38 protein-coding genes are annotated in these 52,267 nt (G+C 67.6%); 22 read left to right on the top strand and 16 right to left on the bottom strand.

The features are described 5' to 3' along the window. Positions 1-283 precede the first annotated feature (283 nt). Positions 284-2,002 carry a gamma-glutamyltransferase gene (gene ggt / locus WDC87_RS09875; protein ID WP_252744849.1) on the bottom strand — a complete coding sequence of 573 codons (1,719 nt, stop codon included), beginning with the start codon at positions 2,000-2,002 and terminating at the stop codon, positions 284-286. Positions 2,003-2,673: 671 nt separating this feature from the next. On the opposite strand from ggt, the gene ilvC reads away from it, so the two are divergent. The 9 genes from ilvC to leuB all read left to right on the top strand — a co-directional run bounded on the left by ilvC (position 2,674) and on the right by leuB (position 12,325). Next, positions 2,674-3,648, top strand: a complete 975-nt coding sequence (ilvC, locus tag WDC87_RS09880; RefSeq protein ID WP_252744848.1) for a ketol-acid reductoisomerase — start codon at positions 2,674-2,676, stop codon at positions 3,646-3,648. A 39-nt stretch (positions 3,649-3,687) separates the two neighbouring features. Further along, a complete protein-coding gene (gene ilvG, locus WDC87_RS09885; RefSeq protein ID WP_069139240.1) occupies positions 3,688-5,424 on the top strand; it encodes an acetolactate synthase 2 catalytic subunit in 1,737 nt (578 codons plus the stop codon). Continuing rightward, entirely contained in the window at positions 5,408-5,659 is a 252-nt protein-coding gene (locus tag WDC87_RS09890) for an ACT domain-containing protein (protein WP_005419108.1), read from the top strand. Before ilvG ends, WDC87_RS09890 begins: the two co-directional genes overlap by 17 nt. A 96-nt stretch (positions 5,660-5,755) precedes the next feature. Continuing rightward, positions 5,756-6,847 (top strand): threonine dehydratase, encoded by a 1,092-nt coding sequence (locus WDC87_RS09895; RefSeq protein WP_072167586.1) that lies wholly within the window; start codon positions 5,756-5,758, stop codon positions 6,845-6,847. Next, positions 6,844-8,433 carry a 2-isopropylmalate synthase gene (locus WDC87_RS09900; protein ID WP_188240625.1) on the top strand — a complete coding sequence of 530 codons (1,590 nt, stop codon included), beginning with the start codon at positions 6,844-6,846 and terminating at the stop codon, positions 8,431-8,433. The genes WDC87_RS09895 and WDC87_RS09900 overlap by 4 nt, the downstream gene beginning before the upstream one ends. A gap of 10 nt (positions 8,434-8,443) precedes the next feature. Beyond that, positions 8,444-9,217, top strand: coding sequence for a class I SAM-dependent methyltransferase (locus WDC87_RS09905; RefSeq protein WP_252745087.1), 774 nt, complete (start codon positions 8,444-8,446; stop codon positions 9,215-9,217). A 60-nt stretch (positions 9,218-9,277) separates the two neighbouring features. Further along, a complete protein-coding gene (leuC, locus tag WDC87_RS09910; protein ID WP_252745086.1) occupies positions 9,278-10,696 on the top strand; it encodes a 3-isopropylmalate dehydratase large subunit in 1,419 nt (472 codons plus the stop codon). Beyond that, positions 10,696-11,274, top strand: coding sequence for a 3-isopropylmalate dehydratase small subunit (gene leuD / locus WDC87_RS09915; RefSeq protein ID WP_021202144.1), 579 nt, complete (start codon positions 10,696-10,698; stop codon positions 11,272-11,274). The genes leuC and leuD overlap by 1 nt, the downstream gene beginning before the upstream one ends. After that, positions 11,264-12,325, top strand: a complete 1,062-nt coding sequence (leuB, locus tag WDC87_RS09920; protein ID WP_088496830.1) for a 3-isopropylmalate dehydrogenase — start codon at positions 11,264-11,266, stop codon at positions 12,323-12,325. Before leuD ends, leuB begins: the two co-directional genes overlap by 11 nt. Before the next feature lie 103 nt (positions 12,326-12,428). Here the strand turns inward: leuB and WDC87_RS09925 are convergent, their stop codons facing one another. Further along, the gene (locus WDC87_RS09925; RefSeq protein WP_227837578.1) at positions 12,429-13,202 is read right to left on the bottom strand and encodes an SDR family oxidoreductase; all 774 of its coding nucleotides are present in this window, start codon (positions 13,200-13,202) and stop codon (positions 12,429-12,431) included. Between the two features lie 117 nt (positions 13,203-13,319). Here WDC87_RS09925 and WDC87_RS09930 point away from each other — a divergent pair, with 117 nt between their 5' ends. Further along, complete coding sequence (locus WDC87_RS09930) at positions 13,320-14,225, top strand: LysR family transcriptional regulator (protein WP_252745085.1); 906 nt, start codon at positions 13,320-13,322, stop codon at positions 14,223-14,225. Positions 14,226-14,424: 199 nt separating this feature from the next. Here WDC87_RS09930 and WDC87_RS09935 read toward each other — a convergent pair whose 3' ends face one another. Then, on the bottom strand, positions 14,425-17,586 hold the full coding sequence (locus WDC87_RS09935) for an efflux RND transporter permease subunit (protein WP_061479563.1): 3,162 nt from the start codon (positions 17,584-17,586) through the stop codon (positions 14,425-14,427). A 4-nt stretch (positions 17,587-17,590) separates the two neighbouring features. Next, complete coding sequence (locus WDC87_RS09940; RefSeq protein WP_072167594.1) at positions 17,591-18,721, bottom strand: efflux RND transporter periplasmic adaptor subunit; 1,131 nt, start codon at positions 18,719-18,721, stop codon at positions 17,591-17,593. Between the two features lie 118 nt (positions 18,722-18,839). Here WDC87_RS09940 and WDC87_RS09945 point away from each other — a divergent pair, with 118 nt between their 5' ends. The 3 genes from WDC87_RS09945 (at position 18,840) to WDC87_RS09955 (ending at position 21,678) form a co-directional block, all read left to right on the top strand. Beyond that, entirely contained in the window at positions 18,840-19,520 is a 681-nt protein-coding gene (locus WDC87_RS09945; RefSeq protein WP_252745084.1) for a TetR/AcrR family transcriptional regulator, read from the top strand. A gap of 135 nt (positions 19,521-19,655) precedes the next feature. After that, entirely contained in the window at positions 19,656-20,303 is a 648-nt protein-coding gene (locus tag WDC87_RS09950; RefSeq protein WP_252745083.1) for a protein-L-isoaspartate O-methyltransferase, read from the top strand. A gap of 16 nt (positions 20,304-20,319) precedes the next feature. Continuing rightward, positions 20,320-21,678: a TolC family outer membrane protein gene (locus WDC87_RS09955; RefSeq protein ID WP_005419128.1), complete on the top strand. Its 1,359-nt coding sequence runs from the start codon at positions 20,320-20,322 to the stop codon at positions 21,676-21,678. A 98-nt stretch (positions 21,679-21,776) separates the two neighbouring features. Here the strand turns inward: WDC87_RS09955 and WDC87_RS09960 are convergent, their stop codons facing one another. Together WDC87_RS09960 and waaA are read right to left on the bottom strand one after the other, a co-directional pair. Continuing rightward, positions 21,777-23,027 carry an amino acid transporter gene (locus tag WDC87_RS09960; protein WP_252745082.1) on the bottom strand — a complete coding sequence of 417 codons (1,251 nt, stop codon included), beginning with the start codon at positions 23,025-23,027 and terminating at the stop codon, positions 21,777-21,779. A gap of 223 nt (positions 23,028-23,250) precedes the next feature. Continuing rightward, positions 23,251-24,549 (bottom strand): lipid IV(A) 3-deoxy-D-manno-octulosonic acid transferase, encoded by a 1,299-nt coding sequence (gene waaA, locus WDC87_RS09965; RefSeq protein ID WP_065178339.1) that lies wholly within the window; start codon positions 24,547-24,549, stop codon positions 23,251-23,253. A gap of 60 nt (positions 24,550-24,609) precedes the next feature. Here waaA and WDC87_RS09970 point away from each other — a divergent pair, with 60 nt between their 5' ends. After that, a complete protein-coding gene (locus WDC87_RS09970) occupies positions 24,610-25,527 on the top strand; it encodes an LpxL/LpxP family Kdo(2)-lipid IV(A) lauroyl/palmitoleoyl acyltransferase (protein ID WP_061479569.1) in 918 nt (305 codons plus the stop codon). Between the two features lie 108 nt (positions 25,528-25,635). On the opposite strand, the gene WDC87_RS09975 is transcribed toward WDC87_RS09970, so the two are convergent. From WDC87_RS09975 to WDC87_RS09990, 4 genes are all read right to left on the bottom strand, one after another. Then, positions 25,636-26,085, bottom strand: a complete 450-nt coding sequence (locus WDC87_RS09975; protein ID WP_072167598.1) for a transposase — start codon at positions 26,083-26,085, stop codon at positions 25,636-25,638. A 150-nt stretch (positions 26,086-26,235) separates the two neighbouring features. After that, positions 26,236-27,567, bottom strand: a complete 1,332-nt coding sequence (locus WDC87_RS09980) for an O-antigen ligase family protein (protein ID WP_252745081.1) — start codon at positions 27,565-27,567, stop codon at positions 26,236-26,238. After that, complete coding sequence (locus WDC87_RS09985; protein WP_061479571.1) at positions 27,548-28,663, bottom strand: glycosyltransferase; 1,116 nt, start codon at positions 28,661-28,663, stop codon at positions 27,548-27,550. The genes WDC87_RS09980 and WDC87_RS09985 overlap by 20 nt, the downstream gene beginning before the upstream one ends. Positions 28,664-28,678: 15 nt before the next feature. Further along, complete coding sequence (locus WDC87_RS09990; protein WP_005410967.1) at positions 28,679-28,876, bottom strand: zinc-finger domain-containing protein; 198 nt, start codon at positions 28,874-28,876, stop codon at positions 28,679-28,681. Positions 28,877-29,294: 418 nt separating this feature from the next. On the opposite strand from WDC87_RS09990, the gene WDC87_RS09995 reads away from it, so the two are divergent. Further along, on the top strand, positions 29,295-32,639 hold the full coding sequence (locus WDC87_RS09995) for a GH92 family glycosyl hydrolase (protein WP_252745080.1): 3,345 nt from the start codon (positions 29,295-29,297) through the stop codon (positions 32,637-32,639). After that, positions 32,636-33,379 carry a basic secretory protein-like protein gene (locus WDC87_RS10000; RefSeq protein ID WP_072167601.1) on the top strand — a complete coding sequence of 248 codons (744 nt, stop codon included), beginning with the start codon at positions 32,636-32,638 and terminating at the stop codon, positions 33,377-33,379. The genes WDC87_RS09995 and WDC87_RS10000 overlap by 4 nt, the downstream gene beginning before the upstream one ends. A gap of 392 nt (positions 33,380-33,771) precedes the next feature. Here the strand turns inward: WDC87_RS10000 and WDC87_RS10005 are convergent, their stop codons facing one another. Then, positions 33,772-36,063, bottom strand: a complete 2,292-nt coding sequence (locus tag WDC87_RS10005) for an NADP-dependent malic enzyme (protein ID WP_005419150.1) — start codon at positions 36,061-36,063, stop codon at positions 33,772-33,774. A gap of 230 nt (positions 36,064-36,293) precedes the next feature. Continuing rightward, entirely contained in the window at positions 36,294-37,637 is a 1,344-nt protein-coding gene (locus WDC87_RS10010; protein ID WP_072167602.1) for a dicarboxylate/amino acid:cation symporter, read from the bottom strand. Positions 37,638-37,969: 332 nt separating this feature from the next. Between WDC87_RS10010 and WDC87_RS10015 the strand changes: the two genes are divergently transcribed. Both WDC87_RS10015 and WDC87_RS10020 read left to right on the top strand, forming a co-directional pair. Then, complete coding sequence (locus WDC87_RS10015; RefSeq protein ID WP_252745079.1) at positions 37,970-39,139, top strand: porin; 1,170 nt, start codon at positions 37,970-37,972, stop codon at positions 39,137-39,139. 66 nt (positions 39,140-39,205) lie between these two features. After that, entirely contained in the window at positions 39,206-41,848 is a 2,643-nt protein-coding gene (locus WDC87_RS10020) for a PAS-domain containing protein (RefSeq protein ID WP_072167604.1), read from the top strand. 444 nt (positions 41,849-42,292) lie between these two features. Here WDC87_RS10020 and WDC87_RS10025 read toward each other — a convergent pair whose 3' ends face one another. Genes WDC87_RS10025 through WDC87_RS10040 form a run of 4 tightly spaced genes read right to left on the bottom strand, consistent with a single transcriptional unit; the run spans position 42,293 to position 46,097 of the window. Further along, the gene (locus WDC87_RS10025) at positions 42,293-42,943 is read right to left on the bottom strand and encodes a response regulator transcription factor (RefSeq protein WP_005414428.1); all 651 of its coding nucleotides are present in this window, start codon (positions 42,941-42,943) and stop codon (positions 42,293-42,295) included. Positions 42,944-42,971: 28 nt separating this feature from the next. Then, the gene (locus tag WDC87_RS10030; protein WP_252745078.1) at positions 42,972-44,027 is read right to left on the bottom strand and encodes an ABC transporter substrate-binding protein; all 1,056 of its coding nucleotides are present in this window, start codon (positions 44,025-44,027) and stop codon (positions 42,972-42,974) included. Further along, positions 44,024-45,415: a sensor histidine kinase gene (locus WDC87_RS10035; protein WP_088497405.1), complete on the bottom strand. Its 1,392-nt coding sequence runs from the start codon at positions 45,413-45,415 to the stop codon at positions 44,024-44,026. Before WDC87_RS10035 ends, WDC87_RS10030 begins: the two co-directional genes overlap by 4 nt. Then, positions 45,408-46,097, bottom strand: a complete 690-nt coding sequence (locus tag WDC87_RS10040) for a response regulator transcription factor (RefSeq protein WP_005419188.1) — start codon at positions 46,095-46,097, stop codon at positions 45,408-45,410. Before WDC87_RS10040 ends, WDC87_RS10035 begins: the two co-directional genes overlap by 8 nt. A gap of 242 nt (positions 46,098-46,339) precedes the next feature. On the opposite strand from WDC87_RS10040, the gene WDC87_RS10045 reads away from it, so the two are divergent. The 4 genes from WDC87_RS10045 to WDC87_RS10060 all read left to right on the top strand — a co-directional run bounded on the left by WDC87_RS10045 (position 46,340) and on the right by WDC87_RS10060 (position 52,148). After that, a complete protein-coding gene (locus tag WDC87_RS10045) occupies positions 46,340-47,479 on the top strand; it encodes a porin (RefSeq protein ID WP_188241077.1) in 1,140 nt (379 codons plus the stop codon). 75 nt (positions 47,480-47,554) lie between these two features. Further along, complete coding sequence (locus tag WDC87_RS10050; protein ID WP_088497414.1) at positions 47,555-48,883, top strand: CitMHS family transporter; 1,329 nt, start codon at positions 47,555-47,557, stop codon at positions 48,881-48,883. 24 nt (positions 48,884-48,907) lie between these two features. Next, the gene (gene phbB, locus WDC87_RS10055; protein ID WP_188240619.1) at positions 48,908-49,648 is read left to right on the top strand and encodes an acetoacetyl-CoA reductase; all 741 of its coding nucleotides are present in this window, start codon (positions 48,908-48,910) and stop codon (positions 49,646-49,648) included. Positions 49,649-49,850: 202 nt separating this feature from the next. Beyond that, a complete protein-coding gene (locus WDC87_RS10060; RefSeq protein WP_227837566.1) occupies positions 49,851-52,148 on the top strand; it encodes a TonB-dependent receptor in 2,298 nt (765 codons plus the stop codon). The last annotated feature ends 119 nt before the right edge of the window (positions 52,149-52,267 follow it).

A 52,267-nucleotide genomic window follows, 5' to 3' on the forward strand; every position in this document is an offset into this window, starting at 1 on the left:
TATACAAAAAACACCAACCACCCCCCCCACCGGCGTTTTTTTTTTTTTTTTTTTTTTTTTTTTTTTTTTTTTTGTTTTTTTGTGGTGTGGTGGCTTTTTTTTTTTTTTGGGGGGGGGGGGGGGGGGGGGGGGGGGGGTGCTCGGCGGGGGGTGTTTGGGCTCTATAATAAATGCGATGGGAGCGCCCCCCCCCCCCCCCCCCCCCCCCCCCCCCCCCCCCCCAGCGCATGAACCTGCTCCAGCGCTCAGCCGCGAGGGGGCTCAGCCCGGTGGCCGGGAAACCTCAATACCCCGCCGCCTGCCCATCCTTGCGACTCTCCGACGCGCCGTAATACACGCCCGTCTCCGGGTCGCGCATGATCGCCTGGTAACCGCCATACGGCCCATCTGCGAACACGATGCGATGCCCCTTGCGCATCAGCGCACGCACTGTTTCATATGGGAAGCCGGTTTCCAGATTCACTTCACCACCGTCGGCCATCGCCGTGGCCTGGCCGGTCGGCTCGGTCGAGCCTTCATGCTGGATGCGCGGTGCGTCGCCGGCTTCCTGCAGGTTCATGCCGAAGTCCACCAGGTTCATCACGATCTGCGCATGGCCCTGCGGTTGCATCGCACCGCCCATCACGCCGAAGCTGGCATACGGCTTGCCACCCTTGGTGATGAACCCCGGAATGATCGTCTGGAAGGGGCGCTTGCCCGGTGCGTATCCGTTGGGATGGTTCTTCTGCAGCACGAACATCTCGCCGCGGTCCTGCAGGATGAAGCCCAACCCCGGCGGCGCCATGCCGCTGCCCATGCCGCGGTAATTGGACTGGATCAACGAGACCATCATGCCGTCGGCGTCGGCCACGGTCATGTAGATCGTGTCGCCTTCCTCCAGCTGCTTCGGTGTGCCTGGCTGCACTTCCTTCAAGGCCTTGTCCATCGAGATCAGCGCCCGGCGCTGCGCGGCGTACTCCTTGGAGATCAGCTTCTGCACCGGCGCCGGCTGGAATGCCATGTCGGCGTAGAAGCGCGCACGGTCGGCGAAGGCCAGCTTCTTCGCTTCGACGAACAGGTGCACGTGCTCGGGTGAGCCGAACGGGATCTTCGAGAAATCGTAGCCTTCCAGCACGTTGAGGATCTGAAGCGCAGCGATGCCCTGGCTGTTGGGTGGCAGCTCCCAGACGTCGTAGCCACGGTAGTTGCTGCTGACCGGCTCGACCCATTCACCGTGGTGCTCGGCCATGTCCTGGTAGCTCAGGTAGCCACCGTTGGCCTTGAAGTAGTCACCGATGGTGCGGGCGATCTCGCCCTTGTAGAAGGCGTCGCGCCCGCCGTCGGCGATCTTCTGCAGGGTGCTGGCCAGGTTCGGGTTCTTCCACATCTCGCCCTTGCGCGGGGCGTGGCCGTTGATCGTGAACTGCTCCTTGAAGCCCGGGTACTGCGACAGCTTGGGCACCGAACGGTCCCAGTAGTAGGCGATCACCTCGGCCACCGGGTGCCCTTCGCGGGCGTAACGGATGGCCGGCGCCAGGTTGTCGGCCATCGGCTTGCGACCGAAACGGTCGTGCAGGGCGAACCAGCCGTCGACCGCTCCGGGCACCGACACCGGCAGCGGGCCGGTGGCCGGGATGTCCTTCAGGCCGCGGCGCTGGAACTCAGCCAGGGTGAGCGATTTCGGCGAGCGGCCCGAACCGTTGTAGCCATAGAGCTTCTGCGTCTTCGGGTCCCAGACGATGGCGAACAGGTCGCCACCGATGCCGTTGCCGGTCGGCTCCATCAGGCCGAGCGCGGCATTGGCCGCGATCGCCGCGTCGACTGCCGAGCCTCCGCCCTTCATCACGTCCAGCGCGATCTGGGTGGCCAGCGGCTGCGAGGTAGCCGCCATCGCATGCGGGGCGATCACCTCCGAACGGGTCGCGAAGGTGTGGCCGGTGATGCGGTCGGCGGCGATGGACAGTGCAGGCACGGCAGCCAGCACGGCGGCGGCGAGCAGGGAGCGGGCAAGGCGTCGGGACACGGTCGGGTTCCGGTGGAAGGCTGATCGCCTGATCTTCGCCGCTGCGACCTTCCTACGGTATCGGGCAGAGGTCATGGACGTTGATCCTGGGTTAGATGCGGAGGAAGCCAGAAAGCCGCCGGATTCCGCGCAAAAACCGCTCTGAAAAGAGTGAATTCGGGTTCACTGAAACACTTTCAGCGGCAACCATCCTTGTGCCGCAAGCGATCTAGCTGGACTCACTGGAAACCGATAAAAAAACTGTCGTGAGGGTTGACACCGCCAAAACGCCTGTGTTTCTCTCGATCGCATGTTGCATCACAACACGCCACCGCGAACCCACATCGAAGCCGCCGCCATCGGCGCCGCCTCGCTGCGTTCGATTCTTGTGCTCGTACTTATTACCCAACCCACAGGTGCGGGACGAGCCAGCGTGTAAGCAACAGACACACCGGAACTCTTCAAAAACCCGCACCCGCCCCGGTGCGGGTTTTTTCATTTCAGAACCTGGTTTCAGACGCAACCACCATGACCAACGCTCATCGCACAACCCGGACCTGCAGCACCATGCCTCGTGGTGGCTGTGCCTGTGCGATGCGCGGCGCCCCCTCCACCGCTTTCCCCTGACCGGCCGGCACGTCACCTCGACGACCGGCCGTTCTTTTTTTTTCCCACCGCAAGGAACCTCCCCCATGAGCACCAACGACCTGCCCCAGACCAAGATCGCCGTCGTCGGCTACGGCAGCCAGGGCCGCGCCCACGCACTGAACCTGCGCGAATCCGGCTTCGACGTGGTGGTAGGCCTGCGTCCAGGCGGCCCGACCGAAGCCAAGGCCCAGGCCGATGGATTCACCGTGGTGGCGCCCGCCGATGCGGTGAAGGACGCCGACCTGGTCGCCGTGCTGACCCCGGACATGGTGCAGAAGAAGCTCTACAACGATGTGCTGGCGCCGAACATGAAGCAGGGGGCGTGCCTGCTGTTCGCCCACGGCCTGAACGTGCACTACGGCATGATCGAGCCGCGCGCCGATCTGGACGTCGTGCTGGTCGCGCCGAAGGGCCCGGGTGCGCTGGTGCGCCGTGAGTACGAGATCGGCCGTGGCGTGCCGTGCATCTGGGCGGTCTACCAGGACGTCAGCGGCAAGGCCGCGCAGCATGCCCAGGCCTATGCGGCCGGCCTCGGCGGTGCCCGCGCCAACCTGATCCAGACCACCTTCAAGGAAGAGACCGAGACCGATCTGTTCGGCGAGCAGGCGGTGCTGTGTGGTGGTGCGTCGGCGCTGGTGCAGGCCGGTTTCGAGACCCTGGTGGAAGCCGGCTACCAGCCGGAGATCGCCTACTACGAAGTACTGCACGAGCTGAAGCTGATCGTCGACCTGTTCTATGAAGGCGGCATCTCGCGCATGCTGGAATTCATCTCCGAGACCGCGCAGTACGGCGACTACGTCAGCGGCCCGCGCGTGATCGACGCCAGCACCAAGGCGCGCATGAAGGAAGTGCTGAAGGACATCCAGGACGGCACCTTCACCAAGAACTGGGTGGCCGAGTACGAAGCGGGCCTGCCGAACTACAACAGGTTCAAGCAGGCCGACCTGGAGCACCCGATCGAGAAGGTGGGCAAGGAACTGCGCGCCAAGATGGTCTGGTTGCAAGGACAGGCCGCGTAACCGCGCGGCCCTCCCCCACCCGCTTTGCAAGGTTTCCCCATGAACTCTTCCACACACCGCAGCGCGCCGCCCAACGGCGCGCGCTGGCTGACCCAGGCGCTGGAGGCCGAAGGCGTCCGCACGCTGTTCGGCTATCCCGGCGGCACCATCATGCCGTTCTACGACGCGCTGGTGGATTCGTCGCTGAAGCACATCCTGGTACGCCATGAGCAGGGCGCGGCGCTGGCCGCCAACGGTTTCGCCCGCGCCAGCAACCAGGTGGGCGTCTGCGTGGCCACCTCCGGCCCGGGCGCGTCGAACCTGGTCACCGGCATCGCCGATGCGATGCTGGATTCGGTACCGATGGTCTGCATCACCGGCCAGGTCGGCACGCCGCTGCTGGGCACCGACGCCTTCCAGGAACTGGATGTGTTCGGCCTGACGATGCCGATCGTCAAGCACAGCTGGCTGGTTCGCAGCGTCGATGACCTGCCGCGCGTGGTGGCCGATGCGTTCCGGATCGCCCGCGAAGGTCGCCCCGGCCCGGTGCTGATCGACCTGCCCAAGGACGTGCAGCTGGCCGACGCCAGCCATCTGCCGGCGCATGCGCCCAGCAGCGTCGAACCACCGCCGGCGCCAGCCGAGGCCGCCATTGCCGAGGCCATTGCCGCGCTGGCCGCGGCCGAGAAGCCGGTGGTCTACGCCGGCGGTGGCATCGCCCTGGGCGACGCCGTACAGGACCTGCGCGACTTCGTCGAGGCCAGTGCCATCCCCACCGTGATGACGCTGCGCGGCCTGGGTGCACTGCCGGCCAGCCATCCGCAGTCGCTGGGCATGCTGGGCATGCACGGCACCCGCGCGGCCAATATGGCGGTGCAGGAAAGCGACCTGCTGCTGGTGCTGGGCGCACGCTTCGACGACCGTGCCACCGGCAAGCTGGCGGAGTTCGCACCGTTCGCCCGTGTCGTCCACATCGATGCCGATGCGTACGAGATCTCCAAGCTGCGCAGTGCCGATGTCGCCGTGCCCGGCAATGTCGGCCATGCCATCCGCGCCCTGCGTGCGGCCTTCCCCTCCCCCAAGGCCCACCAGGAGGCGTGGCGCAAGCGCTGTGCGCAGCATCGCGATCGCTTCGCCGCGCGCTACGACGCACCGGGCCAGCACATCTACGCGCCGGCCCTGCTGAAGCGCCTGAGCGAGCTGGCCCCGGCCGATGCGGTGATCGCCTGCGACGTTGGCCAGCACCAGATGTGGGTGGCCCAGCACTGCCGCTTCAACCACCCGCGCAATCACCTGACCAGTGGCGCGCTGGGCACCATGGGCTTTGGCCTGCCGGCCGCGATGGGTGCGCAGTTCGCCTGCCCCGATCGCACCGTGGTGCTGGTGTCCGGCGACGGCAGCTTCATGATGAACGTGCAGGAGCTCGCCACCATTGCCCGCTGCCGCCTGCCGGTGAAGATCGTGCTGCTGGACAACAGTTCGCTGGGCATGGTGCGGCAGTGGCAGGAGCTGTTCTTCGCCGAGCGCTACAGCGAGATCGACCTGTCCGACAACCCGGACTTCGTGGCGCTGGCGCAGGTGTTCGGCATTTCCGCCACCCGCATCGACGCGCGGGATGACGTCGAGGGTGGCCTGGCCGCGCTGCTGGCCGAACCCGGCCCGGCACTGCTGCACGTGGCCATCGATGCACGCGCCAACGTATGGCCGCTGGTGCCACCGAACACCGCCAACAGCACGATGCTGGAAAGCAACCCCGCCCATGCCCGCCAGGAGATCCCCAATGCACTACCGGCTTGACCTGGTGCTGCACCCGGCCGAAGGCGCGCTGTTGCGCGTGATCGGCATGGCCGAGCGCCGTGGCTTCGCGCCGCGTGCGATCAGCGGTGCGCCGGTGGCCGCCGACGATGGCCGCTGGCACCTGCAGCTGGTGGTGGATGGCCAGCGCCCGGCGGAAACGCTGTGCCGGCAGATCGAGAAGATCTACGACTGCGTGTCCGTGCAGGTCACCGCCGTGGAAGGAGCATCCGTATGAACACCCGTACCGTAGTGACCACGGTGCCGGTACGGAGGCGTCTTCTTCGCCGCCCGGGCCCGCATGCGGCGGTCGCCTGCACCCCGCTGGTGGCCCATGCCGGCCGCTGATGCCAGCCAGGAAAGCGATGTCGGCGACGTAAGCGTCGCCGACGTACTGGCGGCGCAGGCCCGGCTGCGCCGCTTCCTGCCGCCTACCCCGCTGCACCATGCCGAGCGCTTCGGCACCTGGCTGAAGCTGGAGAACCTGCAGCGCACCGGGTCCTACAAGGTGCGCGGCGCGTTGAACGCGCTGCTGGCCGGCCGCGAGCGCGGCGATACCCGGCCGGTGATCTGCGCCTCGGCCGGCAACCATGCCCAGGGCGTGGCGTGGGCGGCCTACCGCCTGGACGTCCCGGCCATCACCGTGATGCCGCATGGCGCACCGGCCACCAAGATCGCCGGCGTCGCTCACTGGGGCGCCACCGTGCGCCAGCATGGCACCAGCTATGACGAGGCCTACGCCTTCGCCGTCGAACTGGCACAGCGCCATGGCTACCGCTTCCTGTCCGCGTTCGACGACGCCGATGTGATTGCCGGTCAGGGTACGGTCGGCATCGAGCTGGCCGCGCACGCACCGGACGTGGTGATCGTGCCGATTGGTGGTGGCGGGCTGGCCTCCGGCGTTGCACTGGCGCTGAAATCACAGGGCGTGCGCGTGATCGGCGCCCAGGTGGAAGGCGTCGACTCAATGGCGCGCGCCATCCGCGGCGACGCGCGCGAGATCGCCCCCGTCGCCTCGCTGGCCGACGGCGTGCGGGTGAAGATTCCCGGTTTCCTGACCCGACGCCTGTGCACCTCGCTGCTGGACGACGTGGTGATCGTGCGCGAAGCCGAACTGCGTGAAACTCTGGTCCGGCTGGCACTGGAAGAACACATCATCGCCGAGGGCGCCGGTGCGCTGGCGCTGGCAGCAGGCCGCCGTGTCGCTGGCCGCCGCAAGTGCGCGGTGGTGTCCGGCGGGAATATCGATGCGGGTGTCCTGGCCGGCCTGCTCACCGACATCCGGCCGCGCCCGCCGCGCAAACCACGGCGACGGCGTAGTGAAACCCCACGCTCGCCCGGCAAGGCCAGCGCCCTCGCGTCCCCCACCTCTTCCCCTTCCCCCCTGCAAGCCGCCGCACCCGCTGTCGAGGAGATTTCCCTGTGACCACCATCGAACGAATTACCACCCCGCGCATCCGCATCTTCGACACCACCCTGCGTGACGGCGAGCAGTCCCCCGGCTGCAGCATGAGCCCGCCGCAGAAGCTGGTGATGGCGCGTGCGCTGGACGAACTGGGCGTGGACATCATCGAGACCGGCTTCCCGGCCAGCTCGCAGTCCGACCGCGAGGCGATGGCCCTGATCGGCCGTGAGCTGCGCCGCCCGAGCCTGAGCCTGGCCGTGCTGTCGCGCTGCCTGCAGGCCGATATCGAAACCTCGGCGCGTGCCCTGGAAGCTGCGGCCAACCCGCGCCTGCACGTGTTCCTGTCCACCAGCCCGCTGCACCGCGAACACAAGCTGCGGATGACCCGCGAGCAGGTGCTGGAATCGGTACGCAAGCATGTATCGCTGGCACGCTCGTACATCGACGATGTCGAATTCTCGGCCGAGGATGCCACCCGCACCGAGCTGGACTACCTGATCGAAGTCTCGCGCGTGGCCATTGCCGCCGGCGCCACCACCATCAACCTGCCCGACACCGTCGGCTTCACCACGCCGGAAGAGATCCGCGCGATGTTCCAGCAGGTCATCGCCGGCGTCGCCGATGTGCCGAATGCCGCCAACGTGATCTTCAGCGCGCATTGCCACAACGACCTGGGCCTGGCCGTGGCCAACTCGCTGGCCGCCATCGAAGGCGGCGCGCGCCAGGTCGAGTGCACCATCAACGGCATCGGCGAGCGTGCCGGCAACTGTTCGCTGGAAGAGATCGCGATGGTGCTGAAGGTACGCCAGGCCTTCTACGAGCAGGACAGTTCGATCAACACTCCGCGCATCGTCGGCACCTCGCAGCTGCTGCAGCGCCTGGTCGGCATGCCGGTGCAGCGCAACAAGGCCATCGTCGGCGCCAACGCCTTCGCCCACGAATCGGGCATCCACCAGCACGGCATGCTGCGCCATCGCGGCACCTACGAAATCATGCGCCCGGAGGACGTGGGCTGGGAGGATTCGCAGATGGTGCTGGGCCGCCACAGTGGCCGCGCCGCCGTCGAAGCGAGGCTGCGCGCGCTGGGCTTCTGGCTGGACGAAGACGAACTGAAGCTGGTGTTCGAGCAGTTCAAGGGCCTGTGCGAACAGCAGCGCGTGGTGACCGATGCCGACCTGCAGGCGCTGATGCAGGGCGGCGGCTCCAACGCACAGGGCTACCGCCTGGCGTCGATGACCATCAGCGATGTCGGCAGCCGCGCCAACGCGCTGGTGGAACTGTCCGACCCCGACGGCAACCGCGTGGCCGAGACCGCGCAGGGCGACGGCCCGGTCGATGCGCTGTTCGGCGCGCTGTCGGCCGCCACCGGCGTACAGCTGATGCTGGACAGCTACCACGTGCACAGCGTCGGCATCGGCGCCGATGCACGCGGTGAAGCCAACCTGAGCGTGCGCCACGACGGCGTGGAGTACGACGGCACCGGCACCAGCAAGGACATCATCGAAGCCTCCGCGCTGGCCTGGCTGGACGTGGCCAATCGCCTGCTGCGCCAGCGCCACGCCGCCGCCCACAGCAGCACCGACGTTCCCACCCCCGCAACCGCCTGAGGAACCCGAGATGAGCGCCTTCGACACTCCTACCGCAGCCGCTGGCCAGCAGTGGAACGCCCAGGACTATGCGATCGATGCCGGCTTCGTACCGTTGCTCGGTGGCGCGGTCGCGCGCCTGCTCGATCCGCGCGCCGGTGAGCGCATCCTCGACCTGGGCTGTGGCGACGGCGTGCTCAGCACCGAACTGGCCCTGAGCGGCGCGCGCATCCACGGCGTGGACGCGTCGCCGGAACTGGTGATCGCCGCCAGTGCACGTGGCGTCGACGCGCAGGTGATGGACGGCCACGCGTTGTCGTTCGACAGCGAGTTCGATGCGGTCTTCAGCAATGCCGCATTGCATTGGATGGGCAACCCGGACCGCGTGCTGGAAGGCGTGCGTCGCGCGCTGCGCCCCGGTGGCCGCTTCGTCGCCGAGTTCGGCGGCCATGGCAACGTGGCCACGATCGTCGCGGCGGTACAGGCCGCACGCGTGGCCCACGGCCATGGCGCCAGCACCTTCCAGTGGTACTTCCCGAGCGCCGATGCCTATGCCGACCGCCTGCGCCAGCATGGCTTCCAGGTGCAACTGATCGAATGCACGCCGCGCCCGACCCCACTGCCGACCGGCGTGGCCGGCTGGCTGCGGGTATTCGCCGCGCCGCTGCTGGATGACCTGCCCGCCGAGGCCCGCGCCACCGTGCGCGAGGCGGCCACCGCGTTGCTGGCCGACCTGCCACGCAATGCCGCCGGCCAGCCGCTGGCCGACTACGTGCGCCTGCGTGTGCTCGCCCGCCTTCGCTGACTTGACCGTTCCGCTTTCTTTACTGATGTTCGCTATCTCGTACTTCTGCCAGGCATACGCATGACTTCCGCACCCCGCACCCTGTACGACAAACTGTGGGACGCCCACGTGGTGGTTCCCGAATCCGAGAGCGCGCCCGCCGTGCTGTACATCGACCTGCACCTGATCCACGAGGTGACCTCGCCACAGGCATTCACCGAACTGCGCGAGCGCGGCCTGGCGCCGCGCCGCCCGGACCGCACCAAGGCGACGATGGACCACTCCACGCCGACCTTGCCGGCTGCGGCCGACGGCACGCTGCCCTACGCCAGCGCCGCTTCCGAGGCACAGGTCGCCACCCTGGCGCGAAATTGCGCCGAGCACGGTATCGAACTGTTCGACATGGCCTCGGACAACCGCGGCATCGTCCACGTCATTGCGCCGGAACAGGGCTTCACCCAGCCGGGCATGACCATCGTCTGCGGTGACAGTCACACCTCCACCCACGGTGCATTCGGCTCGCTGGCCTTCGGCATCGGCACCAGCGAGGTCGGCCACGTGCTGGCCACGCAGTGCCTGCTGCAGCGCAAGGCCAAGACCTTCGCGATCACCGTTGACGGTGCGCTGGCACCCGGCGTCGGCGCCAAGGATGTGGTCCTGCACATCATCGGCGTGATCGGCGTCAACGGCGGCACCGGCCACGTGATCGAGTTCCGTGGCAGCACCATCGAAGCGATGGACATGGAACAGCGCATGACCCTGTGCAACATGTCGATCGAAGCAGGTGCACGCGCCGGCATGGTCGCGCCCGACCAGGTCACCTTCGACTTCGTCGCCGCAACGCCGCGCGGCCCCAAGGGCGCCGACTTCGACGCTGCCGTGGCGCGCTGGCAACAGCTGCGCAGCGATGACGGCGCGCGCTTCGACAGCGAAGTGCACATCGACGCCGCCGACATCCGCCCGACCCTGACCTGGGGTACGCATCCGGGTACCGCGATCGCCGTGGATGCGCCGATTCCCGCCGCCAACGATGCCGCCGCGCAGAAGGGCCTGGACTACATGCACTTCCAGGCCGGCAAGGCGCTGGCGGGCACACCGGTGGACGTAGTGTTCGTTGGTTCGTGCACCAACGGCCGCCTGAGCGACATGCGCGAGGTGGCGCAGGTGCTGCGCGGCCGTCGCGTCGCCGATCGCGTGCGCATGCTGGTGGTACCGGGCTCGGAGATCGTCAAGCGCGAGGCCGAGGCCGAGGGTATCCACGAGATCGTGCGCGCGGCCGGTGCCGAATGGCGCGAACCGGGCTGTTCGATGTGCATCGCCATGAACGGCGATCTGGTCGCGCCCGGCCAGCTGGCCGTGAGCACCAGCAACCGCAATTTCGAGGGCCGCCAAGGCCCCGGTTCGCGCACGCTGCTGGCCTCGCCGATGAGCGCCGCATGGGCGGCGGTGAACGGGCACGTCGCAGATACCCGCGAACTGTTCGCACAGGAGGTGGCGTGATGGCCGGTTTCCGTACCCTGACCTCGGCCAGCGTGGTGCTGCGCCAGACCAACATCGACACCGACCAGATCATCCCGGCGCGGTTCCTGTCCACCACCGAGCGTGCCGGGCTGGGTCGCAACGCGTTCAACGACTGGCGCTGGCAAGCTGATGGTTCGCCGGTGGCCGACTTCGCCTTCAACCAACCGCACAACGCCGGCCGCAGCATCCTGCTGGCGGGCCGCAACTTCGGCTGCGGCTCCTCGCGCGAACACGCGCCATGGGCGCTGACCGACCTGGGCCTGCGCGCCATCGTCAGCAGCGAGATCGCGGACATCTTCCGCGGCAACGCGCTGAAGAACGGCCTGCTGCCGATCGTGCTGGACGAGGCCGACGTGCAGGCGCTGATGCAGCGCCCGGACGATGCGCTGACCATCGACGTGGCTGCGCGCGAACTGCGCACCCCCGATGGCCGCGTCTATTCCTTCCCGCTGGATGGCTTCTCGCAGACCTGCCTGCTGGAAGGCGTCGACCAGTTGGGGTATCTGCTGGGCCGTGTCCCTGAAATCGAACGTTACGAGAGTGAGCATGCACGCTGAAATTGTTGTCCTGCCCGGTGATGGCATCGGCCCGGAAGTGGCCGCCGCGGCAGTTGCCGTCCTGAAGGCGGTCGCCGGACGCTTCAACCACACCTTCACCTTCAGCGAGCACGACATCGGTGGCATTGCCATCGACCGCCACGGTGAACCGCTGCCGGCGTCGACCCTCGCCGCCTGCCAGGCCGCCAATGCGGTGCTGCTGGGCGCGGTCGGCGGCCCGAAGTGGTCCGACCCGAACGCCAAGGTGCGCCCGGAACAGGGCCTGCTGGCGATCCGCAAGGCGCTGGGCCTGTATGCGAACCTGCGCCCGGTGCGTACCCACGAGGCCGCGCTGCACGCCTCGCCGATCAAGGCCGAGCTGCTGCAGGGCGTGGACTTCGTGGTGGTGCGTGAACTGACCGGCGGCATCTACTTCGGCGACAAGACCCGCGACGCCGACAGCGCCAGCGACCTGTGCCGCTACACCGTGGCCGAAATCGAGCGCGTGCTGCGCAGCGCCTTCCGCCTGGCCCAGCAGCGTCGCGGCAAGGTCACTTCGGTGGACAAGGCCAATGTGCTGGAAACCTCGCGCCTGTGGCGCGACGTGGCCGCACGCATCGGCCGCGAGGAGTTCCCGGACGTGGCGCTGGAGCACCAGTTGGTCGACTCGATGGCCATGCACCTGCTGGCCAAGCCACGCGAGTACGACGTGATCGTCACCGAGAACATGTTCGGCGACATCCTCACCGATGAGGCCTCGATGCTGGCCGGTTCGCTGGGCCTGCTGCCGTCGGCCTCGCTGGGCGAGCCGGGTGCGGTGGGCATTTACGAGCCCATCCACGGTTCGGCCCCGGACATCGCCGGCAAGGGCATTGCCAATCCGTACGCGACAATCTTCAGCGCCGCGATGCTGCTGCGCCATTCGCTGGGGCTGGAGGCCGAAGCGGCAGCCGTGGAAGCCGCCGTGCATGCGGTGCTGGATGACGGCGTGTTCACTGCTGATCTGGCTGCGAAGGGCAAGGCGGTGAGCACCGCGGCAGCGACCGACGCGGTGCTGGCGAAGCTGGGCTGATCCGGTAGCGCCACGCCATGCGTGGCGCGCTTCCCGTCGGATATCGTGCGCAGCCCCCCCATGGGGTGGCTCTACTGGTAGACCCACGCCATGCGTGGCTGCGTTACTTGGTGGTGTACCCACCATTGACCAGGATCGTCTGCCCGGTCATCCACCAGCCATCCGTCACCAGGAAGCGGATCCACGGCACGATATCGGCGATGTCGGTCAGCCCGGTGCGGGTGAACGCCGACAACGCCGCCGCAGTCTTGTGATACGCCTGCGCATCGGCGCTCTCGGCCGGATAGAAGAACGGCGTGTCCATCGGACCGGGACCGATCGCGGTCACCGAAATGCCGCGCTCGCCGAACTCCTTCGACGCCGCGCGGGTGAAGTGCTCGACCGGCGCCTTGGTGCCGGCGTAGCTGGAATAGAACGGCGTGAACGCACCCAGCAGCGAGGTGACCAGGGTGCAGATGCGGCCACCGTCATTGACGTGGCGACCTGCCTCCTTCAGGAAGAAGAACGCGGCCTTGGCATTGACCGCGCTCATCTCGTCGTACTCCACTTCGCTGATGTCCAGCAGCGGTTTCTTCAATACCTTGCCGACCGTATTGATGGCGATGTCGGGACGGCCGACTGCGGCCACGGCATCGGCGAACAAGCGCTCCATCGCTGCCGCCGAGGTCAGGTCGCCCTGCAGGGCCACCGCCTTGCTGCCGGTGGCCTGCACCGCGGCTACCGTCGCTTCTGCATCGGGCTGGGTAGCGGCACTGTTGTAGTGGATGACGATGGCTTTGGCGCCCTGTGCGGCGAAGTCGCGGGCGATCAGGCCACCCAGGTTCTTGGCGCCACCGGCGATCAGCACGGTCTTGCCCTTGAGGGAATGCTCGGTCATGGCTTCGGTCTCGGGAGGGGGCTGCCCGGGGTGGTAACCCTGCCCTGACGACGATATCGTGCAGAAAATGCGGATAAAGCCCGCCACTTTGACTTAACTTTCCAGAGCCAGCGAACAATGGACCGGATCGATCGCTTCCGCATCTTCACCCGGGTCGTGGAGTGCGCCAGCTTCACGCGCGCCGCCGACCAGCTGGGCCTGCCCCGTTCCACGGTCTCGGCAGCCATTGCGGAGCTGGAGCAGCGGCTCGGCACCCGCCTGCTGCAGCGCTCGACCCGCCGGGTGTCCACCACCCACGACGGCGACGTGTTCCATGCGCGCTGCCTGCGCCTGATCGCCGAGGTCGAGGACGCCGAATCGCTGTTCCTCCAGGTCGACGCCCAGCCGTCGGGCCTGCTGAAGATCGACGTACCCAGCCGCATCGGCCGCCGCATCATCGCACCGGCGCTGCCCGGGTTCTTCGCGCAGTATCCGCAGGTGGAAGTCGACCTGGGCATGACCGACCGCGCGGTGAACCTGATCGAAGACGGTTGCGATGCGGTGCTGCGGGTCGGCCAACTGGGCGATTCCAGCCTGGTGGCGCGCACGCTGGGCCAACTGGATTTTGTCAACGTTGCGGCGCCGGCCTACCTGCGCGAACACGGCGTGCCGCAGCATCCTGCCGACCTGCCGCAGCACCGCGCGGTGAACTACGCGTCGCCGACCACGGCACGGGTGGAACCGTGGGAGTGGCAGGACGGCGGCCAACTGCGCACGCTGCCGATGCCTGGCTGGGTGCGTGTGAACAGCGCCGAGGCATCGATTGCGTGCTGTGTGGCGGGGTTGGGTCTTTTGCAGATTCCGCGCTACGACGTACAGGCCGAGCTGCAATCCGGCGCGCTGGTGGAAGTGGTGCCACAGCACGTCGCACAGCCATTGCCGGTCACCCTGCTGCAGCCGCATCGGCAGCACCGTGCGCTGCGCGTGCAGGTGTTCATCGAATGGTTGCTGCCGGTGCTACGGATCGGTCTGCAGCTGCGGTAGATCCACGCCATGCGTGGATGCATGCATCCGTGCCAACCAAGGTTGGCACCTACCGAGCGATGGCGAATCGCGGTAGATCCACGCCATGCGTGGATGACGGAGCCTGGAAATCCGCAGCCACCCATGGGGTGGCTCTACTGGAAGATGTGCCAGCCAGGGTTGGCACCTACCAGGGGCCGCGGCCGCAGAACCCGGGGCATCACGCCCCGGATTCATCGGGCTTCACCCGGAACCACGCCGCGTACAAGGCCGGCAGGAACACCAGGGTCAGCACCGTACCGACGATCAGGCCGCCCATGATCGAGATCGCCATCGATCCGTAGAACGCGCTGCGCGACAGCGGAATCATCGCCAACACGGCTGCCAGTGCGGTCAGCACGATCGGGCGGAAGCGGCGCACCGTGGCGTCGATGATCGAATGCCAACGGTCATGCCCGGCATCGATGTCCTGCTGGATCTGGTCGATCAGGATCACCGAGTTGCGCATGATCATGCCGGCCAGTGCGATCGTGCCCAGCAGCGCGACGAAGCCGAACGGCGCCCGGAACAGCAGCAGGAACAGGGTCGCGCCGATGATGCCCAGCGGCGCGGTCACCAGCACCATCGCTGCGCGCGAGAAGCTGCGCAGCTGCAGCATCAGCAGCGTGGCCACCACCACCAGGAACAGCGGCATGCCCGCCTTGATCGAGTTCTGGCCACGCGCCGAATCCTCCACGGTACCGCCGGTTTCCAGCAGGTAACCACTGGGCAGCTCGGCACGGATGCCGTCCAGTGTGGGCAGGATCTGATGCACCACGTCCAGCGCCTGCATGCCATCACTGATGTCGGCGCGCACAGTCACCGTCGGCAACCGGTTACGGTGCCAGATGATGCCGTCCTCGAAGCCGTACTCCATCGTCGCCACCTGCGACAGCGTGATGCTGCCACCGTTGGCGGTGGGCATCGACAGGCTGGACAGCAGCTCCAGCTGGTTGCGCTCATCGGCCGGCCCGCGCAGCAGCATCTCGATCTGGCGATTGCCCTCGCGATACACGCTGACCGATTGCCCGGCCAACGAACTGGACAGGAACTGGCTGACCTGGGCGCTGCTCACGCCCAGCGCGCGGGCGCGCTCCTGGTCGACCACCAGGCGCACCACCTTGCTCGGCTCGCTCCAGTCCAGGTTGACGTTCATCACGTGCGGGTTCTCCCGCACCTTGGCCTCGACCTGGCGCGCGATCGCCTGCACCTTCTCGATGTGCTCGCCGGAGATGCGCATCTGCACCGGATAGCCGACCGGCGGGCCGTTCTCCAGGCGGGTCACGCGCATCTGCACGTCCGGAAACTTCGGGATCACCTCGTGCAGCAGCCAGTCGCGGGTGCTTTCGCGTGACCTGATGTCCTTGGCCAGCACCACGAACTGGGCGAAGTTGGTCGCCGGCAGCTGCTGGTCCAGCGGCAGGTAGAAGCGCGGCGAACCGGTGCCCACATAGGACACGTAGTTGGCAATGCCCTCGCGGCTGGACAGCAGCTTCTCCAGCTTCTCGGCCTGGGCCTGGGTCGAGCGCAGCGAGGCGCCCTCGGCCAGCTCGATGTCCACCATCAGTTCCGGCCGGGTCGAGTCCGGGAAGAACTGCTGCGGCACGAAGCGGAACATCATCAGCGAGAACACGAACAGGCCGATGGTCGCCGCGATCACCCACCAGCGATGCCGCAGGCAGGTATCGAGGAAGCGACGGAAACTACGATAGAACGGGCGCTGGTACGGATCGTGGTCGTGCCCGTGCTGCGGCGGCGCGATCAGATTGGCCAGCGCCGGATAGCGGTCGGCCCACTGCTGGCGCTTGGCGTGCCAGCGCGCGGACAGGCTGCCCGGCTTCGGCGGCTGCGGATTGAACAGGTCCGGCAGCATCTTGTCGCCCAGGTAAGGGATGAACAGTACCGCTGCGATCCACGACACCACCAGCGCGATGGTCACCACCTGGAACAGCGAGCGGGTGTATTCACCGGTACTCGATGCCGCAGTGGCAATGGGCAGGAAGCCGGCCGCGGTGATCAGGGTGCCGGTCAGCATCGGGAAAGCGGTCGACTCCCAGGCGAAACTGGCGGCGCGCAGGCGGTCGTAGCCCTGCTCCATCTTGGTGGCCATCATCTCCACCGCGATGATCGCATCATCCACCAGCAGGCCCAGCGCCAGCACCAATGCACCCAGCGAGATCTTGTGCAGGCCGATGTCGAAGTAGTGCATGACGAAGAAGGTCATCGCCAGCACCAGCGGGATGGTCACGCCCACCACCAGGCCGGTGCGCAGGCCCAGCGAGAAGAAGCTGACCAGCAGCACGATCACCACCGCCTCGGTCAGCACCTGCACGAACTCGCCGACCGACTCTTCCACCGATTGCGGCTGGTCGGACACCTTGCGCAGCTGCATGCCGGCCGGCAGGGTCTTCTGCAGGCGTTCGAACTCGGCATCGAGGTTGGCGCCGAGCTTGAGGATGTCACCGCCATCCTTCATCGCCACCGCCAGGCCGATCGCCTCTTCGCCCATGAAGCGCATCTTCGGCGACGCCGGATCGGCGAAGCCGCGCTTGACCTCGGCGATGTCGCCCAGGTGCACGGTGCGGTCACCGGCGCGGATCGGGAACTGACGGATCGCTTCGATGTCGTTGAACTGGCCGGTCACCCGCAGCTGCACCCGATCGGTGGCGGTCTCGAAGAAGCTGGTGCCGGTCACTGCATTCTGGTCGGCCAGCGCCTGCTGCACCTGCTGCATCGACACGCCCAGCGTGGCCAGCCGGGTGTTGGACAGTTCGATCCAAACCTTCTCGTCCTGCAGGCCGACCAGGTCGATCTTGCCGACGTCGGGCACCCGCTGCAGTTCCAGCTGGATGCGGTCGGCGTAGTCGCGCATCACCGCATAGTCGAAGCCCTTGCCGGTCAACGCATAGATGTTGCCGTAGGTGTCGCCGAACTCATCGTTGAAGAACGGACCGACGATCTCGCGTGGCAGCGTCGGGCGGATGTCGCCCACGCGCTTGCGCACCTGGTACCACAGGTCCGGGATCTGCCTGGAGCGCAGGCTGTCGCGCGCCATGAAGATGATCTGCGATTCGCCCGGACGCGAGTACGAGCGGATGAACTCGTACTCGCCGGTATTCATCAGCGCCTTCTCGAGCGGCTCGGTCACCTGCCGCGAGACCTGCTCGGCAGTGGCCCCGGGCCACAATGTGCGCACCACCATCGCCTTGAAGGTGAACGGCGGGTCCTCGGACTGGCCCAGATGCTTGTACGACCATGCGCCGATCAGCGCGAAGGCCAGCATCGCAAACAGCACCAGCGGGCGGTTGGACAACGCCCACTCGGAAAGATTGAAGCGGCGCACCGGCTTACTCCCTGGCCTTGGCGGCAGCGGCCGGCGTAGCCGGCTTCAGCACGGGACGGTTCTGCCGGTCCACGGCGATCACCGGCTGGCCGGCCCGCAGCAGATGGCCACCCGCAGCAACTACCCAGTCACCCGCGTTCACGCCGGACAGCACCGGTACCGTCTCGCTGCCAAACGCACCGGTGGTAACTGTTGCGGCCCTCAGCGTGCTGTTGGCCGGATCGACCACCCATACGCTGGCGGCACCGTTGGCACCGCGCTGCAGCGCGCCCAGCGGCAGCTGCAGGGTGCCGTGGCGGCCGGCGCTGCTGTAGACGCGGGCGCTCTGGCCCAGTTCGACGTCGGCCAGCGCATCGGCCGGCAGGCTGACCCGGGTCGCATAGGTGCGTGCCTGCGGATCGGCGGCGGCGGCGATCTCGCGGATCGTGCCCGACAGGCGCTGGCCAGGGCGGTTCCACAGCTCCACCTCGACCGGCTGGCCCACCGCATAGTCGCGGATGGTGGCCTCGGGCAGGTCGATCAGCACTTCACGGCCACCGTCGGCGGCCAGGTTGAAGATGGTCTGGCCGGCCGACACCACCTGCCCGGCTTCGGCCTCGCGGCTGGCGATCACACCGTCGGCTGGCGCGCGCAGCTGTGCGTAGCCGGCCTGGTTGCGCAACACATCGAGGTTGGCGCGGGCGGCGTTGGCCTGGCCCTGCGCGGCCTTGAACGCGGCGGACTGCTGGTCCAGCTGCGAGCGGCTGACCAGCTGCTGGTCGGCCAGCACCTGGTAACGCTTGAGGTCATCGCGGGCGCGCACCAGATCGGCTTCGGCTGCCGCCAGCTGCGCCTGCGAGGCGCGGGCCTGCAGCGCGAAGTCAGCCACGTCCAGCTCGGCCAGCACGTCGCCCTTCTTGACCCGCTGCCCGGCATCGACGTGGCGCTTGACCAGATTGCCGCCAACGCGGAACGACAGCGGGCTTTCCTGCCGGGCACGCACCGTGCCCGGGAACGCCGCCGGCGCCTGCCCGGCCTGCTCGCCGGGGTGAACCACCAGCACCGGTACGGCCGCCGGTGGCGCCTGTTCCTGCCCCGAACAGGCTGCCAGCGCAGCCATCCACACCATACCGCCCATCCAGCGCACGATCTTCATCGGTCAACGTCCTGAAACGCAGGGTTGCAACTAAGGAGGGAGCCGCGACGGCCGGCCCAATTTAATAAACCGGCCGGTATAGTATAAATATCGAACCGCTTGGTCTAGTATTGTTGCGATGAGTTCTCCCACTTCCCGCAAGCCGTCGGCCAAGCCCGCTGCCAAGGCCGCCGGACCCGGGCGCCCCAAGGACCTCGGCAAGCGCGCGGCGATCCTTGAAGCAGCCAAGGCACTGTTCATCGAACAGGGGTATACCGGCGTGAGCATGGACACCATCGCCGCTCAGGCCGGCGTCTCGAAGCTGACTGTGTACAGCCACTTTGGCGACAAGGAGACGCTGTTCTCCGAGGCGGTGCAGTCAAAGTGCGTTGAAATGCTGCCCGACGCGTTGTTCGTAGCCGACGCGGACGGCCCGCTGCGCGACCAGCTGATCGGTATCGGCCTGGCCTTCTTCGAGCTGATCACCTCCGACGCGGCGATCTCGATCCAGCGCATGATGATGGCGCCGGAGACCGACGAACGCCTGCGCGCGCTGTTCTGGAAAGCCGGCCCCGAGCGTACCTGCGAGGCGCTGGCCGATTTCCTGCGCGCCCGCGCCGAACGCGGCGAACTGGAGATCACCGACTGTGCTCTGGCCGGCGAGCAGTTCCTGACCCTGGTCAAGGGCGAAGTGCACATGCATATGATGTGCGGCATGCCACTGTCGCCCGTGGAATGCGACCCTGTTACCCACGTGACCGCCAGCATCGACTTCTTCCTGCGCGCCTACGCGCCGCGAGGGGCCGGAACGGCTGAATAACCAAAACTGAACGAACCGGAGGTCGCGATGACTTCCGGCACTGCGACCCCGGCCCCCGGCAGCTGATGCTTTGGGCGCGCCGCCGGCCTCCGGCACCGGTAAAATGGCCGACCCACTGCGCTGGATTTGAACCTCATGACGATTGATTACGCCCACGCCCGCGAACTGATGGTGGAACAGCAGATCCGTCCCTGGGACGTGCTGGACATCAAGGTGCTCGACGTCCTGGCCCGCCTGCCGCGCGAGGCCTTTGTCGCCGACGCGCACCGGGCACTGGCCTACGCCGATGTCGAACTGCCGATCGGCCACGGCCAGAAGATGATGAAGCCGGTCATCGAGGGCCGTACCCTGCAGGCACTGGACCTGCAGCCGGGTGACGAAGTACTGGAAATCGGCACGGGCAGCGGCTTCCTGTCGGCCTGCATCGGCGCGCTGGCGCGCGATGTGCTGAGCCTGGAAATCGACCCGGAGCTGGCCGCCGCTGCGCGTGCCCGCCTGGACGCCTCCGGCCTGGGCAGCAACGTCCGCGTGGAAGTGGCCGATGCCCTGTCCTGGCAGACCGAACGCCGCTTTGACGTGATCTGTGTCACTGGTGCGGTCGACGTGGTGCCGTCACAGTTCGCCTCGTGGCTGCTTCCGGGTGGCCGCCTGTTCGTGATCCACGGCCGCTCGCCGGCGATGGAGGCCCTGCTGGTCAAGGCCGACGGCAGCTCCGAGTCCCTGTTCGAGACCGATATCGATTACCTGCGTGGTGCCGCCCCGGCCCCCCAGTTCCACCTCTGAGTCCAAGGAAGCCGCAATGATCCGCCGATCCCTCGCTGTTGCGCTGGCCACTGCCCTGCTGCCGTTGTCTGCCCATGCCGCCGACCTGCTGCAGGTCTACGAAATGGCCCGCAACGGCGATCCGCAGCTGTCGGCCGCCGAATCGACCCGGCTGTACGACAAGGAAGGCGCCGTGCAGGCGCGTGCCGCCCTGCTGCCGCAGATCAACGGCCAGGCCGCGCTGAACCGCACGCGCAGCGAGCCGAACGCCGACGCCAACTCCGGCTCGTTCACCAACAAGCGCCGCACCTACACGATCGACGGCAGCCAGACGCTGTTCAACTGGACCCAGATCAACAACCTGCGCTCGCAGCGTGAGCTGAGCAAGGCGGCGGACTTCACCCTCGAATCGGCCAACGACAACCTGATCGTGCGCACCTCGGCGGCCTACTTCAATGTGCTGGTGGCGATCGAATCGCTGAACGCCGCACAGACCAATGAAGCGGCCGCGAAGAAGCAGTTCGACTTCGCCGACAAGCGCCTGGAAGTGGGCCTGGCGCCGATCACCGACGTGCACGAAGCACGCGCCCAGTACGACCAGGCGCGCGCCAACACCATCATCGCGCAGAACACCCTGGCCGATAACTACCAGGCCCTGACCGAACTGACCGGCCAGCCGGTGACCAACCTGCGTGGCCTGCCGGCGGACTTCCGCCCGGAAGTGCCGGCCAACCGCGGCAACATCGACGAGCTGGTGCAGCAGGCCACCACCCAGAATCCGGCGCTGAAGGCGCAGGAGCTGAAGGTCAGTGCCGCCGAAGCCGGCGTGCAGGCTGCCCGTGGTGGTCATTACCCGACCTTGTCGCTGGGCGGCAGCTGGGGCAAGAGCGCCACCTGGGGCGACAGCACCGGTGCCGGTTCGCTGTCGCCGGATGCGCGCACCAACAGCATCGGCCTGACCCTGAGCGTGCCGATCTTCTCCGGTGGTGCCACCCAGTCCGGCGTGCGCCAGGCGCTGGCGCAGCGTGACATCGCCCAGGACGGCTACGAGCAGCAGAAGCGTGCCCTGGATCGCAATACCCGCAATGCCTACCAGACCCTGGTGCAGGGCATCAGCGAAGTGGAAGCCCGCCGCCTGGCGGTGGTCTCGGCGCAGAGCGCGTACGACGCTTCGCAGGTCGGCCTGGAAGTCGGTACCCGTACCGTGCTGGATGTGATCCAGAACCAGCGCATCCTGTTCTCGGCGCAGCTGGACTATGCCCAGGCCCGTTACACCTTCCTGCAGAACCGCCTGCTGCTGAGCCAGTCGCTGGGTGCGCTGGACGTGGCCGAACTGCAGGACGTCAATCGACTGCTGACCCAGGACGCGGGCAACCCGGCCACGACCACGCACTGAGTCGCCACCCCTGCAACGAAAAAGCCACCCGCGAGGGTGGCTTTTTTGCAGGTGCTGCATCCACACACGCGCCCCCCCCGGCGTGGCCCCACGAACCGTCAGCCCGGCCACGCGCGCAGGCGTTCCAACGCCGCAAGCACGCACAGCGCGGCTGCCAAAGGGGCCAGCATCGACATCATCAGCCCGCAGCCGGCTGCGCCTTGCCGGGTGTCATCCCGACGCCGGCGCAGCACCGCCAGGCACAGCGCCGCCATCACCACCAGCGTTGCCGGACCCGGCAGCGCCGGCAAGGTGCCCTGCGGCAGCCCCAGCACCAGCATCACCGCCGGCAGCGCAACCACCATTGCGCTCAGGCGCGTGCGGGATCGTCCCGCCGCGTCAGCTGCGCGGGGCCACAACGATGTGGCCAACCGGACGGCCAGCATCAGCAGCACCAACTGCAGGGCGGCCAGGCCCGCTGCCCCGGCCAGGGGCAACAATGGCAGCATCCACTGCAGCTGGGGGTGCACCTGCAGCGCCACGGCCAGTGGCCGGGTACTGGCGAGCGCGGAAAACTCGACCAGCCCGGCCTGCAATGCTGCCAGCACGATCAGCAGCAGCATCGCCAGCAACGAGACCAGCGCCAGCACCGCCGGCTGCCACATCGCGCCCTGGCGGCGCAGCGCAGGAAAGCCCAGTGCCAGGCCCACGCTGGCAAATATGCCCAGCAGCGGCACCGCAGCCGCCAGCACGCCCCCCAGCCCGAAGCGATACGGCGCGGTCGCCGGAGGCAGCCAGGGAATCCAATGCCCGTAGTGCACGTGACGTGCCGCCAGCGCCAGCAGCAACACCCCCACACCGATCTTCACCGTCAGCAGCGCACAGGCCGCCAGGGCCACACCCCGCGGCGGCAGCAACGCGAGCGCGCTCAACGTCAGCAGGCCCACGGCCGCCGCTATCTGCACGGGCAGCCAGTCGTTGGCATGGAGGCCTCCGGTAGCCAGCACCGCATGTACATGGCGGGCCATGGACTGTGCCGCGCCCGCCGTGGTCGCCGTCAGCTCAAGCAACAGGATCGTGCCCAGAACGACGGCCACCCGTGGCCCCCAGCTGGCGGCCAGCAGCCCGTACAGGCCATCGGCCGCCGGCAGTCGCAGCACCAGATCCTGCAGGCAGCACAGCACCAGGCCAGCCCCCAGTGCGGCCAGCAACAGGCTCAGTACGATGGCGGGGCCCGCCTGTGCCGCCGTGTGCTGGCCCACCAGCGCGATCACGCTGCCGCCCACCAGCAGCGTCAGTGCCACCACAGCCAGGTGGTCCATCCCCAAGTGCGCCCCACCGGTGCCGTCCCTGCCCCTGTCGCCGTCCATCGCAAGTTCCCTTGATATCCGCCCAAGCGCGGTCGACAGCAGGCTGGCAGCCTGCGTCGTCCTGCGGAATCGGAATCGGTGCTGCGTGCGCCACGATGTGATGGCAGGCACGCTGCCATCGGCAGGGTCGGTCCAGCAACGACAGAAAAATCGTCGCTAAGCAGAATTGATGAAGTTGATCACGACAACGCAGCGCAGCGCCGCCGACGCCGCAACGCCGGGATCACTCGCGTGGCGGTGGCAGGTGCGGTGCGACCAGCGCAAGCGTGCGCTGCAGCGCGCCACGGCCATTGCTGACCAACGTGCAGCCCGCACGCGCCATGTCTTCGCGGGCCTGCGCATCTTCAAGCAGATGCTGCAGCAGGTCGCCCACCGCCTGCGCATCTTCGCCGATCAGCAGCGCACCGGCCTCGCGCATGCGCCGGGAGATTTCCGCGAAGTTGTGCAGGTGCGGGCCGGTCACCGCCGCGGTTCCCATCGCAGCGGGCTCCAGCAGGTTGTGGCCACCGATGGCCTGCAGGCTGCCGCCGACGAAGGCGACCTGGGCGCAGGCGTAGAACGGCATCAGCTCGCCGAGGGTATCGATGACGAACACGTCTGTGGCGGCGTGCGGCCACTGGTCCACGCGGCGGGTCGCCACGCTCCAGCCCTGTTCGCGCGCCAGCGCTTCCACCTTGGGGAAACGTTCGGGATGGCGCGGTGCCCACAGCAGCAGCAGATCCGGATGCTGCTGGCGCAGGCGGCGGTGCAGGTCGATCACCGCCTGCTCTTCGCCGTCATGGGTACTGGCGGCGATCCATACCGGGCGCGCGCCCGGCACCCGTGCATGGAACTGTTCGACGAAGCCCTGCACGTCCGGCGTGGTGATGTCGAACTTCAGGTTGCCCAGTGCCTGCACCTGGCCGGGCTCCGCCCCCAGCTGCACGAAGCGCTCGGCATCGTCCTGCGACTGCGCGGCCACGCAGGTGACGGTGCGCAGGGCGCGGCGGATCAATGCGGCCAGCAGCCGGTAGCCGCGCAGCGAACGCGCCGACAACCGGGCATTGAGGATGTAGACCGGAACACCACGGTCACGGCAGCCGAACAGCATGTTCGGCCACAACTCGGTTTCCAGGATCAGCGCCAGGCTGGGCTGGAAATGGCCGAGGAAGCGGTTGACGCTGCCCGGCACGTCGTACGGCAGGTAGACATGGTCCAGCGCGTCGCCCCAGAGCGCACGCACGCGCTCGGAGCCGGTCGGAGTGATGGTGGTGATGACCCAGCGGATGTCCGGGCGCTGCTGGCGCAGGGCATTGACCAGCGGCGCGGCGGCATTGACCTCGCCCACCGAGACCGCGTGCAGCCACACCCGTGGCTGGCCGGTCGGCTGCGGATAGGAGGCGTAGCGTTCGTCCCAGCGCCGGAAGTACTCACGGACCCGGAAACCGCGCCAGACCAGGTGGTACACGGTGATCGGCAGCAGGATATAGAGCACGACCGAGTACAGGCCGCGCAGGATCCATTCGACAGGGTCTTTACGCATGCGGCAAGGATACGGGAGCCCCCCGGGAAAGACACGCGGCCGCCTTGGTAGAATGGCCCCATGTCAGATGCCTCCACCGCCGTCCGCCCGTCGCTGCGCGATCCGCGCAACTGGCCGATGTTCGCCGCCATGTTCGGCGCCTTCGCCATCGCCCGCCTGCCGTGGATGCTGCAGCGCGCGCTGGGCCGGGGCGTCGGCTGGATCACCTGGCGCCTGCTCGGCAGCCGCCGCCGCGCCGCCGAGGTCAACCTGCAGCTGTGCTTCCCCGAGAAGGACGAAGCGTGGCGGCAGCGCCTGGTGCGCGACAGTTTCGATGCGCTGGGCGTCGGCGTGTTCGAGTGCATCCGCGCCTGGTGGGGCAGCATCGACAGCATCCGCCCGCAGGTACGGGTCGAAGGCCTGGAACACCTGCGGCAGATGCAGGCCGAAGGCCGCGGCGTCCTGCTGGTCTCCGGCCACTTCATGACCCTGGAGATGTGCGGCCGCCTGCTGTGCGACTACGTCGATCTTTCCGGCATGTACCGCAAGCACAAGAACCCGGTGTACGAGTGGGCGGTCAAGTTCGGCCGCCTGCGCTATGCCAAGGCGATGTTCGCCAACGAGGACATCCGCGCGACCGTGCGCCACCTGAAGAAGGGCGGTTTCCTCTGGTACGCGCCAGACCAGGACATGCGAGGCAAGGACACGGTATTCGTGCCGTTCTTCGGCCACACCGCTTCGACCATCACCGCCACCCATCAGCTGGCGCGCATGACCGGCTGTGCGGTGATTCCGTACTTCCACCGGCGCGAAGGCGGAAAGTACTTCCTGAAGATCGGCGCGCCGCTGGAGAACTTCCCCAGCGAGGATGTGGAAGCCGATACCACCCGGGTCAACCAGGCCATCGAAGCGATGGTGCGAGAGGCTCCCGACCAGTACCTGTGGATCCACCGCCGCTTCAAGCGCCAGCCCGGCGGCCGGAGTGATTTCTACAAATAGCGGTGCGGCGGGAGGGTTTCATCCACGCATGGCGTGGATTTGATGACGCGGAGCATTCTGAAGTAGATCCACGCCATGCGTGGATGCTCTACATCCGGATGGCGGCACCTACAACGGCCAACGGCACCATGCGTGCGGGTACTCACCCAACGTGCTGGCCAGGCCCGCACGGACCGGATTGGCCATGATGTACATCGCCTTCTCATGAAGGGATTCATCGCTGCGTACGGCGTGATCGTGGTAACCGCGCTGCCACAGCGGCCCTTGTCGCTCCAATCGCCGGTTCAACAGACGGCTGCTGCGTGATTTGAGCAGGGCCATACACTCGGCCAGGGTTCCTCCGCGCAGCTCCATCAGCCAGTGCAGATGGTCGGGCATGACCACCCAGGCGAGGCTATGGCTGAAGCCCTTGCGCTCTACGAAGCGCAGTGTGTCGATAAGGATCGCAACGTTTGCCGCATCGGCGAACAACGGTTCGCGGCCGAGGGTTGCTGTGGTCAATGAGTACACGTTGCCGGATCGGGAATACCGACCGTAGCGAAGTCTGGGGCTGGCCATGCCTCCAGCGTGCGATACGCATGGAAACACCGGTAGTGGTGGTTGACCGGTATTCGCGTCGGGAATGCTCCATCCACGCATGGCGTGGATCTACCAAAGCACGCTCCGTTCGGTACATGCAGTAGAGCCGCGCCATGCGTGGATGGACGATCAGAGCACCGTCGGCGTGTCGTCCGCGTCCCGCGCCAGCAGGCTGCCGGCGAACAGGGCTGCCAGCAGCACCGTCAGGCCACCCCAGAAAGCGGAATAGAACGCCAGGTGCGTATTGAGCGGGAACACCGTGACCGCCAGCGCCAGCATCGCCGGCCGGGCGCGATCACGCGCAGCCGCCGGGGCATAGCGCCAGGCCCGCCAGGCCTGCGCCACCGCCGCCAACCACAGCAGCAGGCCCAGAACGCCGGTCTCGGCAAGGATTTCCAGCACGATCTGGTGGGCGTGCAACGCCGGTTGGTTGCCCCACACGGCGGGGCCCTCATCTGACACGCAGGCCGGATACGCATCGCGGAAGCCGCGCGCACCGACACCGTTGACCGGATGCTCCTCGATCATGCACACCGCTGCGGTCCAGATGCGCGCGCGCCCCGAAAGCGCCTCGTCAACGCCCTGCCCGTCTTCGTTCCATGCCTGCGCCGTGCGCGCGACACGCTCGCGCAGCTGCGGCACGCCCGCTGTCAGTGCGGCCGTACCCAGCGCTGCCACCAGGGCCAGCAGGAGCAGCCGCTTCCAGCCGAACTGGCGCACGCCGCTGTAGGCCAGCACCAGCACAAAGGTGATCCACGAGGCGCGCGAACCTGCCAGCAGCAGCACGCACCCCAGTGTCGCAGCGGCCAGCAGCCACCCTGCATTGCCGAAACGCCGCGCCATCGGCAGCAGCAGGAACGGTGACAGGCTGGCCAGCACCTGGCCGAATTTCAGATTGCAGGGCCCAAGCGCGCCACTGAGGCGGTCGGCCAGTGCGGCTTCGTCGGCCGGGCACAACGCGTGGCCACTCACGGCCAGCTTCAGGTGTTCCAGCGACCAGAACCACGGGCTGGTGCCAGCCAGCGCCTGCACCAGCGCGTCCAGCGTCCACACGCCGGTGATCAGCGCCAGGCCACCGAAGGTCAAGCGCCGCCGTTCCGGCGTGGCCACCGCGATCGCCACCAGCCACATGAAGGGCAGGTAGCGCAGTCCGGCGGCCGCCTTGGTCCACGAGGCCGAAGGGTCGATCGCATCGATGGCCGAAAACGCCTGCGGCAGCCAGTAGCCGAGGAACAGGATCGAGGTCAGCGCCCACGCCGCCGTGCTCAACAGGTGCGGGCGGCGCTGCAGCCGGCGCATCACCATGCGCGCGGCAGCATAGACCGCGCCAAGGCCCAGCACGGTTTCGGCAATGCCCGGCAGCGGCCACATCGCCACGTACGCCAGCACCCACCAGGGCGCCCAGCGCCCGGCACGGTCGTCGCGCACGGTGGCAGCGGGGTCAGCCGGCGAGATCGGCATAGAGGCGGAGGGTGTCGCGCTGCATGGCCTGCAGGGTAAACGGGATGCGGGTCGGCAGGGACGGCGGCTGCGCCAGCAGGGCCAGCGCACGTTCACCCAGCGCGTGCGCGTCGCCCAGCGGCACCGCACCGCTGGGCTGCAGCTGCTGCAGCAGTTCGCCGACGCCACCGTGGTCCCAGCCCAGCACCGGGCGGCCGACCGACAGCGCCTCGAGCACGGTGCGGCCAAAGGCTTCCGGCTTGTCCGACAGCTGCAGCACCAGATCGCTGGCGGCGTAGGCCTGGGCGATGCGGACGGTAGGCGTGCTGATCTGTACGGCCTCGGCCACGCCCAGCGCCGCGGCCTGGCGGCGCAGGCCAGCCACGTAGGCCTCGCGCCCGGGTTCGTCGGTGCCCAGCATCCACAGCTGGGCAGGCACGCCGGCGGCACGCACGTCGGCCAGCAGCTGCAGCGCGTGGGCGTGGCCCTTCAGCCGGGTGCCGCGCCCCGGCAGCAGCAGCAGCGGGCCCTCAACCTGCGCCAGCCAAGGGTAGTCGGCCGCCAGGGCCAGCCGCGGGCGGCGGTCGGCGCGCGCCACGCGCGGGAACTGGTTGACGTCGACACCTCTCGGTACGACCCGCAGTTTTTCTTCCGGCACCGTCGGGTAATGGCGTTGCACGTAGGCACGCACGGTGTTGGACACGCAGATCACGCGTTCGCCACTGGTCATCACCGCGCTGTAGCGGCTGGGCGAGTTCAACCCGTGCACGGTGGTCACCCAATGCGGGCGCTGTGCGGCGGGCATGGCGCGGATCGCGTACAGGCCCAACCAGGCCGGCAGCCGCGAACGGGCATGCACGATGTCCGCACCAACTTCGGCAAACAGCCGGCGCAGGGTCGGCAGATGGCGCAGGGTCAGCAGCGACTTGCGGCCGATATCCAGGGTGAGGTGCTCGGCACCGCTGTCCAGCAGCGGCTGCACCAGGCGGCCGCCGGCAGACACCACCAGCGCGCGATGGCCGGCGGCAACCAGGGCCGCAGCGATTTCCAGGGTCGAGCGCTCGACACCACCGGAGTGCAGCGCCGGCAGCAACTGCACCACGGTCAATCGGCGCATCGAAGGGGCCGCCGTTTAGTCGGCCAGCACGAACACGGACCCGCAGTACGGGCACTGCGCTTCGCCGTTGGGCTCGTCCTCGATCGGCAGGTACACGCGCGGATGCGAGTTCCACAGCGCCATTTCCGGGGTCGGGCAGCTCAACGGCAGATCGCTGCGGTGCACGGTGTAGCGCTTCTCGGCGTTGGCGGGCGCGGTGGCGGTATGGCTCATGGCGGATTCGGTGAACGGGTTGCGAGGCCTGTGATTCTAGCATCTGGGCCGCAACGACATTGCCCCGCAACGGGCCTTTGCACGCCGCCGCCGATGCCTCGCATCTCCCCGCCGCACGCCGGGCGGCGGTGATTCCGGGGATTTCGCGGTCGTTCCGGCAGGTTCGCTCGCCAGAATCGGCTCCAGCGATATTTCCCGCATTTGGATCGAACTAAATGGCACTTGCCAGCGCGCGGCGGCTGTTGCAGGATCGGGCCAGGTCGCACCTCGACCCACCCAATCCAACCCGATCGCATGGCCCGCCCCCACCGGACCGGCATCGCCTCTTCCACTGCCAGCCTGGCGGGCGGAGCGATGCTGTCCGTGGTGTCCGCCGATGCGGGTTCGCCCGCCGCCAGCCCTTCCGGGAGACCCTTGCATGACCCTGTCCGATCCGCGCCGCGCCCTGCTTCCGCTCGCCCTGGCCCTGGCCTGTGCGACCACTGCGATGCCGGCGCGGGCGCAGGGGCTGCAGACCTCGTTCGAACCGGGCGAACCTGTCCCGGCGCAGGCCACCGGTGCGCTTCAGGTCACGATCGGCAATGGACCGGCCGCGCCCTACGCCGCCAAGCGCAATGCCGGCTACAGCGGCCTGCATGCGCTGCGCTACAGCAGCGAAGGCGGCAGCGCGCGGCGCGAACTGTTCAAGGCCGACCTGCCCATCGAGGCCGATACCACGCTGTCGTGGCTGGTGCTGCCGGAAATCGTCGGCAAGGACACCGTCGCCTCGACCTATGTATCGCTGGACCTGCTGCTGGACGATGGCAGCCGCGTTTCGGCCGGTGCGGCACGCGACCAGCATGGCGTGGCGATCGGCGCGCGCGCGCAGGGCGAATCGAAGACGCTGTACCCGCAACAGTGGGCCCGCAAGGCGGTGCGGCTGGGCGACGTGCCCACGCTGAAGGGCCGCCGCGTGGTGGCGATCGAGCTGGAGGTGGCCAGCGCCGAGGGTGCGCCGGTCGCTGGCTGGATTGATGACGTGCGCCTGGATGCCCAACCGCGGCAGCGGCCGCAGCGCGTCTCCGACTGGGTGCTGACCACCCGCGGCACCCAGGCCAACGGCACCTTCTCGCGCGGCAACAATTTCCCGGCCACGGCGGTGCCGCACGGGTTCAACTTCTGGACCCCGGTGACCGACGCCGGCGCACTGAACTGGCTGTACCGCTGGAACGAACAGAACGATGCGCAGAACCGCCCGCAGCTGCAGGCACTGGCACTGAGCCACCAGCCCAGCCCGTGGATGGGCGACCGCCAGACCTTCCAGGTGATGCCCTCGGCCAGCCGTGGCGTGCCGGACGCCGACCGCCGCAAGCGCGCGCTGTCGTTCGACCGCGGTCATGAAAGCGCGCGCCCCTACCGCTACGACGTGCGCTTCGACAATGGCATCGCTGCTGCCATCGCACCGACCGACCATGCCGCGCTGTTCCGCTTCCAGTTCCCCGAGGGCGGCGACGCCAACCTGCTGTTCGACAATGTCGATGCGCGTGGCGGCCTGACCCTGGACACGGCCACGCAGACCCTCAGCGGCTACACCGATACGCGCAGTGGCCTGTCCAACGGCGCCAGCCGCATGTACGTGGTGGCCAGCTTCGACAAGCCGTGGCGCAGCAGCGGCCGCCTCGACACCGGCCGCCCGACCGGTTACATCAAGTTCGATGCCGGCAGCGACCGGCAGGTGACGATGCGTATCGCCACCTCGCTGATCTCGGTGGAACAGGCGCGTCACAACCTGGCGCTGGAAATCGCCGCCGCCGACACGCTGGAAAGCGTGGCCGGCCGTGCGCAGGATGCATGGGACGCGCGCCTGGCCCGCTTCGACATCGGCGATGCCACTGACGACCAGAAGACCACCTTGTATTCCAGCCTGTACCGGCTGTACCTGTATCCCAACTCCGGCCACGAGAATGCCGGCAGCGCGGCCGCGCCTGACTGGCGCTACGCCAACCAGGCCAGCGCCAGCGACGACAACACCGAGGGCAGCGCGAACCGCAGCTTCACCGGCGTGCGCGATGGCAAGGTATTCGTCAACAACGGCTTCTGGGACACCTTCCGCACTACCTGGCCAGCCTATGCGCTGTTCACGCCCGACGATGCCGGGCAGATGGTGCAGGGCTTCATCGAGCAGTACCGTGCCGGTGGCTGGATCGCACGCTGGTCGTCGCCGGGCTACGCCGACCTGATGGTCGGCACCAGTTCGGACGTGGCCTTCGCCGATGCGTGGCTGAAGGGCATCGGCGGCTTCGATCCGGCCGAGGCCTACGCCGCCGCGCTGAAGAACGCGACCGTGGTACCCCCCGACCGCCATGTCGGCCGCAAGGGCATGGACCGTTCGACCTTCCGTGGCTACGCCAGCGCGGACGTGCACGAAGGCATGTCGTGGACGATGGAAGGCGCACTGAATGACTTCGGCATCGCCAACATGGCCGAGGCCCTGGCCAAGCGCGCGACCACGGCGGCGGCACGCGAGCGCTACAGCACCGAGGCCGACTACTTCCGCCATCGCGCCGCCAGCTACGCGACGATGTTCGATCCGGCCGCCGGCTTCTTCCAGGGCCGCAAGGCCGATGGCCAGTGGCGCGTGGACGCCAGGGCCTACGACCCGCGCGTGTGGGGCCACGACTACACCGAATCCAATGGCTGGACCTTCGCCTTCACCGCCGCCCACGATGGCGAAGGACTCGCCGCGCTCTATGGTGGCCGTGACAAGCTGGCAGCGAAGCTGGATGCCTTCTTCTCCACCCCGGAAACCGCCGACCCCGCGTTTGCCGGATCCTACGGCGGCACCATCCACGAGATGACCGAAGCGCGCGATGTGCGCATGGGCATGTACGCGCACAGCAACCAGCCGGCGCACCACATCCCATGGATGTACCTGTACGCCGGGCAGCCGTGGAAGACCCAGCAGCACGTGCGCGAGATCCTGTCGCGGCTGTATGTGGGCAGCGAGATCGGCCAGGGCTATCCGGGCGACGAGGACAACGGCGAGACCTCCGCGTGGTACGTGCTGGCTTCGCTGGGCCTGTATCCGCTGCGCATGGGCGCCCCGGAGTACGTGATCGGTTCACCGGCGTTCGAACATGCGAGGGTGGAACTGCAGGGCGGTGCGGTGCTGACCGTGAACGCGGCCAACAACTCACGCGAGAACGTCTACGTGCAGTCGCTGAAGATCAATGGCAAGCCGTGGACGAAGACCTGGGTGCCGCACGAGCTGATCGCCAAGGGCGCGACGCTGGACTTCGTGATGGGGCCGCAGCCGTCGCGCTGGGGCAGCGGCGTGGACGATGTGCCGCGCTCGCTGACCGCGCGGGGCCAGCGCCCGCAGCTGCTGCACGACCTGCTCGGCAGTGGCGCCAAGGCGACGCTGGCCGATGGTCGCGCCCTGCCAGCGCTGGTCGACGACGATGCCGCCACGACCGTCGGCCTGGGCGGCGGCGCAACCATCGCACTGACCGGCCTGGGCGACGGCGTGCCGACCATGTACACGCTCACCAGCGGTGACGGCCGCATCCAGGGCGGCGAATGGACGCTGGAAGCGCGCAGCGGCAACGGCCGCTGGATCGTGCTCGACCAGCGCAGCGGCGAAGCCTTCGAGTCTGCCCGCCAGACCCGACCGTTCCACATCGCCAAACCCGGTCGTTACAGCGAGTATCGGCTGCGCCTGGCCGCACCGGGCCGGCTGCCGCTGGCGGAGATCGAACTGTTGGCGCCCAGCGCCGTACAATGAGCCCCATGCGCTACCGTCTGCTGCCTCTGGCCCTTGTTGCCCTTTCCTTCTCCAGCTTCGGCCAGACCCAGGCCTTTGATGCGCAGCTGATCCGCGACGGCGTGACGCTGAACTACCAGGACGCCCGTGGCGCCCTGGCCGCGCCGCAGCGCAAGCGGGTGATCGATACGTTCTACTTCGCCTACCTGCGCGAACGTGCGGACTTCCACCCGGCCGCGCCGTCGATGGTGCGCATCGTGATCGACCCGGCCTACACCGGGATCGCCTTCGTCGGTGACAAGGACCAGGCCGCAACGATCACCATCAACCCGGGTTGGCTGGCGCAGCACCCCAACGACATCGACCTGGTCACCCATGAGGCCATGCACATCGTGCAGGGCTATCCGGGCTATGGCGACGCACGGGTGCCGGGTTGGCTGGTGGAGGGCATCGCCGACTACGCACGCGACCGCTACGGCATGGACAATGCCGCCGCGGGCTGGGCACTGCCGGGCAAGGTCGAGAAGGGGCAGAACTTCGACAGCGGCTACCGTGTCACCGGTGCGTTCCTGAAATGGGCCGACGCCGAACATCCAGGCCTGGTGCTGGCACTGGACAAGGCCCTGCGCGACGGCCGCTATGCACCGGCGCTGTGGCAGAAGCACACCGGCAAGGCACTGCCGGCGCTGTGGGCGCAGTACGCCAAGCCGCGTTCCGACGCTCCGCCGCCGGCCCCTGCACGCCGCGGCAAGCGGCGCTGACGCCCACGCTGTCGCCGGCGCCTCAGCGCGACTGCACGAAACCGGCGTACAGCGCGAACAGCTGCTGGAAGTACCGCCGCGTCACTCGATTGCGCATGACACCCTCGCCGATGGGAAGTTGGTCGGGCCCAGGGTGGGAAGGCCGGTCCGGTCCCTTCCCACGGCCGGGCCGCGTGGGCGTATTGGGCCGCAGTGGCGTTGCAGGGAAATGACCGGGTTGCGTAGCGCGTGTGGCACAGCCCGGGGTAGAACCGGCCGCTGGCCGGCTGTCGTCGTGTATCTGGACATGATTGAGGTTGCCGGCCAGCGGCCGGCACTACCCGTTTCCGCTGCGCGGAAACAAAAACGCGCCCCGTGGGGCGCGTTTCCGCAGCTGTCGCTGGAAAGAAGGCTTATGCCTTCTTTTCCGCTTCCAGCTGCTTCCTGATCTGCGCATCGACCGCCGCAATGGCGGTCATGTTCAGGATCCGGCGCGAGGTCGCGCTGGTGGTCAGGATGTGCACCGGCTTGTTCACGCCCATCAGGATCGGACCGATCGCCACGCCGTCGGTGAACACGCGCACCAGGTTGTAGGCGATGTTGGCCGCTTCCAGGTTCGGCAGCACGAACAGGTTGGCGCGGCCCTGCAGGGTAGAGCCCGGCAGCAGCTTCTGGCGCAGCGCTTCATCCCATGCGGTGTCGCCCTGCATTTCGCCATCCACGTTCAGGCGCGGGTTGCGCTTGAGCAGCAGCTCGCGCACCTGGCGCATCTTCAGCGCATCCTTCGAATCATGGCTGCCGAAGTTGGAGTGTGACAGCAGCGCCACCTTCGGCTCGATGCCGAACAGCTTCATGCGATAGGCCGCCTGCAGGGTCGCCTCGCACAGCTGCTCGGCGGTCGGGTCTTCCTGCACGTGGGTATCGACGAAGAAGAACACGCCCTGCTGGTTGATCACGCCGGTCATCGCCGAGGTCGAGGTGACCTTCGGCTCCAGCGGCAGCACGCTGCGCACGTAGCCCAGCTTCTTGTGGAAGCGGCCGACGATGCCGGTCAGCATCGCATCGGCTTCGCCACGGGCGACCATCACCGCTGCGATCAGGGTCGGGCGCGAACGCATCAGGTTCTTCGCCGCGGCCACGGTCACGCCGCGACGGCCGGTCAGGCCGTGGTAGTACTGCCAGTATTCGTTGAAGCGCGGGTCGTCGTTGATGTTGGTGACTTCAACGTTCTCGCCGATCTTCAGGCGCAGGCCGAGGCGCTCGATGCGCGACTCGATCACTTCCGGGCGACCGATCAGGATCGGATGCGCCAGGCCGTCATCGACCACGTTCTGCACTGCCTGCAGCACCACTTCCTCTTCGCCCTCGGCGTACACCACGCGCTGCTTGTCGCTGCGCGCGCGGTCGTACACCGGCTTCATCATCAGGCTGGTGCGGTAGACGAACTGGGCCAGCTTGTCGCGGTAGGCGCCCATGTCCTCGATCGGGCGCGAGGCCACGCCCGAATCCATCGCGGCCTGGGCCACGGCGGCCGACAGTTCCACCAGCAGGCGGCGGTCGAACGGGCGCGGGATCAGGTATTCACGGCCGAAGCTCGGGGTCTCGCCGCCGTAGGCCGAGCCCATGTCGGTGGCTGCACGGCGTGCCAGTGCAGCGATGGCGCGCACGCAGGCGATCTTCATTTCCTCGTTGATCGCGGTGGCGCCCACGTCCAGCGCACCACGGAACAGGTAGGGGAAGCACAGCACGTTGTTGACCTGGTTCGGGTAGTCCGAACGGCCGGTGCCGATGATCGCGTCCGGACGCGCAGCGCGCGCCACCTCCGGCATGATTTCCGGGGTCGGGTTGGCCAGCGCGAAGATCACCGGATCCGGCGCCATGGTCTTGACCATGTCGGCGGTCAGGATGCCCGGTGCCGACAGGCCCAGGAAAATGTCCGCGCCGTCGACGATCTCGGCCAGGGTGCGCTTGTCGGTGTCGCGCGCATAGCGCTGCTTTTCCGGGTCCAGGTCGGTACGACCGGTGTGGATCACGCCCTCGCGATCGAAGGCCAGGATGTTCTCCGGCTTCAGGCCCAGCTGCACCAGCATGTTCACGCAGGAAATGCCGGCCGCGCCCATGCCCGTGGTCGCCAGCTTCACTTCCTCGATCTTCTTGCCGGTGATCGCCATCGCGTTGAGCACGGCCGCGCCGACGATGATCGCCGTGCCGTGCTGGTCGTCATGGAATACCGGGATCTTCATGCGCTCGCGCAGCTTGCGCTCGACCACGAAGCATTCCGGCGCCTTGATGTCCTCCAGGTTGATGCCGCCGAAGGTCGGTTCCAGCGAGGCGATGATGTCGACCAGCTTGTCCGGGTCGGTCTCATCCACTTCGATGTCGAACACATCGATGCCGGCGAACTTCTGGAACAGCACGCCCTTGCCTTCCATCACCGGCTTGCCGGCCAGCGCGCCGATGTTGCCCAGGCCCAGCACCGCGGTGCCGTTGGAGATCACCGCCACCAGGTTGCCGCGGGCGGTCAGCTCGCTGGCCTGCTGCGGGTCGGCCTTGATCGCTTCACAGGCGTACGCCACGCCCGGCGAATACGCCAGCGACAGGTCGCGCTGGGTCAGCATGGGCTTGGTAGCGGAAACCTTGATCTTTCCCGGCGGGGACATCCGGTGGTAATCGAGGGCGGCCTGTTTGAAATCTTCGTTGGACATCGATGTGGGTTACATGAATGGGCAGAAGGGACAGGGGATGATACCCCCGTTGGAGCGTCCGGACCTGTCGCAATCCTGTCGCAAGCATGCTGCGACCGCACAATTCCGTGCCGTATGCGACGGTACCGCGATACCAGCTTCGGCGCTGCCCATGACAGCCATGGGACGCCCTGAAACGCCGCGGGGCCGTACCACTGACGTGATCGGCCCCGCGGTACCACACACCTGGATCAGCCCTTGGCCGGCAGCGCCTCGGGCAGCGCATCGACCGGCGGCGGCAGTTCGCTCTCGCGGCCATCCAGCGCCAGCTGCAGGCGGTTGCGGTCCAGCGCGCCTTCCCAGCGCGAGACCACCACGGTGGCCACCGCATTGCCGATGAAATTGGTCAGCGAGCGGCATTCGCTCATGAACCGGTCCACGCCCAGGATCAGCGCCATGCCAGCCACCGGTACCTCCGGCACCACGGCCAGGGTGGCGGCCAGGGTGATGAAACCGGCGCCGGTGACACCGGCCGCGCCCTTGGAGCTGAGCATGGCGACCAGCAGCAGGGCGATCTGGTGGCCCAGGGTCAGTTCGGTGTTGGTGGCCTGGGCGATGAACAGTGCCGCCAGGGTCATGTAGATGTTAGTGCCGTCCAGGTTGAACGAGTAGCCGGTCGGGACCACCAGGCCCACCACCGACTTGCTGCAGCCGGCGCGTTCCATCTTCTCCATCAGCGACGGCAGCGCCGACTCCGACGAGGAGGTGCCGAGCACCAGCAGCAGTTCGGCCTTAAGGTAGCGCGCCAGCTTGAACACCGAGAACCCGCACAGGCGGCAGACCACACCGAGGATCACCGCCACGAACAGGAACGCGGTGAGGTAGAACGAGCCCACCAGCCAGGCCAGGTTGATCAGCGAGCCGACGCCGTACTTGCCGATGGTGAAGGCGATCGCACCGAAGGCACCGATCGGGGCGGCCTTCATCAGGATGTGCACCAGCTTGAACACCGGGGCGACCAGCGCCTCCAGGAAGTTCAGCACCGGCTTGCCCTTCTCGCCCACCATCGCCAGCGCGATGCCGAACAGCACGGCCACGAACAGCACCTGCAGGATGTTGCCATCGACAAAAGCGCTGAGCAGCGTCTTCGGGATGATGTCCATCAGGAAGCCGACCAGGGTCAGGTCATGCGACTTCTCGACGTAGCTGTGCACTGCGGTCTGGTCCAGCTCGGCCGGGTTGATGTTCATGCCCGCGCCGGGCTGCACCACGTGCGCCACAATCATGCCGACAATCAGCGCCAGCGTGGAGAAGAACAGGAAGTACGCCATCGCCTTGGCGAACACCCGGCCCACCGTGCGCAGGTGGGTCATGCTGGCGATGCCGGTGACGATGGTGAGGAAGATCACCGGCGCGATGATCATCTTCACCAGATTGATGAAGGCATCGCCGAGCGGCTTCATCTTCTCGCCGACCAGCGGTTCGTAGTGGCCGAGGATGGCACCCAGGACGATCGCCACGATCACCTGGAAGTACAGCTGGCGATAGATCGGCAACGGCTTTGCAGGCACCGGTGCTGCGGTCGGGATGTGCATGGCGGACTCCGGAAGGGGCGTTTTCAGGCACGTACGGCCCCGGGACTGCACGGGAGCCGTTACCGTGGAAACTGATCGCAGGCCCTGTACTGCACGCACAGGGGGTGCGACCAATGGACGCCTTTGTACGCGCCAGGCACGCCGGCGCAGATAACCTATTGGTACTAGCCCCCCGGTTCAGGTGGCACAGGTGCCTACACTGGCGCCGCACCGCCCGGAAACGGGAAGGCCGGTGGCCCGGGCTGAACGGCTGGGCATGTCCCTGCGAAAGTTTCGGCCCCTGCGGCCGTTGATGTCCTGTCCACACGCAATCTGAGAGAGCCGCACCCAACATGCGCCCGAATCCCACCTTGCTGGCCCTGTCGCTGGCCGCCCTTCCCGCCTTCGCCTCGGCCGCCGATTTCGACAACTGGCCGACCAGGTACACCTTCGGCGATGGCACCGAGCTGGCGGCCACCGCCAACATCGCCTACGACTACAACGACTTCTCCTCGGCCAGCGGCCTCGAGGACGTCGACGCCGTGCGGCGCAAGGAATTCGGTGCGACGCTGAAGAAGAAGGGCGTGTACGACGCGATGGTCTACTACGACTTCCAGGCCGATACCTGGCTGGACGTGTTCGTGCGCTTCGAGAGCAAGGCCTTCTTCGGCCGTGACGTCGGCCGCTTCCGCTTCGGCTACATGAAGACCCCGGTCGGCCTGGATGCGAACACCTCTTCGCGTGCCGGCAGCTTCCTGGAAACCTCGCTGCCGGTGCAGGCCTTCTACGAAGGACGCCGTACCGGTGTGGAATGGGTGCTGGAGCGCCCGCAGTACCTGCTGCAGGCAGGCGCCTATGGCGGCAAGGACCTGCAGGGCGACAACCCCGGAACCACCCAGGCGGTGCGGGCGGTGTGGACGCCGGTGAAGGCACCGGGTGACGTTATCCACCTGGGCCTGGCCTACTCGCAGGAGAACCCACGCGGCTACAGCGACGGCCGCGACGTGCACCACGAGGCCAGCGCCCGCCTGCGCGCGCGCCCGGAAGCCGGCCTGACCGACATCCGCTACGTCGATTCCGGCGCGCTGGTCACCGCCGACCAGATCCGCCGCACCGGCCTGGAAGGCATCTGGATCCGCGGCCCGTTCTCGCTGCAGGCCGAAGCGCTGCGCGCCACGGTCACCCGCCATGACGGCAAGCCCGACTTCACCGGCAGCGGCCAGTACGCGATGGCCAGCTGGGTGCTGACCGGCGAATCGCGGCCGTACAACGCCGGCGCGGTGGCCAACATCAAGCCGGCGCACAACTACGGTGCGGTCGAACTGGTGGCGCGTTACAGCCGCCTGGACCTCGACGATGGTGACATCCTGGGTGGCCGCCAGCACGACCTGACGTTGGGTGCGAACTGGTACCTGACCAGCCACTTCAAGTTCCAGGCCAACTACGTGAAGGTCGACGCCAGCCGTCGTGGCGTGCACAGCACGCCGGAGATCTTCGAACTGCGCGCGCAGATGCACTTCTGACCCCTTCCACGTCAGACCCCGGCGGGCGTGCACGCCGCGCCCGCCGGCCCTGCGTAGACTGCCGCCATGTATTGGCTCAGCCGCCACCGGATGCTGTTGCTGACCATCCTGGTGATGGTCGGTGGCACCGTGCTGTGCGCGGTCGCCGCTGGCCATTACGCCTGGCGGCGCGCGCTCGGCGACGAAAGCAGCCAGGTGCAACGCCAGCTGCAGCTGTATGGCCAGGGCCTGCAACAGCGCATCGACCGCTTCGGCACCTTGCCGCAGGTCATGGCGCTGGATCCGGATCTGCTGCACGCACTGCGTGTGCCGCCCTCGCCCGGCGAACGTCAGCGACTGAACCTCAAGCTGCAACGTGCCAATGAAGTCACCCGGGCCTCGACCCTGACCCTGGTCGGCCACGATGGTGTGGCGGTGGCGGCCAGCAACTGGGACCAACCGACCAGCAACGTCGGCGAGAACTACAGCTACCGCCCCTACTACCGCCAGGCGCTGGCGCAGGGCCGTGGCCGCTTCTACGGCATCGGCATGACCACCGGCGTGCCCGGCTATTACCTTTCGCAGGCCATCGAGGCTGACGGCAAGCGGCTCGGCGTGGTGGTGATCAAGGTCGAGCTGTCCGCGCTGGAACAGGAATGGTTGAGCAGCCCGGACGTGGTGCTGGCCAGCGACGACCATGACGTCGTATTCCTGTCCAACCGGGACAGCTGGCGCTACCGGCTGCTGCGTCCGCTGCGTGCCGGTGAGCGCCGCGAAATGCTCGATGCACGTCAGTACGCCGACCGTGCCCTGCAGCCCTTGCGTGCACGTACCGAAGACGTGCTGTCCGATGGCGGCCGCATGGTGCGGCTGCTGGATCCTGCGCTGCCGCAGCCGAGGCTGTGGCAAAGCCTGGCGCTGCCCGCCGAGGGCTGGAACCTGCACCTGCTGCACGACGCCGGCGCCGCTACTGCAGCAGGTCGCGCGGCCGCCCTGACCGGCGGTGCCGCGTGGCTGGCCTTGGGCTTCCTGGTGCTGTTCGTGCAGCAACGCAGGCGCCTGGCCAAGCATCGCCTGCGCAGCCGCCGCGAACTGGAAACCCTGCTCAAGCAGCACGCACAGGAGCTGCGCACCGCACAGGATGGCCTGCTGCAGGCCGCCACCGACGCCGACAGTGGTCTCAGCCGCAGCCTCGAACACCTGCCGCAGGGTGTTGTGGTGATCGACCGCGACCTGCGCCTGGTCGCGTGGAATTCGCGCTATCTGGAACTGTTCCGGTTCCCGGCAGACCTGGTGCGCGTCGGCCGGCCGATCGAGGAACTGTTCCGTTTCAATGCCCGTCGTGGCCTGCTCGGTCCCGGCCCGGTGGACGAGGCCATCGAGCGCCGCCTGAACCACCTGCGCAGTGGCCGCCCGCACATGCGCGAGAGCGAAAAGGACGACGGCACGGTGCTGGAGATCCGCGGCAATCCGCTGCCCGACGGCGGCTTCGTCACCAGCTACGCCGACATCACCAGCTACAAGAATGCGGCGCGCGAACTGCGCTCGCTGGCCGATGCGCTGGAACACCGCATCGCCGAGCGCACCCGTGACCTGGACGAGGCGCGGCGCGAGGCCGAGCAGGCCAACCGCTACAAGACCCGCTTCGTCGCCTCGGCAGTGCACGACCTGCTGCAGCCGCTCAACGCTGCGCGCATGTTCGTCTCAGTGCTGCGCGGCAAGCTGGGCGACCCGGTGCAGCAGCAGACTGCCGATCATATCGATGCCGCGCTGGCGGCGCAGGACGCGATCCTCAACAGCCTGCTGGATATCGCGCGGCTGGAATCAGGCAGCCTGCCCACCCGCGTACAGGCGTTCCGGCTGGGCCCCCTGCTGCAGACACTGGCGCGCGAGTTCGGCATCGCCGCGCAGTCACGCGGGCTGGTGGTGGACTGGGTCGATAGCCATGCCGTGGTGGTCAGCGATGAAGCGCTGCTGCGCCGCATCCTGCAGAACTTCCTGTCCAACGCGCTGCGCTACAGCGAACGCGGTCGCGTGCTGCTTGGCTGCCGCCGCCGTGAAGGACTGCTGTGGATCGAAGTGCACGACCAGGGCCCGGGTATTCCCGATGCGTTGCAGGGCGAGATCTTCGAGGAGTTCCGTCGCCTGCACGACGGCCAGCAGCGCGGCGCCGGCCTTGGCCTGGCCATTGTCGACCGCATCGGCCGCCTCCTCGGCCATCCGATCCGGCTGCGCTCGCAGCTGGGCCGGGGCAGCGTGTTCGCGGTAGGCGTACCGTTCGGCGAAGCCAGCGCGATTCCGGCCACCGCGCCTGCGCCGGTACTGGCGCAGGAACCGGGCGCGGACAACCCGCTGCGTGGGCGTCGGGTGTGGGTGATCGACGACGATCCGCACGTGTGTGCGGCCAGCCGTGCGCTGCTGGAGCGCTGGGGCTGCGAGGTGGCGCTGGCCGATGGGCCACAGGCGGCGCTGCAGTTGGCCAGTGCCGAGACGGTTCCGGAGCTGGTGCTGCTGGATGTGCGCATGGGCGATCACCACGGGCCGGTGCTGTACGAGACGCTGGCGGAGTTGTGGCAGGCACGCCCACCGGTGGTGCTGGTCACTGCAGAGCGCGATGCGGGATTGCGTGAGATGGCCGCCGAGCGCGGCTGGGGAATGATGGCCAAGCCGGTAAAGCCGCCGGCGCTGCGGGCGCTGATGAGTCAGTTGTTGATCCGGCATCGCGGGTAGTTTCCAGCCAACGGCGCAGCCCTTCGTGGGTGGTCGCGCAAAGCAGTTCATCGGTGGGGCCGGGTAGATGGGCTGCACAGGGGGCGCTGCAAGTACGTCCCTGTAAGCTCGGTCGCCGCATCCATGCGGCTCACGCCCCTGTGCAGCCCATCTACCCGGCCACGGACACGTGCCGTGCGCGTCCACCCTCGGAGAAGAAAATAAGATCAAAAGCGGGTCGCGCACTGCGCTTGCTTGTGTAGAGCCGAGCCCATGCTCGGCTTCGCGGACCGGCCGCAAAGCAGCCGAGCGTGGGCTCGGCTCTACAAAAAGCGGCCTGCCAGGCTGCCTTTGCTTTTGATCCTCTTTTCTCTTCCGTGGGTGGACGCGCACGGAACCTGCCCAGCCTCTCCCATGAACTGCTCTACGTGTCCACCCACGAGGGGCTGTGCCGTTGGCTGGAAACTACAGCCCGATGCCGGCGTCGCCTTCAGGCTCCAGCGCCTTCACCAGCACCGCGGCCTGGGTGCGGCTATGGCACTCGAGTTTTTTCAGGATGGCGGTGACATGCACCTTCACCGTGTTCTCAGCCAGCCCCAGCGTGTAGGCGATCTGCTTGTTGAGCAGGCCATCGGCCAGGCAGAGCAGCACGCGGAACTGCTGCGGGGTCAGCTGGGCCAGGCGGCTGGCCAGCAGCGCATCGGCCTCCGAGCGCTCGGCGGCCATCGCCGGGAACCACAGGCCGCCGTCGAGCACCGCCTGCACGGCCTCGCCGATGGTCTCGGCCGGGGCCGACTTCGGGATGAAACCAGCCGCGCCGAACTGCTGGGCACGGCGGATCACCCGCGGATGGTCGTTGGACGAGAGGATCACCACCGGAATGTCCGGATGCGAGCCGCGCACGTGCAGCAGCGCGGAAAAACCGTGTGCGCCGGGCATGGTCAGGTCGAGCAGCACCAGGTCCACATCGGGATGCGCGTCGAGTGCCTCGGCCAGCGCCTCGGCGCTCGCAACCTCGCGCACCTGTGCCAATGGCAGGCTCTGCCGCAAGGACTGCACCACCGCCGAACGCAGCAGCGGGTGGTCATCGGCGATCAGGATGGTGTATTCGCTCATACCGCCATTGTACGGGCAGGTCGCCGCCTCAGCGCCCGGCCGGCTCGACGCTGCTGCGCCAGGCATCGAGGAACTGGCGACGCTTGAGCGCGTCCAGGTACACCAGCAGGCCCGGTCCGAGCTGGATCGGACGGCGGCTGCGGCCGGGCGCATCGTCACCGCGTGCGTTGCCGGTCACGATCGGCATCAGCCGCGCTTCGCGCGACAGCACCTGCTGGCCACGCGGCGACAGCAGGTAATCGAGGAAGCGCCGCGCTTCTTCCGGGTGTGGGCCGGTGCGCGGGATGACTGCGGTGCGCAGCACCACCAGCGTGTAGTCCTCGGGCTCGATGATGGCCAGTGGCGCGCCGGCATCGACACGTGCCTGCGCGTAGGAGCCGAGCACGTTGTAGACCAGCGACAGCTGGCCACTGGCCACCTGGTCCAGCAGCACGCCAGTACGCTCCTCGCGCACCACGTCGTTGTCGCCGAGCGCGCCCAGCAGCGCGCCGGCAATGCTGCCGCGCTGCGCGTCCTGGGTCGCCAGCAGGTAGCCGACACTGCTGCGCTCGATGTCATAGGTGCCGACCTTGCCGCGCAGCGGTGCACCTTCAGCACGCAGCCGGTCGAGCAGCTGGCGGCGCGTGTGCGGCACCTTCGCCGCCGGCAGTGCGCGGGTGTTGTAGACCATCACCACCGGCTCGTAGCTGATGCCGAATGCCTCGTTGCGCCATTGCGCCCACGCCGGCAGCACCGCGGTCTGCGCCGAGCGGTGCGGCAGCGCATGGCCATCGTTGACCAGCTTGGTCTGCAGGTCCATGCCGCTGGAGATCAGCAGGTCCGGTGATGCCGGCCCGCCACGGTCGTGCAGGTAACGCGCGTACAGGTCCTGGGTGATGATGTCCTCGTACACCACTTCGGTGCCGGGGTGAAGGCGCTGGTAGTCGGCGATGACCACCGCGAACACTTCGATGTCGGTGGTGCCGTGGATGCGCAACTGCGCGGTGGCCGCGCCCTGTGCGGGAAAACGGCGCACATCGCCGGGCGCGGCCAACACCGGCAGGGCCAGCAGCAGGGCAACGGCCGTCGCGAACAAGCGGATCATGGACTGCTCCGGGGCAGGCGGATGGTGGCGACCAGCCCGCCCTGCGGGCGGTTGCTGAGGTCAATGCGGCCGCCATGGCTGTCGACCACGCGCTTGACGATGGCCAGGCCCAGCCCGGCACCACCTGAGGGCGCACCTTCGCCACGGGCGAAACGCTCGAATACGCGCTCGGCATCGGCCGGGGCGATGCCTGCGCCGTGGTCGGCGATGGTCAGCACGGCCTGCTCGCCTTCCACGGTAAGGGCAATCTGCAAGTCGCCGTCACCACCGTACTTCAGTGCGTTGTCGACCAGGTTCTTGATCGCCTCGCGCAGCAGCAGCGCATCGCCGTGCACCAATGCCGGTTCGGCGGTCATCGCCAACTGCACGCGCGGCGCCGGCCCTGCCTGCGGCAGCGCTTCATGCAGGGCCTGGTGCACGGTCTCGGCCAGGTCCACCGCTGCAAAGCGCTGCAGATGCGAACGATGGATCACGCTGGCATCGCTGAGCAGCTGGTTCAGCAGCCGGCTCATATGGGTGGCGTTGCGCTCGATCGCCTGCAGGCTGCGCCGCATGTCCTCCGGATCGTCATCATCCAGCGCCAGCTGTGCCTGTGCGCGCAACGCAGCCAGCGGCGTGCGCATCTGGTGCGCAGCCTCGGCCATGAACGCGCGCAGTGTCTCGTTGCTGCTGGACAGGCGTTCCATGAAGCGGTTCAGCGCCGCCACCATCTGGTCCATCTCGCGCGGAACGCGGGCATCCAGCGGCTTCAGGTCGGACGGCTCCCGTCGCGACAGCTCGCGCTCCACCCGCACCAGCGGCCGGAATGCGCGATGCACGCCGAACGCCACCAGTGCCAGCAGCAGCCCGGACAGCACGCCGATCGCCAGCAACGCGCGATTGACCATGTCCTGCGCGACCGCTTCACGCGCACGCCGGGTCTGGCCGACCTGGACCTGCACCTCGCCCTGCGCCGAGGCGGCGGCGAAGCTGCGGCTGACCACCACGAAGCGCACGGTCTCGCCGCTGTAGGTGGCATCGAACAGCTGCGGCTGGGTACCGGGCCGGCGCGGCGGTGCCGGCAGGTCGCCGTAGCCGGTGATCAGGGTGCCGCGGCTGTCGGCCACGCGATAGAACACGCGGTCCTCGGGCGCCATCGCCAGCAGGTCCAGCGCCGCATACGGCAGATCGACCTGCCACTGGCCATCGACCAGGGCCACCGAATCGGCAATGGACAGCGCCGAGGACACCAGCAGGTGATCGTAGGATCGATTGGCGGCGCGCTGGCCGTAATCGCGCGCGGCGAACAGCAGGGCCACTGCGAACACCGCCAGCAGCACGCCGAGATAGAGCAGCAGCGTTCGCCGCAGCGAACCCGGCGCCGCAGTCGCAGCGCGCGCGTCAGCCATCGGCGTCGGCATGGGTATCGCTGGCCTCCAGCAGATAGCCGACACCGCGCACCGTGGTGATGCGCAGCGGTGCGCCCGCCAGCTTCTTTCTCAGGCGGCCAACATACAACTCGATGGCATTCGGGCCCGCTTCGTCATCGAAACCGAACAGGCCGTTGCCGATCTCATCCTTGCCGACCACTTGGCCGAGGCGCCCGACCAGGATCTCCAGCAGGCGGTACTCGCGGTTGGGCAGTTCGATCGGTTCGCCGTCGAGGCTGACCCGGTGCGCAGCGTTGTCGAACTGGAAGCCGCCGATCTGCACCACTTCGCTGGCCTGGCCACGCGCACGCCGCAGCAGCACACGGCAGCGCGCTTCGAACTCGCGAAAATCGAATGGCTTGCCCAGGTAATCGTCGGCACCGACATCCAGCGCCTGCACGCGATCCTCGATGCCATCGCGCGCGGTCAGCATCAGCACCGGCGTGCTGTCACCGCGCTCGCGCATGCCGGCCAGCACGCGCAGGCCATCGAGCTTGGGCAGGCCGATGTCCAGCACCACCAGGTCGAAGCTCTGGTAGCGCAGCACGCTGGCGGCGGCCAGGCCATCAGCCTGCCAGTCCACAGCGTGCCCGCTACGGCGCATCCGGCGGATGATCGCATCGGCCAGATCCGGGTTGTCTTCGACCAGCAGCAGGCGCATGGGCACACGGGTGGGAGGGGAACCGAATGCTACCGCATGCCGCCGCCGCGCTTGCCGGGCACGGCACGGCGAGATCGACGACACGCTTTTCGCTGCACCGCACAAACCGCTGACAGGACGATGACAGCTTGCCCGACCCAGACTGCGGCCGCGCACCGTCCGGTGCCCACGATTGCCGCGCGCCTGGCGCGCACCTGGGAGGGTTTGTGGAATTCACGTTTGCCTGGCGGCGTCCTGCCGCCATGATGGCGCTGGCTGCCCTGTCGGCGCCGGCCTTCGCTGCCGAAGACGACCGCCCGGTCACCGCCATCCTCGGTGGCCGCCTGCACCTGGACTTCGCCACCTTCGACAACGACAACCGCGGCACCCCGAACAAGGACGACACCGAGGTCCGCCGCGCCTGGCTGGACGTGTCGGGCAAGTTCTTCGTGGTCGACTACAAGCTGGAAGCCGATTTCTCCGGCGACCGCGTCGAGGCCAAGGATGTCTATCTGGCACGCAGCTTCGGCAAGGCCGGCAAGCTGACCGTGGGCCAGTTCAAGCAGTACTTCTCGCTGGATGACCGTACCAGCTCCAACTACGGCAGCTTCCTGGAGCGCGGCAACGCCGGCACCACGCTGGCGCCGCTGTACCGCCTGGGTGCGTCCTGGCAGGCCAACCCGGGTGACTTCACCTGGGCGGCCAGCATCTACAGCCTGGAGAGCATCGACGCCTGGCAGGTGAAGGGCCGCGCGGCGGGTGGTCGCGTCACCTGGGCGCCCTCGCCCAGCGACGGTGACGTGCTGCACCTGGGCCTGTCGCTGGCCCGCGAGGCCTACGACAACCCGGGGGCCAACGGCGTGCCCGGCCTGCGTATCCGCCCGCGCCCGGCCGGCCACCTGTCCGACAACAGCCGCCTGACCCTGGTCGACTTCTCCGCCGGCCGCGATACCGACGTCAACAAGTGGTCGCTGGAATACGCGCAGGTGCGCGGCCCGTTGTCGTGGCAGGGCGAGTTCAGTGGCGCCACCTTCGATGATGGCGCCCAGCGCGGCGACGTGATGGCGGCCTACGGCATGCTCAGCTGGTTCGTCACCGGCGAAAGCCGTGCCTACGACCGCAAGACCGGCCGCTTCGCACGGGTCAAGGACATCCGCCACAAGGCTGGGGCCTTCGAAGTGGCGCTGCGTTACGACCAGATGTGGGGCGCGCAGCACCTCGATGGCGCGCCGGACCTGCGCCGTGGCAGCACTGAAGCGTGGACGCTGGGTGGCAACTGGTACCTGCGCGACAACCTGCGCTTCATGCTCAACGTGATCGAAAGCCGCAATCGCGACCGCCTGGCCGGGGTCACGGTGGACCGCACGCGCGCGGTCACCGGCCGCCTGCAGTACGACTTCTAAGCCAGCTGTGCCGGGCAAACCACCCGGCCCCCTTCCACTCCCCCACATCCTGTTTTCGCAAGGAGTCCGCAGATGATGCTGAGCATCCTCGGCTTTGGCATGGTCATTACGTTCATGTACTTGATCATGAGCAAGCGGTTGTCGCCGCTGGTGGCCCTGATCACCATCCCCATCCTGTTCGCGCTGATCGGCGGCTTCGGTGCCGGCATCGACGAGATGATGCTGGAGGGCATCAAGAAGATCGCGCCGACCGGCGTGATGCTGATGTTCGCCATCCTCTACTTCGGGGTGATGATCGACGCCGGCCTGTTCGATCCGCTGGTACGGGTGATCCTGCGCTTCGTCAAGGGCGATCCGATGAAGATCGTGCTCGGCACCGCGGTGCTGGCGATGCTGATCTCGCTCGATGGCGACGGTTCGACCACCTACATGATCACCGTCTCGGCGATGCTGCCGCTGTACCAGCGCCTCGGCATGAACGCGCTGAACATGACCTGCGTGACCATCCTGGCCGGCGGCGTGATGAACCTGACCCCGTGGGGCGGCCCGACCGCACGCGCGGCCACCGCGCTGCACGTGGACCCGGCCGATGTGTTCGTGCCGCTGATCCCGTCGATGGTGATCGCCTGTGCCGGCGTGCTGCTGCTGGCCTGGTACCTGGGCCTGAAGGAACGCCGTCGCCTTGGCGTGGTGACCCTGCCCAAGGGCGGCAGCTGGGTGGACAACAGCGTGTCCGACGACAGCAACCCGCTGCCGACCGTGGAAGACGCCGAGGACATCAAGCGCCCGAAGCTGCTGTGGGTCAACCTGGCCCTGACCGTGGCGCTGATGACCGCGCTGATCATCGGCGTGCTGCCGATGCCGGTGCTGTTCATGGTCGGCTTCGCCATCGCCCTGGTGATCAACTACCCGAACCTGGCCGAGCAGCGCCGCCGCGTGGTCAACCACGCCGGCAACGTGCTGTCGGTGGTGTCGCTGATCTTCGCCGCGGGCATCTTCACCGGCATCCTCAACAACACCGGCATGGTCGAGGCGATGTCACACAGCTTCCTGGCGGTGATTCCGGAGTCGTGGGGCCCGTACCTGGCGGTGATCACCGCCGTGGCGTCGATGCCGTTCACCTTCTTCATGTCCAACGACGCGTTCTACTTCGGCGTGCTGCCGATCCTGTCCGAGGCCGCCGGCAACTACGGCATCACCCCGGTGGAGATGGCGCGTGCCTCGCTGGCCGGCCAGCCGGTGCACCTGCTCAGCCCGCTGGTGCCGTCCACTTACCTGCTGGTGGGCCTGGCCAAGGTCGAATTCGCCGACCACCAGAAGTTCACCCTGAAGTGGGCCATCGCCATCTCGATGCTGCTGATGATCGGCAGCCTGCTGTTCGGCCTGTATCCCCTCGCCGCCTGACCCTTTACCAAGGAGCCTTCTGCAATGACGCTTCGAATCGCTTACGTCACCAGTGGAATGGGCAGTGTCGGCACTGCCATCTGCCAGAGCCTGGCCCGCAGCGGCCACACCGTGGTCGCCGGCTGCGCGCCCAGCTCGCCGCGCAAGGCCAACTGGCTGCGCGAGCAGCGCGAACAGGGCTTCGACTTCATCGCCTCCGAAGGCAACGCCACCGACTGGGCCTCGACCAGCGCCGCGTTCGCCAAGGTCCGTGCAGAAGTCGGTGAAGTGGACGTGCTGGTCAACAACTCCGGCGGCAGCCGCGACCTTCTTTTCCGGCAGATGACGGTGGAAGACTGGAACGCGGTGATCGCCTCCAACCTCAATGCGCTGTTCAACCTGACCAAGCAGGTGGTCGATGGCATGGCCACGCGCGGCTGGGGTCGCATCATCAACATCGGTTCGGTCAGCGCCCACAAGGGCCAGATCGGCCAGGTGAACTACGCCACCGCCAAGGCCGCGATGCACGGTTTCAGCCGTGCACTGGCCGCCGAAGTGGCCTCGCGCGGGGTCACTGTCAACACGCTGTCGCCAGGCTACATCGCCAGCCAGGCGATCAGCAGCTTCCCGCCGGATGTACTGGATCGGCTGGCCGCCTCGGTGCCGGTGCGCCGGCTGGGTCGGCCCGAGGAAGTGGCCGGCCTGTGCGCGTGGCTGGCCTCGGATGAAGCCTCGTACGTGACCGGTGCCGACTATCCGGTCAACGGTGGCCTGTACATGGGTTGAGCCCTCCCCCACGGAGTGCGCGGGGCCGGTGAATCTTCGTTCGCGAGGGGGATCCGGCCCCTTTTTCTATCGGGTTGCAGGACACGCACGGGGGCCTGCGTCGTTCGTTGGTTTCTCGTAAAGAAGGTTTCATGTTCCGTTCGCATAGTGGCCATGCACCGCGCACGTGTGCCGGTGACCATCCCCCATGCAACGGACCACCATGCAGACCCGACACCTGACGATCGCCGTGGCGATCGCGCTCTCCGCCGCCACCAGCGCCCATGCCGCCACCGCCGCCGATACCGGCGCCAGCACCGATGCCGCGCTGAGCGCGCAGACGCTGGATACCGTCTCCGTGATCGGCCAGGGCGAGACCCGCCAGGTGCAGCGCATCGCCACCGTCGACAAGCAGGTGCTGCCGCCGGGCACCAGTGGCCAGAAAATCCTCGACCGCCTCCCGGGCGTGTCGGTGCAGTCCAACGATGCCTTCGGCGCCAACGAAGAATCGCAGACCATCAGCCTGCGCGGCTTCGACAAGAGCCGCCTCGGCTATACGCTGGACGGCATCCCGTTGGGTGACAACAGCTACGGCAACTACAACGGCCTGAGCATTGCCCGCGCGATCATTGCCGAGAACCTGGCCGGTGCCGAGCTGTCGCAGGGCATCGGTTCGCTGGGCGTGGCTTCGACCAGCAACCTGGGCGGCACCATCCAGTATTTCTCGATGGACCCGTCCACTGAATTCGGTGGCCGTGCCAGCGTCACCGTCGGCGACAACAACCAGCGCCGTGGCTACCTGCGCGTGGATACCGGCGACCTCAACGGCTTCTCGGCCTATGTGTCCGGCGTGCACCAGGACCAGGACATGTGGGCCGCGCCGTACCAGAACCAGACCACCCGCCAGTTCAACGCCAAGGCGGTGTGGAATGTCGGCGACCACCGTTTCGGTGCGTTCGTGGCGACCTCGCGCGCCAGCCAGGCCAACTACGCCTACCTGTCCAAGGACATGCTGGCCCGCGGCCTGGGTTATGACTGGAACATCTACGCGCCGGACTGGGATCGCGCCGTCGCCGCCGCGTACTGCGCGCCGGGCACCTACAACAAGGCGCGCTGCAGGTTCAGCGGCGGCGTCAACAGCATCGACGATGCGTACTACCAGAGCCGTGCACTGCGCGACGACAACCTTTATTCGGTCGATGCCGACCTGCGCCTGGGCGAGCAGGGCCGCCTGAAGCTGCTGGCCTACCACCACGACAACCGTGGCCAGGGCCACTGGTGGGCACCGGGCCAGCCGTCCTACCCGGGCACCGACAGGATGCTGCCGATTTCGATCCGCAGCACCAACTACACGATCAACCGCGATGGTGTGACCGCCGCGCTGTCGTGGACGGTGGGCATCCACGAACTGGAGGCGGGCCTGTGGTACGAGCAGAACGACCACAACGTGTCGCGCAACTTCTACTACATCAGCGGCCCGTTCCTGGACGACCTGTACCTGAAGAACCCGGACCGCCTGCTGTTCAACCAGGATTTCGACATCCGCACGCGCCAGTTCTACGTGCAGGACCGCATGCGCTTCCTGGACCAGCGCCTGACCGTGGACGTGGGCATCAAGAGCCCGAACACCCGCATGCGCGCCACCGCCCAGCCGGGCGTGGAAACCAGCATCGCCTCGGGCACGCTGACCGCCAAGAAGTCGGTGCTGCCGCAGGTGGGCCTGGGTTTCAAGCTCAACGCCAACAATGAACTGTTCGCCTCGTACGCCGAGAACATCGCCGCCTTTGTCGGTGGCGGCAGCGGTGGCCCGTTGCAGGTGTCGCCGGAATCGTTCGCGGCCAGCGCCGGGCTGGAACCGGAGAAGTCCAAGAGCCTGGAAGCCGGCTTCCGTACCTTCGGCGAGAAGTACCAGGCCTCGATCGCCGCCTACAACGTGAAATTCGACAACCGCCTGCTGTCGCTGAACCCGTGCTCGAGCATCGAAGTCGGCACGCGTCCGGAGTGCGTGACGCGCTTCATCAACGTCGGTTCGGTAAAGAGCCACGGCGCGGAACTGACCTTCATCCTCAAGCCGATCGACGGCCTGCAGTGGTACAACGCGCTGTCCTGGAACAAGACCACCTACGAGGATGACTACACCTCGGGCGGCGCGATCGTGCCGGTGGCCGGCAAGATCACGGTGGATACGCCGCAGCGCATGGCCTCCAGCGAGATCAGCTGGAATCGCGATGGCTTCTTCGCCAGCCTGCGTGCCAAGTACACCGGCAAACGCTACTACACCTACACCAACGACCAGTCGGTGCCGGGCGTGACCACCTTCGACGCCGGTGCAGGCTACGACTTCGGCCCGGGCCTGGGCCTGCGCAACATTCGGGTGTCGTTGAATGCGACCAACCTGACCAACAAGCGCTACGCCGGCCAGCTGAGCTCGTTCGCACCGACCGATCCGAAGGGCACGCGCTATGCGATCCATGCGAGCGCACCGCGGCAGCTGTTCATGACGGTGGCGGCGGAGTTCTAAGTCAAAAGCGGGCGCTGCGGCGCATCAGTACCGCAGCGGGGCGAGGTGGGACGGGCCGAGGCAGGACACGCCGCAAGTACGTCCATGTAGGCTCGGTCGGCCCATCCATGCGCCTCACG

The organism is Stenotrophomonas maltophilia group sp. Smal12, from assembly GCF_037079935.1.
In the GTDB taxonomy this organism is placed as follows: Bacteria; Pseudomonadota; Gammaproteobacteria; order Xanthomonadales; family Xanthomonadaceae; genus Stenotrophomonas; species Stenotrophomonas sepilia.

Bases quoted from the DNA above. Each gene is read 5' to 3' on its own strand.
- WDC87_RS09890 (WP_005419108.1), top strand. From the start codon at position 5,408: ATGCACTACCGGCTTGACCTGGTGCTGCACCCGGCCGAAGGCGCGCTG.
- WDC87_RS09985 (WP_061479571.1), bottom strand. From the start codon at position 28,663: ATGCGCCGATTGACCGTGGTGCAGTTGCTGCCGGCGCTGCACTCCGGT.
- WDC87_RS10010 (WP_072167602.1), bottom strand. From the start codon at position 37,637: ATGCACATCCCGACCGCAGCACCGGTGCCTGCAAAGCCGTTGCCGATC.
- waaA (WP_065178339.1), bottom strand. From the start codon at position 24,549: ATGCGTAAAGACCCTGTCGAATGGATCCTGCGCGGCCTGTACTCGGTC.
- WDC87_RS10040 (WP_005419188.1), bottom strand. From the start codon at position 46,097: ATGCGCCTGCTGCTGGTCGAAGACAACCCGGATCTGGCCGATGCGATC.
- WDC87_RS09970 (WP_061479569.1), top strand. From the start codon at position 24,610: ATGTCAGATGCCTCCACCGCCGTCCGCCCGTCGCTGCGCGATCCGCGC.
- leuB (WP_088496830.1), top strand. From the start codon at position 11,264: ATGCACGCTGAAATTGTTGTCCTGCCCGGTGATGGCATCGGCCCGGAA.
- WDC87_RS09995 (WP_252745080.1), top strand. From the start codon at position 29,295: ATGACCCTGTCCGATCCGCGCCGCGCCCTGCTTCCGCTCGCCCTGGCC.
- WDC87_RS09945 (WP_252745084.1), top strand. From the start codon at position 18,840: ATGAGTTCTCCCACTTCCCGCAAGCCGTCGGCCAAGCCCGCTGCCAAG.
- WDC87_RS09950 (WP_252745083.1), top strand. From the start codon at position 19,656: ATGACGATTGATTACGCCCACGCCCGCGAACTGATGGTGGAACAGCAG.
- WDC87_RS09960 (WP_252745082.1), bottom strand. From the start codon at position 23,027: ATGGACGGCGACAGGGGCAGGGACGGCACCGGTGGGGCGCACTTGGGG.
- WDC87_RS09990 (WP_005410967.1), bottom strand. From the start codon at position 28,876: ATGAGCCATACCGCCACCGCGCCCGCCAACGCCGAGAAGCGCTACACC.
- WDC87_RS09955 (WP_005419128.1), top strand. From the start codon at position 20,320: ATGATCCGCCGATCCCTCGCTGTTGCGCTGGCCACTGCCCTGCTGCCG.
- WDC87_RS10005 (WP_005419150.1), bottom strand. From the start codon at position 36,063: ATGTCCAACGAAGATTTCAAACAGGCCGCCCTCGATTACCACCGGATG.
- WDC87_RS09940 (WP_072167594.1), bottom strand. From the start codon at position 18,721: ATGAAGATCGTGCGCTGGATGGGCGGTATGGTGTGGATGGCTGCGCTG.
- ilvC (WP_252744848.1), top strand. From the start codon at position 2,674: ATGAGCACCAACGACCTGCCCCAGACCAAGATCGCCGTCGTCGGCTAC.
- WDC87_RS09930 (WP_252745085.1), top strand. From the start codon at position 13,320: ATGGACCGGATCGATCGCTTCCGCATCTTCACCCGGGTCGTGGAGTGC.
- WDC87_RS10035 (WP_088497405.1), bottom strand. From the start codon at position 45,415: ATGGCTGACGCGCGCGCTGCGACTGCGGCGCCGGGTTCGCTGCGGCGA.
- WDC87_RS10025 (WP_005414428.1), bottom strand. From the start codon at position 42,943: ATGAGCGAATACACCATCCTGATCGCCGATGACCACCCGCTGCTGCGT.
- WDC87_RS09905 (WP_252745087.1), top strand. From the start codon at position 8,444: ATGAGCGCCTTCGACACTCCTACCGCAGCCGCTGGCCAGCAGTGGAAC.
- WDC87_RS10015 (WP_252745079.1), top strand. From the start codon at position 37,970: ATGCGCCCGAATCCCACCTTGCTGGCCCTGTCGCTGGCCGCCCTTCCC.
- WDC87_RS10030 (WP_252745078.1), bottom strand. From the start codon at position 44,027: ATGATCCGCTTGTTCGCGACGGCCGTTGCCCTGCTGCTGGCCCTGCCG.
- leuC (WP_252745086.1), top strand. From the start codon at position 9,278: ATGACTTCCGCACCCCGCACCCTGTACGACAAACTGTGGGACGCCCAC.
- WDC87_RS10060 (WP_227837566.1), top strand. From the start codon at position 49,851: ATGCAGACCCGACACCTGACGATCGCCGTGGCGATCGCGCTCTCCGCC.
- WDC87_RS09925 (WP_227837578.1), bottom strand. From the start codon at position 13,202: ATGACCGAGCATTCCCTCAAGGGCAAGACCGTGCTGATCGCCGGTGGC.
- WDC87_RS09975 (WP_072167598.1), bottom strand. From the start codon at position 26,085: ATGGCCAGCCCCAGACTTCGCTACGGTCGGTATTCCCGATCCGGCAAC.
- WDC87_RS10000 (WP_072167601.1), top strand. From the start codon at position 32,636: ATGAGCCCCATGCGCTACCGTCTGCTGCCTCTGGCCCTTGTTGCCCTT.
- WDC87_RS10050 (WP_088497414.1), top strand. From the start codon at position 47,555: ATGCTGAGCATCCTCGGCTTTGGCATGGTCATTACGTTCATGTACTTG.
- WDC87_RS10020 (WP_072167604.1), top strand. From the start codon at position 39,206: ATGTATTGGCTCAGCCGCCACCGGATGCTGTTGCTGACCATCCTGGTG.
- leuD (WP_021202144.1), top strand. From the start codon at position 10,696: ATGGCCGGTTTCCGTACCCTGACCTCGGCCAGCGTGGTGCTGCGCCAG.
- WDC87_RS10045 (WP_188241077.1), top strand. From the start codon at position 46,340: ATGATGGCGCTGGCTGCCCTGTCGGCGCCGGCCTTCGCTGCCGAAGAC.
- phbB (WP_188240619.1), top strand. From the start codon at position 48,908: ATGACGCTTCGAATCGCTTACGTCACCAGTGGAATGGGCAGTGTCGGC.
- WDC87_RS09980 (WP_252745081.1), bottom strand. From the start codon at position 27,567: ATGCCGATCTCGCCGGCTGACCCCGCTGCCACCGTGCGCGACGACCGT.
- WDC87_RS09895 (WP_072167586.1), top strand. From the start codon at position 5,756: ATGCCGGCCGCTGATGCCAGCCAGGAAAGCGATGTCGGCGACGTAAGC.
- ilvG (WP_069139240.1), top strand. From the start codon at position 3,688: ATGAACTCTTCCACACACCGCAGCGCGCCGCCCAACGGCGCGCGCTGG.